This window comes from Pelatocladus sp. (genome assembly GCF_059505505.1).
On record NZ_JCACKS010000217.1, the window covers coordinates 1 to 45,890 of the forward strand.

General features: G+C 40.2%; 40 protein-coding genes and 1 other RNA gene. 22 read left to right on the forward strand and 19 right to left on the reverse strand.

The genetic code is table 11. The annotated features are described in order from the left end of the window. Nucleotides 1-2: 2 nt before the first annotated feature. From AC5JMK_RS19315 to AC5JMK_RS19335, 5 genes are all read right to left on the reverse strand, one after another. The gene (locus AC5JMK_RS19315) at nucleotides 3-629 is read right to left on the reverse strand and encodes an aminotransferase class I/II-fold pyridoxal phosphate-dependent enzyme (RefSeq protein ID WP_495910822.1); all 627 of its coding nucleotides are present in this window, start codon (nucleotides 627-629) and stop codon (nucleotides 3-5) included. Between the two features lie 68 nt (nucleotides 630-697). Then, on the reverse strand, nucleotides 698-1,141 hold the full coding sequence (locus AC5JMK_RS19320) for a hypothetical protein (RefSeq protein WP_096675431.1): 444 nt from the start codon (nucleotides 1,139-1,141) through the stop codon (nucleotides 698-700). 380 nt (nucleotides 1,142-1,521) lie between these two features. After that, entirely contained in the window at nucleotides 1,522-2,442 is a 921-nt protein-coding gene (gene prmA / locus AC5JMK_RS19325; RefSeq protein ID WP_495910823.1) for a 50S ribosomal protein L11 methyltransferase, read from the reverse strand. A gap of 204 nt (nucleotides 2,443-2,646) precedes the next feature. Next, a complete protein-coding gene (serA, locus tag AC5JMK_RS19330; protein WP_495910824.1) occupies nucleotides 2,647-4,227 on the reverse strand; it encodes a phosphoglycerate dehydrogenase in 1,581 nt (526 codons plus the stop codon). A gap of 614 nt (nucleotides 4,228-4,841) precedes the next feature. Next, entirely contained in the window at nucleotides 4,842-4,970 is a 129-nt protein-coding gene (locus AC5JMK_RS19335; RefSeq protein WP_495910825.1) for a hypothetical protein, read from the reverse strand. Between the two features lie 19 nt (nucleotides 4,971-4,989). Between AC5JMK_RS19335 and AC5JMK_RS19340 the strand changes: the two genes are divergently transcribed. Both AC5JMK_RS19340 and AC5JMK_RS19345 read left to right on the forward strand, forming a co-directional pair. Beyond that, the gene (locus AC5JMK_RS19340) at nucleotides 4,990-6,747 is read left to right on the forward strand and encodes a C2 family cysteine protease (protein ID WP_495910826.1); all 1,758 of its coding nucleotides are present in this window, start codon (nucleotides 4,990-4,992) and stop codon (nucleotides 6,745-6,747) included. Between the two features lie 290 nt (nucleotides 6,748-7,037). After that, nucleotides 7,038-8,930 carry a S8 family serine peptidase gene (locus tag AC5JMK_RS19345; protein ID WP_096675435.1) on the forward strand — a complete coding sequence of 631 codons (1,893 nt, stop codon included), beginning with the start codon at nucleotides 7,038-7,040 and terminating at the stop codon, nucleotides 8,928-8,930. Here the strand turns inward: AC5JMK_RS19345 and AC5JMK_RS19350 are convergent. Both AC5JMK_RS19350 and uvrB read right to left on the reverse strand, forming a co-directional pair. Continuing rightward, nucleotides 8,889-9,191, reverse strand: a complete 303-nt coding sequence (locus AC5JMK_RS19350; protein ID WP_495910827.1) for a hypothetical protein — start codon at nucleotides 9,189-9,191, stop codon at nucleotides 8,889-8,891. The genes AC5JMK_RS19345 and AC5JMK_RS19350 overlap by 42 nt on opposite strands. A 400-nt stretch (nucleotides 9,192-9,591) precedes the next feature. Continuing rightward, entirely contained in the window at nucleotides 9,592-11,589 is a 1,998-nt protein-coding gene (gene uvrB, locus AC5JMK_RS19355) for an excinuclease ABC subunit UvrB (RefSeq protein WP_096675437.1), read from the reverse strand. Nucleotides 11,590-12,015: 426 nt separating this feature from the next. On the opposite strand from uvrB, the gene AC5JMK_RS19360 reads away from it, so the two are divergent. The 6 genes from AC5JMK_RS19360 to AC5JMK_RS19385 all read left to right on the forward strand — a co-directional run bounded on the left by AC5JMK_RS19360 (nucleotide 12,016) and on the right by AC5JMK_RS19385 (nucleotide 18,018). Continuing rightward, nucleotides 12,016-12,474, forward strand: coding sequence for a hypothetical protein (locus AC5JMK_RS19360; protein ID WP_096675438.1), 459 nt, complete (start codon nucleotides 12,016-12,018; stop codon nucleotides 12,472-12,474). 548 nt (nucleotides 12,475-13,022) lie between these two features. Then, a complete protein-coding gene (locus tag AC5JMK_RS19365; RefSeq protein ID WP_096675439.1) occupies nucleotides 13,023-13,205 on the forward strand; it encodes a CsbD family protein in 183 nt (60 codons plus the stop codon). Nucleotides 13,206-13,516: 311 nt separating this feature from the next. Next, the gene (locus AC5JMK_RS19370) at nucleotides 13,517-14,896 is read left to right on the forward strand and encodes a nicotinate phosphoribosyltransferase (RefSeq protein ID WP_495910828.1); all 1,380 of its coding nucleotides are present in this window, start codon (nucleotides 13,517-13,519) and stop codon (nucleotides 14,894-14,896) included. Nucleotides 14,897-14,941: 45 nt separating this feature from the next. Beyond that, entirely contained in the window at nucleotides 14,942-15,541 is a 600-nt protein-coding gene (locus AC5JMK_RS19375; RefSeq protein ID WP_495910829.1) for a nicotinate-nucleotide adenylyltransferase, read from the forward strand. Beyond that, nucleotides 15,502-16,248, forward strand: coding sequence for an NUDIX hydrolase (locus tag AC5JMK_RS19380; RefSeq protein ID WP_495910830.1), 747 nt, complete (start codon nucleotides 15,502-15,504; stop codon nucleotides 16,246-16,248). The genes AC5JMK_RS19375 and AC5JMK_RS19380 overlap by 40 nt, the downstream gene beginning before the upstream one ends. A 69-nt stretch (nucleotides 16,249-16,317) precedes the next feature. Continuing rightward, nucleotides 16,318-18,018, forward strand: a complete 1,701-nt coding sequence (locus AC5JMK_RS19385; protein WP_495910842.1) for an NAD+ synthase — start codon at nucleotides 16,318-16,320, stop codon at nucleotides 18,016-18,018. A 453-nt stretch (nucleotides 18,019-18,471) separates the two neighbouring features. On the opposite strand, the gene AC5JMK_RS19390 is transcribed toward AC5JMK_RS19385, so the two are convergent. Then, complete coding sequence (locus tag AC5JMK_RS19390) at nucleotides 18,472-18,792, reverse strand: hypothetical protein (RefSeq protein ID WP_096675444.1); 321 nt, start codon at nucleotides 18,790-18,792, stop codon at nucleotides 18,472-18,474. A gap of 368 nt (nucleotides 18,793-19,160) precedes the next feature. Beyond that, complete coding sequence (locus tag AC5JMK_RS19395; RefSeq protein ID WP_495910831.1) at nucleotides 19,161-19,784, reverse strand: tetratricopeptide repeat protein; 624 nt, start codon at nucleotides 19,782-19,784, stop codon at nucleotides 19,161-19,163. Nucleotides 19,785-20,477: 693 nt separating this feature from the next. On the opposite strand from AC5JMK_RS19395, the gene AC5JMK_RS19400 reads away from it, so the two are divergent. Both AC5JMK_RS19400 and AC5JMK_RS19405 read left to right on the forward strand, forming a co-directional pair. Next, nucleotides 20,478-20,804, forward strand: a complete 327-nt coding sequence (locus AC5JMK_RS19400) for a YbjQ family protein (RefSeq protein ID WP_096675446.1) — start codon at nucleotides 20,478-20,480, stop codon at nucleotides 20,802-20,804. Nucleotides 20,805-21,208: 404 nt separating this feature from the next. Further along, nucleotides 21,209-21,844, forward strand: coding sequence for a hypothetical protein (locus tag AC5JMK_RS19405; RefSeq protein ID WP_096675447.1), 636 nt, complete (start codon nucleotides 21,209-21,211; stop codon nucleotides 21,842-21,844). A 165-nt stretch (nucleotides 21,845-22,009) separates the two neighbouring features. On the opposite strand, the gene AC5JMK_RS19410 is transcribed toward AC5JMK_RS19405, so the two are convergent. The 5 genes from AC5JMK_RS19410 to AC5JMK_RS19430 form a co-directional block, all read right to left on the reverse strand. Then, nucleotides 22,010-22,267 carry an NDH complex assembly factor CRR9 gene (locus tag AC5JMK_RS19410; RefSeq protein WP_495910832.1) on the reverse strand — a complete coding sequence of 86 codons (258 nt, stop codon included), beginning with the start codon at nucleotides 22,265-22,267 and terminating at the stop codon, nucleotides 22,010-22,012. Nucleotides 22,268-22,300: 33 nt separating this feature from the next. Further along, complete coding sequence (locus AC5JMK_RS19415; protein ID WP_495910833.1) at nucleotides 22,301-23,074, reverse strand: DUF928 domain-containing protein; 774 nt, start codon at nucleotides 23,072-23,074, stop codon at nucleotides 22,301-22,303. A gap of 200 nt (nucleotides 23,075-23,274) precedes the next feature. Next, nucleotides 23,275-25,377 (reverse strand): M3 family metallopeptidase, encoded by a 2,103-nt coding sequence (locus AC5JMK_RS19420; RefSeq protein ID WP_096675450.1) that lies wholly within the window; start codon nucleotides 25,375-25,377, stop codon nucleotides 23,275-23,277. A gap of 539 nt (nucleotides 25,378-25,916) precedes the next feature. Beyond that, nucleotides 25,917-28,793, reverse strand: a complete 2,877-nt coding sequence (gene ileS, locus AC5JMK_RS19425; RefSeq protein ID WP_495910834.1) for an isoleucine--tRNA ligase — start codon at nucleotides 28,791-28,793, stop codon at nucleotides 25,917-25,919. Continuing rightward, nucleotides 28,790-28,939: a hypothetical protein gene (locus tag AC5JMK_RS19430; protein ID WP_495910835.1), complete on the reverse strand. Its 150-nt coding sequence runs from the start codon at nucleotides 28,937-28,939 to the stop codon at nucleotides 28,790-28,792. The genes ileS and AC5JMK_RS19430 overlap by 4 nt, the downstream gene beginning before the upstream one ends. Nucleotides 28,940-29,575: 636 nt before the next feature. Between AC5JMK_RS19430 and AC5JMK_RS19435 the strand changes: the two genes are divergently transcribed. Beyond that, nucleotides 29,576-29,797 (forward strand): hypothetical protein, encoded by a 222-nt coding sequence (locus AC5JMK_RS19435; protein WP_495910836.1) that lies wholly within the window; start codon nucleotides 29,576-29,578, stop codon nucleotides 29,795-29,797. Continuing rightward, a complete protein-coding gene (locus AC5JMK_RS19440) occupies nucleotides 29,794-30,471 on the forward strand; it encodes a DUF3267 domain-containing protein (RefSeq protein WP_495910837.1) in 678 nt (225 codons plus the stop codon). The genes AC5JMK_RS19435 and AC5JMK_RS19440 overlap by 4 nt, the downstream gene beginning before the upstream one ends. Nucleotides 30,472-30,683: 212 nt before the next feature. On the opposite strand, the gene AC5JMK_RS19445 is transcribed toward AC5JMK_RS19440, so the two are convergent. Then, on the reverse strand, nucleotides 30,684-31,445 hold the full coding sequence (locus AC5JMK_RS19445) for a Ycf66 family protein (protein ID WP_096675452.1): 762 nt from the start codon (nucleotides 31,443-31,445) through the stop codon (nucleotides 30,684-30,686). A gap of 328 nt (nucleotides 31,446-31,773) precedes the next feature. Between AC5JMK_RS19445 and gnd the strand changes: the two genes are divergently transcribed. Beyond that, a complete protein-coding gene (gene gnd / locus AC5JMK_RS19450) occupies nucleotides 31,774-33,204 on the forward strand; it encodes an NADP-dependent phosphogluconate dehydrogenase (RefSeq protein ID WP_096675453.1) in 1,431 nt (476 codons plus the stop codon). 176 nt (nucleotides 33,205-33,380) lie between these two features. Next, nucleotides 33,381-34,538: a SpoIID/LytB domain-containing protein gene (locus AC5JMK_RS19455; RefSeq protein WP_096675454.1), complete on the forward strand. Its 1,158-nt coding sequence runs from the start codon at nucleotides 33,381-33,383 to the stop codon at nucleotides 34,536-34,538. Nucleotides 34,539-34,650: 112 nt separating this feature from the next. On the opposite strand, the gene ald is transcribed toward AC5JMK_RS19455, so the two are convergent. After that, on the reverse strand, nucleotides 34,651-35,739 hold the full coding sequence (gene ald / locus AC5JMK_RS19460; protein WP_495910838.1) for an alanine dehydrogenase: 1,089 nt from the start codon (nucleotides 35,737-35,739) through the stop codon (nucleotides 34,651-34,653). Nucleotides 35,740-36,133: 394 nt separating this feature from the next. On the opposite strand from ald, the gene AC5JMK_RS19465 reads away from it, so the two are divergent. The 3 genes from AC5JMK_RS19465 (at nucleotide 36,134) to AC5JMK_RS19475 (ending at nucleotide 37,995) form a co-directional block, all read left to right on the forward strand. Next, entirely contained in the window at nucleotides 36,134-36,304 is a 171-nt protein-coding gene (locus AC5JMK_RS19465) for a CAB/ELIP/HLIP family chlorophyll-binding protein (protein ID WP_096678868.1), read from the forward strand. A 284-nt stretch (nucleotides 36,305-36,588) separates the two neighbouring features. Beyond that, nucleotides 36,589-36,894 (forward strand): hypothetical protein, encoded by a 306-nt coding sequence (locus AC5JMK_RS19470; protein WP_096675456.1) that lies wholly within the window; start codon nucleotides 36,589-36,591, stop codon nucleotides 36,892-36,894. Between the two features lie 816 nt (nucleotides 36,895-37,710). After that, entirely contained in the window at nucleotides 37,711-37,995 is a 285-nt protein-coding gene (locus AC5JMK_RS19475) for a hypothetical protein (protein WP_096675457.1), read from the forward strand. A 184-nt stretch (nucleotides 37,996-38,179) separates the two neighbouring features. Here the strand turns inward: AC5JMK_RS19475 and trxA are convergent, their stop codons facing one another. Beyond that, the gene (gene trxA / locus AC5JMK_RS19480; RefSeq protein ID WP_096675458.1) at nucleotides 38,180-38,497 is read right to left on the reverse strand and encodes a thioredoxin; all 318 of its coding nucleotides are present in this window, start codon (nucleotides 38,495-38,497) and stop codon (nucleotides 38,180-38,182) included. A 244-nt stretch (nucleotides 38,498-38,741) separates the two neighbouring features. Here trxA and fabG point away from each other — a divergent pair, with 244 nt between their 5' ends. Next, nucleotides 38,742-39,506: a 3-oxoacyl-[acyl-carrier-protein] reductase gene (gene fabG / locus AC5JMK_RS19485; protein ID WP_096675460.1), complete on the forward strand. Its 765-nt coding sequence runs from the start codon at nucleotides 38,742-38,744 to the stop codon at nucleotides 39,504-39,506. Nucleotides 39,507-39,577: 71 nt separating this feature from the next. Here the strand turns inward: fabG and AC5JMK_RS19490 are convergent, their stop codons facing one another. Then, nucleotides 39,578-40,657: an MraY family glycosyltransferase gene (locus AC5JMK_RS19490; RefSeq protein ID WP_495910839.1), complete on the reverse strand. Its 1,080-nt coding sequence runs from the start codon at nucleotides 40,655-40,657 to the stop codon at nucleotides 39,578-39,580. A gap of 380 nt (nucleotides 40,658-41,037) precedes the next feature. Between AC5JMK_RS19490 and groL the strand changes: the two genes are divergently transcribed. The 4 genes from groL to rnpB all read left to right on the forward strand — a co-directional run bounded on the left by groL (nucleotide 41,038) and on the right by rnpB (nucleotide 45,412). Beyond that, entirely contained in the window at nucleotides 41,038-42,729 is a 1,692-nt protein-coding gene (gene groL, locus AC5JMK_RS19495; RefSeq protein ID WP_096675462.1) for a chaperonin GroEL, read from the forward strand. 218 nt (nucleotides 42,730-42,947) lie between these two features. Then, entirely contained in the window at nucleotides 42,948-44,087 is a 1,140-nt protein-coding gene (corA, locus tag AC5JMK_RS19500) for a magnesium/cobalt transporter CorA (RefSeq protein ID WP_495910840.1), read from the forward strand. A 111-nt stretch (nucleotides 44,088-44,198) separates the two neighbouring features. Further along, complete coding sequence (locus tag AC5JMK_RS19505; RefSeq protein WP_096675464.1) at nucleotides 44,199-44,909, forward strand: hypothetical protein; 711 nt, start codon at nucleotides 44,199-44,201, stop codon at nucleotides 44,907-44,909. 74 nt (nucleotides 44,910-44,983) lie between these two features. Further along, nucleotides 44,984-45,412, forward strand: an RNA gene (rnpB, locus tag AC5JMK_RS19510) — RNase P RNA component class A. 59 nt (nucleotides 45,413-45,471) lie between these two features. Here the strand turns inward: rnpB and AC5JMK_RS19515 are convergent. Further along, entirely contained in the window at nucleotides 45,472-45,609 is a 138-nt protein-coding gene (locus AC5JMK_RS19515) for a hypothetical protein (protein WP_495910841.1), read from the reverse strand. Between the last annotated feature and the right edge of the window lie 281 nt (nucleotides 45,610-45,890).

Here is a 45,890-nt window from a genome sequence, read left to right on the forward strand (position 1 = left end):
TTTTACTGAATTCGGCTTTTTATTATACCCAATTTAAATGCTGAACAGCTTACTGTCCCTGTAGGGTTATTGGGAAAGCATAAATAAATCAGGTCTACGTTTTCCTTTGGTGGGTTTGGTACAAAATTATTGGTCTCATCACAAGGCAAATAAATTAGTGGACGACCTGCCAGTAAAGTTCCCTCAATGAAGGAAGGATAAACTGGGTTAGGAATGGCAACTTTGCTATTTTCAGCGAACAGTTCTTGTATATTAACCGAAGTAGATTGAGCACCATCACTGATAAAAACGTCTTCTAGATCGATTTCAACACCTAGCTTCTCTCCATAGTAATCGGTGCAAATGGCTTGCCTTAGATTTGGATTTCCAATGATGTCTTCATATCCAGTGTAAGTTTTGGGATTACTTAAACGATGGGCTGAATCGATTAAGGCTTTTTCCACTGTCGGAGTTAAAGGCTGAGTCGTGTTACCAAATGCCATCAAGAAAAACTTGTGTTGGGGATATTCAGCTTGATAAGCCTCTACTTTCCTCCACACTTGCTTTTGAACAAACTGAGTATAGGTTTCGCGCTCTTTAAATTGACTAAGTTTGGAATTTTTACCAGCCATTGTCTTAACAAATACCACAGGTTTTTACAGAAAGTCGGCGACAGAAAAGCCCACTCCTTCCAAGGGTAGGATGAATATGATATGACTTATCTGCGAACTCGTTCTACATGCCTGCGATAAATATACCAAGGACCTGTATCGGCATTCTCCTGACCGCCACATGTAATTGGGGTTTGGAACGTTACTTCCCAGTAAGCACTGGGGTACTCAATATTACCGAAGAACTTTGAATTAAAATCATTTTCTCTGATTGGTTGCATACCTGTCGGAGGGCGAATAGATGAGACGAGAAATTCTTGACTTCGCCCAACATAACACCTTTCGCTATCTAAATAGATATCAGGTGCTTGCTTATACCAGTTAATCTCCCTCTTAAAATACGTGCCTTTAGGTGCAGTAATCCTCAAATAAACCCTAGAATTAGTTTGAGAATAAGCAGTGTCGGAGATCATCGCACTTGATATTCCACATACTAAACCTAAATACAAAAATACTCTTGGTAAATAGAACCTAGCGCTACTAATACTCATAACTGGAAATGATAGGATTACTGAGGTCAGATCGGCAATATAGTAAACATCTTATACTGTAAATTTAAGATTGACACCGCCCAAAGATGTAACGCCATGAAGCGGTGGTGTTGAAACTGACGTCAGACACTTCAGCTATAGCACTTCTCACTCGATTGCAATACAGTCGGAACCCCACCCCGGCTTTGCTGACGCAAAACCTCCCCTAAGCGCTTGCGCTTAGGGGATTAAGGGGTGGGGTACGTATTGGACACAACCGAGAACTGCTATATAGTCTCTATACCTAAAGGTGATAACTTTTTTTAGGTTGTTGTAGTGCTGCTTCTTTGTGTTGGCGTTCCTGTTCGGCGCGTTGGTGTTCTTTTTATCGGACGTGATGTTTAAGAACGCCGCACGTTTAAACAACACCATTCTTTGCGTTTCCACAGAGTAGCAACCACCCATCCATGTTTTTCTAAAGTATCAGCAACGGCTTTCGATTGTTCGACTAAAATACCACTGAAGATTCCCCAAGTGCTGGGTTTGGCGATCGCACTCATTTGGGGAACCAGTTCAATAATTACTTCTGCTAGTATGTTACATATTATACCGTCAAATGGTGCGTTGATGAGTTTTGCCACAATATCTACACTACCTTGTGCCACAACTAAGCGTTCGGCATCAATATCGTTCATCAACAGATTTTCTTGAGTTGATTGCACCGCTAAGGGGTCAGTATCTACCGCGTAGACTTGCTTGGCTCCTAGTAGTAATGCCCCAATAGAAAGGATACCAGAGCCACAACCAATATCAGCAATTACCGTATCTTTTATCTGCTCTTTTTCTGTAACAAAAGCAGCAGGGGCTTGGGAAAATCGCATTTCCAAGGATTCCAGACACAACTGAGTTGTAGCATGGTTCCCTGTACCAAAAGCCATACCAGGATCGAGACGGATAATTAAGCGATCGCTCTTTTCTGGAACCGGATACCAAGCAGGATTAATTAAGAAGCGATCGCCTATTTCTTGCGGTAGCCAGTATTGTTTCCAGCTACTTGCCCAATCTTGTTCGTCAATGAACTGCCAATTTATAGTAGGTTCACTAACTTCCATACACAAAGCGTCTTGACGCAACCACATTGATAGTGCTGCTAAATCCAAAAGTTGTGCTTGAAAGATCGGCAAATAACCCCTAATCAGACTGTGATTTCCCTTTTTTTCGCTTGCTGTACCGCGACAGCCAAAATTTCCCAGTCGCCAAAAGACACTATCTTCTAGTTCTGGTTCACAAATAATTTGTAATTCCCACCAAGTGTTAGCCATGAATTTATTGGGGATTGGGGATTCTCCAGAGGAGACGCACTCGCGTTCGGGGATTAGGGATTGGGGATCGAGGATTGGGGATCGGCGATTGGGAAGAGACTTAAATAATTCTCCCTTGTCCTCCTTGTCCTCCTTGTCTCTATTCCCCGATCCCCGTTCGCGTAAGCGTCTCCGTAAGGAGAATCCCTGATCTCTATTCCCTGATCAAAGTGTTACAGTATACGCATCTCGAATTCCAGGTACTTTGGTAATCTCGGTCAAAATGCCATCGGGTAAGGGATCATCAAGACTGAGAACCATCACCGCATCACCGCGAACGATTTTCCGGCCTACCTGCATACTGGCAATATTGACATTAAAGCTGCCTAGTAGGGAACCAAGTTTACCAATGATTCCTGGCATATCCCGGTGTACAGTAAACAGCATGTGATGGCTGGGGGGAACGTTGATTGGGAAACCGTCGAGGTTTGTGAGGCGAATTTCTCTGTCACCTAACAAAGCGCCTGTGACAGCATGAGTACCCAAAGAGCCTGTGGCTTCTAAATGTATTGAACCAGCATAGTCTTTGATTGATGCATCTCGTGTTTCAATCACGCGGATTCCACGTTCTTTAGCTTCGATGCTGGCGTTAACGTAGTTTACCCGTTCTCGCAGTGCTTGGAATAGAAGTCCCTTGAGGGATGCGACTACCAACGGCTGACTTTTGTTGGTTGCTAGTTCACCTTGCAGGCTAACGTTGAGTAATTCTACTCTACCGCCTGCTAGTTGTCCGACAAGATTACCCAAGGTTTCGGCTAGTTGCATGTAGGGTTTGAGTTCTTCTAAAACATCTGGCCCTAATCCTGGAATATTTACTGCCGATCGCGCTGGTAATCCTAACAATACATCCCGGATTTGTTCAGCAACATCAATAGCCACATTCACTTGCGCCTCTGTTGTGGAAGCACCCAAGTGTGGAGTCAAGATGACTTCTTTACCCAAAGTTCTTAAACTTGATTCTCCCAGTGGTTCTGAATCGAATACATCGAGGGCTGCACCTGCAACTTTACCTTCTTTAATAGCAGTTGCGAGAGCTTCTTCATCAATGATGCCACCACGAGCGCAGTTAATAATTCTGGTGGTGGGTTTCATTTTTGCCAACAAATTGGCATTAATTAAATGAGTGGTTTCTGGAGTTTTGGGGATATGTAGGGTAATATAATCTGCCTGCTGCACTAATAAATCCATATCCACTAGTTGACAACCAAGCTGTTCAGCTCGTTCTGTGGAAATAAACGGATCATAAGCAAGCAATTTCATTCCCATTGCTTTAGCAACAGCAGCAACATGGGAACCAATTTTACCCAAACCGACAATCCCGATAGTTTTTTTGTAGACTTCAGCACCAACGAAGGTTTTGCGATCCCATTCGCCGCGTTTTACAGAAGCGTTTGCATCGGGAATATGACGAGACAAAGACAACATCATCGCCACTGCGTGTTCAGCAGCAGCGATTGTGTTTCCTTCTGGAGAGTTAACTACCACAATTCCTTGACGAGTCGCAGCAGCAACATCCACGTTATCTACACCGACGCCAGCGCGGCCAATAATTTTTAGCTGTGTCCCAGCTTCGATGATTTCTTTGGTGACGCGGGTTCCAGAACGAATCATCAGTGCATCGTATTCACCAATGATTTGTACTAACTCTTCTGCTTTTAAGCCTGTTTTGACATCAACAGTAGCGACTTGGGATAAGATGTCGATCCCTGCTTGGTCAATTGGATCGGAGACGAGAACCTTAGACATGATGGTTGGTTTTAAGCTAGAGGTAATGCGATCGCTGGAATATTAAGTTTAATGTTTATGTGTACCAGTTGAGCCAACAATACAAACAACGTTGATTTAGCAGTCCAGCTACACTTCTGCTTCAGCTTCCCTACTTTGCTTTTTGAGACTTGAGAGTAAACTTGACTTGCCTCTAACCCCATAAGTTTAAGTAGAGATGCAGAGATATATGTCAGACTCTCTCGCTAAATATAAACCATCAATGGTGCAAATACCTATATATTTATTAAATATTCCAAAAGTAGAGACGTGAAAAACAAGAACCCCAATTTTGCAAGAGTTGTCGAGGTTATTTGTCTACTACCTAACAAATTAATCGAAATTAATCTATCATTTTATCTATTTCCAGACCAGTAACATCACTAACTAATACTACTTGGTTAAGGTTTTTAGTACATAAAATTGGTATGTAGAGACGCGAAATTACCCTGTGGAATCTTGCTACGCGTCTCTACAAAAAATTGTGGGCTTAACACCAAGCGTATTGATGTATAGACCGTAAGTTTGCTGTCTATACTAACAATAGCATTACTGAATAATTCACTTTATCAAGTTTTAAAATATACGTATTTTTTCTATACCTGTTTTACTTCCATCGACAGCAGCATAGAGATACGGCTGTTAAATTCTGGTAAGTCATCAAAACCAAAACCCTTATTATTGAGGGTTTTGGTTTTCCTTGATGCCAAAATTATTAATTTCACGATTTCTAAATATACAGTTATGCCAGCAGATTTCGCAGGTAACAATTTAAATAATTCTCGAAATTTGAATGTTAATTATATCAACCAAAACTTTAGAGATTGGGTAGGAAAGAGTGATAAAAACGATTACTACAGTTTCAATCTCAGTAATCGTAGTAGCTTGAACTTAGTTGTAGATGGTTTGTCGGCTGATGCTAATTTACAACTGCTAAATAGTAGTGGTTATGTGATTTCAGCTTCTTATAATAGTAAAAAAAAGACAGAGTCCATCAGTGCAAATTTAGATGCTGGTAGCTACTATATTCGGGTTTACCGAGTCAATAAGAAGAAAAGTACTTACTACAACTTAAAACTTTCTGGCAACGAAGCGCCACAATCATTACAATTAAGCACTAGTAAAACCACTTATCAACAAAGCGAAACAGTTAATCTGAAAAACACCAGTATCTTTGATGGTAATGGTGCAGGTGACTTAGCGCGAGTAGCTTTTAGGTTGCAAAAAAATGGTGGTGAATGGCAAGATATCGGCGATACAGTGAATTTTATCGCCAATAGTAACGATAACCGCTACGCCAGTTTTGAATACAGTTTATCTGGTCTTGGTGTTGGCGACTATGTATTATCAGCAAAAGCCTACGATCAATCAGGTGCTAGTACAGACACTATACAAAACAGTTTTGGTATTGTACCTGTTTCCACTCAAGACTGGTTTGACTTGAATATTCAAGATGCAGGTATACGTGAAGCTGCAAGACAGCGCTTTACAGATAATGTCCTTGACCGCAACGATATGATTGCTATTTTTCGAGAAGCAAAAGATAGCAGTTTTGTTGATAGTAGCGAATTAACAGATTTGCGTACATTAGTTAATAATTCTTCTTTGTTCAGAATGCCAGATTATGTACGTGTTTTATCGAACAAAGTAGTTAATTCTGATCTTGCTAATCAAAGTTATCAAGGAAGTGTGCTAGGTAGTTTGTATGCAGGTAGCAGTGATATTCAACTTGAGAACTTAATTAGCAAGTGGTTTTTGGGTAGCGATCGCCCCACAAGTTCCTACAATTATCAATATGCTAATGGTTCTTTGTTTCAAAATGGCATTACTTATCAAGATATTAAACAAGGTAGTATTAATGACTGCTTTTTCCTCACAGGTTTAGCAGCAACTGCTTTTCGTTCACGTAGCATGATTGAGAATATGTTTATTGACAACGGTGATCAAACTTTCACCGTGCGTTTTTACAATTATGGAATTGCTGATTATGTGACGGTAGATAGATATTTACCTACCAATCAAGAAGGATATTTTGTTTACGGAAATAAAGGTAATTACTACGGAAATTTTGATAACGAGTTATGGCTAGCTTTGGCTGAGAAAGCTTACGCTCAACTTAACGAATCTGGGTGGATTTATCAAGATAATACCAATTCTTATAATGGCATTGGTAATGGTGGTTACGTCAGTGATGCACTCACAAATATCACAGGATTAAACACTTCTCTCGCCAATCTACTTAATTTTAACTCAATAGTGAATGCTTTCAATTCTAGGCAAATGATTGGTTTGAGTACAAAATCAGCAGTGATTGATGCAAATATTATTGCTAGTCATGCTTATGCATTAGTAGGTTACAATTCTTCAACTCAAATCTTTACACTATTTAATCCGTGGGGTATCGATAACGGCACTTCTAAACCGAGTATTATCGAATTGTCTTGGAATCAAATTGAAGCAAACTTTAGTTATTGGGATGGGACAACTAATAATATTGTTTAAAAAATAAGAAAATCAAGCATCAATCAAAAATTGTAGAGACGTTGCAGTGCAACGTCTTTTTATATTGGATAGGAAACCAACGATTTTTTATTTATACCCAAGCGATCGCTACATCATTTGAGTTGTGCAATATACAAAATTATTGTTTATATTTGCATTTCTTGAATTATCAAATCCAAACAAACTCATTTGTAAAACAATTAGCATTTTCGAGGATGATTATATAGTAATTATTGGCAAAGAGGGAGATAGTTTAATGCCATAAATCTTTTTAAAAGGAGAAAATACTTATGCCCAATCAAAGTAATAGTCAAAACTTGTTTGATGAACACGGGCTAAATATTACTCCTAAATACTCAGCAGATGATTTCAGTTCTCAAGATGATTATTATTTGCATTACAGTAATCGTAGTAGCTTTCAAACAACTGAAAATACTCTAGAATCAGATGTTAGTGATCAGCGACGAAAAAATAGTAAATCAAAAAATTCCGCATCATCTCAAGCAACCGCAGTAGACTTAGTAATACAAAATGCATTTGCTCCTAGTGTGGCAAATGCAGGTAGCACTATTCAAGTTTCTTATCAAGTAAAAAATAAAGGTAAAAATAGTGCTGGATTTAACTATACAGATTTTTATATTTCTAAAGACAAAAATATTAGTAGCGATGACTCTCTTTTAGGTTGGAACTGGCTTGGTAGTCTTGGATCTGGTAGTTCTACTTCTCAATCTCAAAATGTGAGTATAGATAGTAATCTTGCGCCCGGAAACTACTACATATTATACAGAGCCGATGCTTTAGATAATGTACTAGAAATTAGTAATACAAATAACGTTTTAGCACGGGAAATTACTATTACCAACACAGCAAGTGGAGGATATAATTCTACTTCTGGTTATGGCTTAATTAATGCTTCCGCAGCAGTGGCTAAAGCTACCAATCAAAATACCTTTGCTGATGTTCCTGACTTGGGTGGAAACAACTGGGGAGCTGATTTGGTAAAAGCACCAGAAACTTGGGCGCAGGGATATACAGGTAAAGGCGTGGTTGTGGCTGTTTTAGATACCGGAGTAGACTACAATCACCAAGACTTGAGTTCTAATATTTGGACAAATAGCAAAGAAATTGCTGGTAACGGCAAAGATGATGATGGCAATGGTTATATTGATGATTACTACGGTTGGAATTTTGACGGCAACAACAACAGTACTTTAGATGTCTATGGTCATGGTACTCACGTCTCTGGTACTATTGCTGGAGTGAACAATGGCTATGGTGTCACTGGTATTGCCTATGATTCTAAGATTATGCCAGTGAAAGTTTTAGATGACGAAGGCTCAGGTTCTAATAGTACGATCGCTAGTGGAATTTACTACGCTGTAGATAATGGTGCTGATGTAATTAACTTGAGTTTGGGTGGTGGACGTTTTAACGATACACTGCAAAAAGCAATTGAATATGCTAGCAACAAAGGTGTTATTGTGGTTATGGCAGCTGGTAACGATGGTGGTTCACAACCAGCCTATCCTGCTCGTTATGCAGACAAATATGGAATTGCGGTTGGTGCGGTAGATCAAAATAAAAATATTGCAGACTTCTCTAACCGTGCGGGAGCAAATCAACTTACTTACGTCACAGCACCCGGAGTCAATGTCTATTCTACACTTCCAGGTAACGAGTATGCCTTGTATAGTGGCACATCAATGGCAGCTCCCCATGTCGCGGGTGTAGTTGCTTTGATGCTGAGTGCTAACCCCAACCTAAGTGATGCTCAAATACGTCAAATCCTAGCAGAAACATCAGGAAATACCACAACGCAAGCTGCAAACTATAGCGAGAGTAGTACTTCTATAACTGAAAACAAAACTCATAGCTTAAGTTATGACACTAACATGAGTGCTATTTCTAGTTTTGATAATATTACTTCTACTTGGAGTCGTAGCTATATAAATAGGGATATTGTTACTTCTGCTAGTAATCCCAATTCCACAAATGAGAATCATAACAATACCTTGCCAAACTCATCTGCATGGACGCAATTTTGGCATGACTACAAGAACAGTGTAATTGGTGATAACAGCACTAGCACAAGTAATTATAATGATTCGGAAACAGAAAGCATAATTGAAAAACGTAAAGTTTTACCAGATAATTTGTCTGCGTCTATTATTAATATCACCTGAGCAACAAGATCCCCGACTTTTTGAAGAAGTCGGGGATCTGGCTTTGTCAATAGAAGATGTTGTTAAATAACTTGTGCAGACGGCTGCATTCACAATGTAGGTCGATGCATTCACAATGTAAGTCGATACATTCATAATGTAAGCCGATGCATTCACAATGTAAGCCGATGCATTCACAATGTAAGCCGATGCATTCACAATGTAAGCCGATGCATTCACAATGTAAGCTGATGCATTCACAATGTAAGCCGATGCATTCACTTAATGCCAGGATAATTGCTGAGGGTTGTCATCCCGCCCAGAACTAAAGTTCCGGGCTAATAGCTTAAGTCCACTTAAGTGGACTGAAATATGTAGTTTAGTCTATTAGTTCATATCTTGCATCAGCTTTTCATTCCGCCAATAAATAAATTTATTGGCTAATAGCTAAAGTCAGATAAATCTGACTAGGACGGTGTTTGAGTCCGTTTTAACTGACTTATGCTATTAGCCTCACCAATTACTTCTGAGGCGGGATATGGGGTTTGTGCAAGATATCAGTTAGTCTACTTCAGTAGAATTTAGCTATCAGCCTTGGAATTTCATTCCAAGGCGGTTTAGTAGCAAAGCGGGGATTTAGTCAGATGTAGAGAATAAAAGTGCAGTGTTCAAAATTTCTAACTTAACGTCCCACCAATTTATCTCGCAGATGCTTAATCTTATCCCGTAACTTCGCCGCCTCCTCAAATTCTAGTTTCTTCGCCGCTTCTTTCATTTGTGCTTCCAGTTGTGTGATCAACTGTGGAATATTTTCTAACGGTAGTTCATTTATATGTTGATCAACTGTTTCTATTTCTTGAGAATTTAATCTTCGAGAAACTTCCAAAAAAGACAAGATTGCATTACTAGATTTCTTCACGATTGGCTGCGGTGTAATTCCGTGCATCTTGTTATGTGCCATTTGAATACCCCGACGGCGTTCGGTTTCATCAATGGCTTTAATCATGCTATCGGTGAGATTATCTGCATACATAATCGCTTGTCCTCGAACGTGACGTGCTGCTCTCCCGATAGTTTGAATTAAGGAACGTTCTGCACGTAAAAAACCTTCTTTGTCTGCATCTAAAATTGCAACTAGAGAAACTTCTGGTAAATCCAAACCTTCCCGTAACAAGTTGACACCAACCAACACATCAAAATTAGCGTCGCGCAAGTTTTGGATAATTTCTATTCTTTCAATCGAGTTAATTTCAGAGTGCAAATACCGCACCCGAATACTATTTTCTTGCAGATAATCGGTTAAATCTTCTGCCATGCGTTTAGTTAAAGTCGTAATTAAGACTCGTTCATTACGGTCTACGCGGTCTTTAATTTCACCCAATAAATCATCAATTTGTCCTTCTGTAGGACGCACAATAATTTCTGGATCAAGAACGCCAGTTGGTCGAATTATTTGCTCGGCTATATGTCCCTCGGAAATTTCTAATTCCCAATTTCCTGGCGTCGCAGAAACAAAAACACACTGGTTAACTTTTGACCAAAATTCTTCTGCTTTTAAAGGTCGGTTATCCGCAGCGCTAGGTAAGCGAAAACCATGCTCAATCAAGACTTTTTTTCTAGCTTGATCGCCATTATACATACCCCGAATTTGAGGTACGGTAACGTGAGATTCATCAATAACTAACAACCAATCTTTGGGGAAATAATCAATTAAACATTCTGGTGGTTCACCAGCTTGTCTTCCTGCAAGGTGACGAGAATAGTTTTCCACACCGTTGGAATAACCGACTTCGCGCAACATTTCCAAATCATAGCGGGTACGCTGATCTATTCTTTGCGCTTCGAGTAATTTCCCGGCTGATTCTAACTCTGCTTTACGTTCTTTTAATTCTTGAGCGATCGCATCACATGCTTCTTCTAATCTTTCTTCTGGTGTCACAAAGTGACGCGCAGGATAGAGGTTCACTGCTTGTAAACTCTGGAGAATTTCACCCGTCACCGGATCAACGTAACGAATGGCGTCAACTTCATCACCGAAGAACTCGATGCGAATAATCCGATCTTCGTATGCTGGGCCAATTTCGAGGACATCACCCCGGACGCGAAACCGTCCCCGTCCCATTTCTATATCATTACGGCTATATTGAACTGAGGCTAAATCTCGCAAAATTTGTCTTTGATTAACTTCCATTCCTACTTGAAAGGGAATCGCAGCTTTGAGATATTCTGAGGGAATTCCCAAACCATAGATACAGCTAATCGACGCAACAACGATCACATCACGACGTTCAAAGAGCGATCGCGTTGCTGAGTGTCGCAACATATCTATCTCATCGTTGATAGAGGCTGTTTTTTCAATATAAGTATCGGTAACAGGAATGTACGCTTCTGGTTGATAATAGTCGTAGTAACTAACAAAGTACTCAACTGCGTTGTTAGGAAAGAATTCTCGCAACTCATTACAAAGCTGTGCTGCGAGGGTTTTATTGTGCGCCAGTACCAATGTCGGTTTACCGACCTTTTCAATCACTGATGCGACTGTAAATGTCTTCCCGGTTCCGGTTGCGCCTAGTAATGTCTGATAATGATTGTGATTTTGGATACTACTAACTAGCTGTGCGATCGCTTGTGGCTGATCGCCGGTTGGACTGAAGGGTGCTTGAAGACAAAATTTTGTCATGCAGTGTTGCTCTAAATACCCTAAATACCTATCTCATAGTAGCGAATAGAGACCGGCGATTGGGGGGACAAGGGGGACAAGGGGGACAAGGAAGATAAAGAAATACAAGAGAAAAATAACTAATGTCCTAATACCATTTCCATATGAAGATGCATAGAAAGAACCCCACCGCCTTCGGCACCTCCCCTTGGTAAGGGGAGGTTGGGAGGGGTTAAAATAATGTGCAGCTTCATATTTAATTGGTATAACACCGATTCCTGATCTCCTATCCCCTATCCCTAACCTATTGATTTTTACTTATGTGTAGTTTTTAAACAACCTTATAGATATACAATATTTTTTAAAGTTAAACTGAGATATATAGAAAAAACTTCACTTAGGTTGAATTTTTGTAAAAAATCCTTAACAATCTAGAGGTATTAGTTTATGGCTGTCAGCAGCAATGGTAAGGCAGTAAGTCCTAGCCAAAAGCGTGCCAAATTAAAGGGGGAAACTACAATGGAAGTTGAAAATAATAAACTTGAAAACTCAAATACAGAGCAAGCAAACTCGTCCGATAAATTAGAAGTAACTGATACACTTGCCATTGCTGGAACACGTCCCATTGCTGCTAGCGATTTGCAAGTAGCAGAAACAGTCTCGATTGCTGGTATACGTCCCATTGGCACAAGTAGCTTGGAAGTTGTAGAAACAATTAACATTATGGGTTTGCGTCCCATTGGCGCAAACACAATGCATGTAGTTGATACAATGAATTTGTCTGGAATTCGTCCTATTGCTTCTAGTTCTTTGATAGTTTCTGAAACCTATTCTGTAATGGGTAATCGTCCAGTAGCATCAAATACTGTTGATGATTCCGAATTTTTGATGGGTTATCTGGATTAGTGAAAAGAAGAATTAAATATAATTTAATTTATTAACCCGGTTTACTGAAAAGCCGGGTTTTTTATAGAAATCCGGTTTGGTTTATAAATTTAATCGTGAACACAGGGAACAGGGAACAGAAAGTTTACCTAGCTTCGCAAAAATCAAATAAGATTCCTATATAGCATTTCTAAATCATTAGCCCTTTGGGCAGGCTGCGCCAACATGAACAACAAGATCCCTGACTTCTTTTGTGAAGTCAGGGATCTTGTTTTCTCAATATTCACAACTCATTTATGATTGCTATATATGAAATTATTTTAGTTATTAGTTATTAGTTGTTAGTTTTTAGTTGATCCCTGATATTTATTTGTTGATACTCAAATAAGAAATAATATAACCAATATATTTGTCCTCTCTCTTTCTATAGAGTAACTAATATGTCTGTGGAAAGAAGGCTAAAGCCAAAATTATAGGTTAATTTGTAAACATCAAAGCTAAACAAATCAAACTTGTTCATCGATTTACGGTAACTTTGAAAATAAAGCTTATATAAAGGGGACTGATTTATGAGTTTAGAAGATAGGGCAAAAGCTACAGCTAAAAATGTAGAAGGCAAAGCTCAAGAAGCATTGGGAAATGTAACTGGAGATCCAGAAGATAAAGCAGAAGGTAAAACAAAGCAAGCAGAAAGCGAAGTACGTCACTCTGTAGAAGACGTCAAAGACAATATCAAGAAAAAGATTGACTAATCTCAAGTTCATAGCAGCAAAAATAAATTTATTCATTAGTTGCTGAGTAGAAAACTAATGAATAAAATACAGAATCAGCCGTCTTCCCTTGTGGAGGCGGCTTTACATATTTAAAATTCTATAAATTTTTAGCTAATGTACTAATTACAACTATTACAAAAAGTTAAATTATTAGCAATAAATATATTATTGTTTCTCTTAAAACCTTTAATTCCTAAGTTTTTGGAAAATCTATGTCTAGTTATTGACATTATTTATGGTGAAAACTACCATAAAATAAATAAGCATCCTAAAAAAAGGGGGGCGATCGCATGACGTGTTACCCAGGGGTATTGAACCAGGAATTAATTCCGCGTGCAGAAGATTACAGCCTACTGACAGACCTTTATCAGCTGACAATGGCAGCTTGTTACGCTGGTGAAGGCGTAGAACAACAACGGGCAAGCTTTGAGTTATCTGTTAGAAAATTACCAGAGGATTTTGGCTATTTAATCGCCATGGGGCTAGCTCAGGCGTTGGAATATTTAGAAAAATTTTGCTTTACTTCCACTCATATAGAAGCTTTGCGTTCGACGGGAATTTTTGCTCATGCACCACAACGCTTTTGGTCACTGCTAGAATCAGGAAGTTTTAGCGGGGATGTATGGGCAGTACCAGAAGGTACAGCAGTGTTTGCCAATCAACCACTTTTACGGGTAGAAGCACCTTTATGGCAAGCACAACTGGTGGAAACTTATCTACTTAATACCCTCAACTACCAGACATTAATTGCCACACGGGCTGCTAGAATGCGTGATGTTGCAGGTGAACGAGCAAATTTGCTGGAATTTGGTACCCGACGAGCGTTTAGTCCCCAAGGCGCGTTGTGGGCAGCAAGGGCAGCATTAGCAGCTGGTTTTGATGCTACATCAAATGTGTTGACAGCGCTACAACTGGGCGAGAAGCCAAGTGGTACGATGGCGCACGCTTTGATAATGGCACTAACAGCAACCGAAGGTAGCGAGGATCAAGCTTTCGCTGCATTTCAAGAATATTTTCCAGGTGCAACCTTGTTAATTGATACTTACGATACCATTGCTGCTGCTGAACGATTAGCTCTTAAAATCAACTCTGGAAAAATGAAATTGAATGGTGTGAGATTAGACTCTGGTGATTTAGTAGGATTATCAAAAAAAGTGCGATCGCTTCTACCAGGTGTATCAATAGTTGCGAGTGGTGACTTAGATGAGCAAGAAATTCTATCTTTAAAAAATGCAGGTGCTGAGATTGATAGCTATGGCGTGGGAACCAAACTCGTAACAGGAAAACCTGTAAATGGAGTCTATAAATTAGTAGAAATTAATGGCATTCCGGTAATGAAAGAATCGAGTGGTAAGATGACTTATCCGGGACGCAAACAAGTTTTTCGTTCTTCCGTAGCAGGTAAAGTGAAAATAGATTGTTTGGGATTAGCAGATGAAACTAATTTGGGAGAACTACCTTTATTGCAACTATTCATGCAAGCAGGAAAACGGATGCAATCACCAGAAAACTTAGCAACAATTCGTCACCGTACCGCCGCCTCCGTAGCAAGTTTACCCGAACAAACTCGATATTTAGAAAATCCCATATCAATACAAATGATATTATCTGAAAAATTACATAGATTGACAGAAGAAACCAAGAAAAAACCAGCATTGGTTAGTGGTTAGTAATCAATAAGCAATTACCAATTATCAATTACCAATTACCAAAAAATGAAAATAGCTTTATTTGGAACTAGTGCTGATCCACCAACGGCTGGACATCAAGCGATTATTAAATGGTTGTCACAGCATTATGATCGTGTAGTCATTTGGGCGGCTGATAATCCTTTTAAATCGCATCAAACACTTTTGCAGCATCGGGTAGCAATGTTACATCTACTCATAAATGATATATATTTACCACACCATAATATTAGTCTGGAACAAGAACTCAGCAGTTTCAGAACCTTAGAAACTTTGGATAAAGCCAAACAGCGTTGGGGAACAGAAACAGAATTTACTTTGGTGATAGGTTCAGATTTACTTTCTCAACTACCACGCTGGTATCGAGTTGAAGATTTATTACACCAAGTCCAACTTTTGGTTATACCACGACCGGGATATATCATAGATCAATCCAATTTACAGGCAGTGGAAGATCTCGGAGCAAAAATAGCGATCGCTGAGTTACATGCTCCAGATGTATCCTCTACAGCTTATCGTAACAGTGGAGATTCCGAAGCTCTCACGCCCCCTGTAATTGACTATATTAATCAACAGCATTTGTACAAATGCCAGGACGCATCCAGAAAAAGCTTGCAGATACGCTAAATCAACAACCTTTGGCTGATTTCAAAGTTGGTGTTGACAATGTAATTTTTTCAGTAGATACTGCTCAAAATCGACTCCTAGTACTATTAATCATGCGACAACAGGAACCCTATGTAAATTATTGGGGTCTTCCAGGTACTTTAGTACGTCGAGGCGAATCGTTAGAAGACGCAGCCTATCGCATTCTAGCTGAAAAAATCAAGGTCAAGAATCTTTATTTAGAGCAATTATATAGTTTTGGTGGACCTAGCCGTGACCCAAGAGAAGCAACTGATAGTTATGGGGTGCGTTATCTCAGTGTCAGTTACTTTGCTTTAGTGCGATATGAAGAAGCCGAATTAATTGCTGACAAAGTTGCTGGTATCGCTTGGTATCCAGTCAAACGAGTCCCACAATTAGCCTTTGACCATAATGAAATTTTGGCATACGGACACAGACGTTTAAAAAATAAATTGGAGTACAGTCCGGTCGCTTTTGAAGTTTTGCCAGAAACCTTTACTTTAAATGATTTATATCAGTTGTATACTACCGTTTTAGGAGAGAATTTTTCCGATTATTCTAATTTTCGGGCGCGTTTACTCAAGTTAGGCTTTTTATGTGATACAGGGATTAAAGTATCGCGAGGTGCAGGGCGTCCAGCTAGTTTATATCGATTTGATGCAGAAGCATTTGCCCCTTTTAAGGATAAACCATTGGTTTTTATTTAAGGCAGAAGGTTTAATTTTTGACTTCTAAACCAATAACCAATGACTAATGACTAATGACCATTGACTATTATGAAAATTGCGATCGCTCAACTCAATCCTACCATTGGTGATTTACCAAAAAATGCTCAAAAAATCCTTGAGGCTGCACAACAAGCAGTAGCAAAAGGCGTGCGTTTATTGTTAACACCGGAACTGTCTTTGTGTGGCTATCCTCCACGAGATTTATTATTAAATCCCAGTTTTATTGAAGCAATGGGTATTACCTTGCGACAATTAGCTAGAGATTTACCACCAAAATTAGCAGTATTAGTCGGAACTGTAGAAGAAAATTTCCAAGCAAAAAAAACTGGTGGTAAAAGTTTATTTAATAGCATTGCTTGGTTGGAAGCGGGTAAGGTCAAACAAATTTTTTACAAGCGCCTTTTACCTAGTTATGATGTCTTTGACGAACACCGCTATTTTGAACCAGGTTTGCAAGCGAATTATTTCACTCTCGATAATATCAATATTGGTGTCACTGTTTGCGAAGATTTGTGGAACGATGAAGAATTTTGGGGCAAACGTAGTTACACTGTCAACCCGATTGCTGATTTAGCAATTTTGGGTGTGGATTTGATTGTGAATTTGTCCGCTTCACCTTACACCCTCAGCAAACAAAGGTTTCGCGAAGCCATGCTAAGTCACAGTGCAGTACGTTTTCGCCAACCGATTATTTATGCTAACCAAGTGGGTGGTAATGATGATTTAATTTTTGATGGTAGAAGTTTTGCGTTAAATCGTCAGGGTGAAATTATTTGTCGATCGCGTGGATTTGAAACTGATTTATCAATTATTGAATTTGATCAAGAAGCACGGGATTTAAAGTTAGGTTTGATTGCGCCTAATTGTGAATGTGAGGAAGAAGAAATCTGGCAAGCTTTAGTTTTAGGTGTGCGAGATTATGTCCGTAAATGTGGTTTTAATAAAGTAGTTCTGGGTTTAAGTGGTGGAATTGATTCTTCTGTTGTGGCTGCGATCGCAACAGCAGCACTTGGTAAAGAAAATGTCCTCGGTGTTCTCATGCCTTCTCCCCACAGTTCTAAGCATTCCATCACTGATGCTTTGGCATTGGCAGCGAACCTTGGTATTAAAACTAATACATTGCCCATCGGTGATTTAATGCAAGTATATGACAAAACCTTTGCAGATTTATTTGCTGATCATGAGTTTGGACTAGCAGAAGAAAATATTCAATCTCGAATTCGGGGTAACTTATTGATGGCTATCTCGAATAAATTTGGTCATCTTCTCCTCTCAACAGGTAACAAATCAGAAATGGCTGTTGGTTACTGCACTCTTTACGGTGATATGAATGGTGGTTTAGCAGTCATAGCCGATGTTCCCAAAACCCGCATTTATGCACTATGTCTCTGGTTAAACCGCAACAGCAAAATTATTCCTCACAACGTCCTTACCAAAGCACCCAGCGCTGAACTTAAACCTGGTCAGGTTGACCAAGATTCTCTACCACCCTACGATATCCTTGACGATATCTTGCAACGCCTGATTCAAGATCACCAGTCACCCGCCCAAATTGTCAGCGCTGGACACGATGTAGCCATTGTTGATAAAGTGATCAAGATGGTAGCTAGGGCAGAATTCAAGCGGCGACAAGCACCCCCAGGATTAAAAATTACAGATCGCGCTTTTGGTACTGGTTGGAGAATGCCTATTGCTAGTAATTGGCTGGCTGTTAAAAATGTTTATCAGACTTTGGAACGAGTAAGATAGAGAACATCCCAAATGTTTAAAATCCCAGCAGACTGGAAGTCTGGGGCTATACAGACAAAACCTGCCTACGCAGGCTAGAATTAGTCCGCGCAGGGCGAACATCGCTCTTGTTTTTTCAAAAATTGGGATGCTCCCATAAGATACTTATCCCAGAGTTTAAAATTAGGGTGGACAAACAGTCCACCCATATCCATTTAATAAACTTCCTTTATACACCAAAAGAGATAAAAATTCTTTGTGTCTTGGGACCTTAGTGGTTCAAAAATTTTCACCACCAAGTCATACCATTTCACGTTAATCACGATACACATAAATTTTGTAGAGACGCGATATATCGCGTCTCTACAGGGTCTGTATTTGTATCAGATTTTTTGTGAAATGGTATCACAAAGGAACTTAGTAAATATTTTCAAGACAACATTATGTAAAAAAATCAGTATTTTGGAGTACTGCTTATTTTTTTGATTCAAGCCAATTTAGAAACTCGCTAATCTCACCACCTGAAGGGCGATCGCTAGCAAATTGTTGATATAGAAATCGTAGTTTAGCAACACTGAATTGCGATATTTTTTCATCAGCCCAAAATTCCAGTTCGCTTTTAGCATCATCTAATGCTTGTTCTTCTGTCGGTAGCCAAAATTTGAGGAATATCTTGCCTTCCTTATACAGGAAAATATCAAAGCCAAGCCTGTTTTCTAGTTCGTATATTTTTGCCTGACATTTACCTACCTGTAAAGTATGTAGTAACTTTTGCTTATATTGTATATGTAGCATTTTCACCCCTAAATACGTTTTTATGACTCAGAGTTAGATTGACATTTTTTACCAGTGAATTTCAGTGATACAAATCACTCTTATGGATAATTGACAAAAAGCTTTTACTCTGCTGGTAAAAATAGGGAAAATCGCCAAGTAATTAGGGCGACTGCACAGTAAGCGACTATTTAACACCTGCTTTTGCACGGTGGGCATTGCTCACTCCACAATTATAAATAAATAGTGTTAATAAAAGTTAACGCGATGCTAACAACGCATTATATGGAAGAAGTGGAATATTTGTGCGATCGCCCTGTGAACGATTATGGTAAGTCTATCTTAGAAGATATTTTTGTAGAACTAACTGGACATCAATTAAATTAATATTACACGCCTAATTCGCGTAGAGTAGCTTCCATTCTAGTAACGCTTTCATACTTACCCTGTTGTTCGTACAAATCACGCGCTTTTCTAAAAATAGCGATCGCTTCTTTGGCTTTACCTTGTTTTTTTAACATTGTCCCCCGTAACTCATAAACTTGGGGATTTTTGGGAGCAAGTTGCACTGCTTCTTCATAAGCCCATTGAGCACTATTATAGTCTCCCAATCGTACTAAAACAGTGCCTAAACCTATATAGGCATTGACATTACCACGGTTTATCTGTATTGATTTACGATAAGCGTTTTTCGCTCCGTTATTATCACCTAAGTTACCACTGATATAACCTAAAGCATATTGATAATCACTATTATTGGGATCAAGAGCAACAGCCCGACGATAAGCAGTTAATGCGGCGGAGAAATTTCCTTGTAAAGCATACAGATAACCTATGCCAGAATAGATAGAAGGGTTTTTTGGCTCTAGGTTTGCTGCTTGTTGGTATACAGCGATCGCACCACTATAATCGCCTGTCTCTACTAATCTGCGTCCTTGTTCTAACAGGTCTTTTACCTCTTGAGTGCTTTGGCGCTGTACTATTAATACCTGAGCCTGAGTCACTGAAGGCATTATTGTAGCAATGCTTCCTATTAAAAGAACACTAAATAACAATGAAGTTCCTTTGTACACAGCAAACAACCTGAAAGTTTGTGCCAATTGAACAGATTTTCTCTGATTGTTTGTCCATTAAAACAAAAATCTTTTCTTTTGCAAACTCCATATGCTTATTTTTTACCAAATATTCATAAGATTTCTCGTTTTTGCTTTTTTGGTCGATAGCTAATTTATAGCATCTGCTTTGATAATTATAAATATTAGCAGCAATCAATAGCCAATCATCGCAATACTTGAATTATTGGTTATAAATAATACAAAATTCTAATTTTAAACTCAAAATTCTAACTATTGGGGCATGACGAGCCAAATTGATAAAGCAGACAATAGAATTATCTTGAAAAGGGGTATAAGTAGGTATGTATGAATGAATGTAATAAAAATCATATTTTCATCTTACCTATAAGGATTTTAGGGTGAGGGACTAAGAGGTTGTTTGAAAAGTGGTCTATTGTGATTTTAAGCACCTGTATATTGCCCATAGCACTGCTTGAAAAGGGGGGAAACTGAACTAAAAAATCCCTCTTTTTAAGGGGGATTTAGGGGGATATACAACGTTTTACTACCGACAGCAGGACTTTTCAAACATCCTCTAAGAGTTTCCTGTTCCCTACCTCTACAAATGAATTTAATTTTGTGCAATTACTTATGATTTTAACTACAACTGACGTGATTCAAGGAGCAATTATCCAATCATATTTGGGTATTGTGACAGCCGAAGTCGTTTACGGAAGCAATTTTCTACGAGATTTCTTTGCAGGTTTGCGAGATATTATTGGTGGACGCACTGGTAGCTACGAGCGCTTATTTGAAGAAGGTCAACACAAAGCACTGGCAGAATTAGAGCAACGAGCATTACGTTTAGGTGCAGATGCAGTTATTGGTATTGAAATTGATACAGGTACAATCAATGTTGATCAGTCAGGAGTATTACTATTAATCACAGCTACAGGTACTGCTGTGAAGATGCGTTAGAAAAGTTACAGCCCAATTACTTTTCAAACAACCTCTAAAAAGTCACATCTGAAATTTCTAATCATATATATTCTCCATCTGTGATTGCCAAGCTATTTATTATGGAAAACTAGTATAGATACTTGATAACAGTTGTAGAAAGAAAAAACTATATATTAGTTTACATTTTTTAATCCAAATTAACGTATTTTGTCATCCAAATTTGCTGTCATTATTGTGATTTTTTATTACAAAAAAACACAAAATATCACACGCCTTACTGTTAACAAAACCTAATACTCAAGGTAGATATATTAACTCTTTCTGTTGATAGATATGAAAAAGTATAGATAAGAATTTAATTTGGAGATAACTAACAAAATATCAGAAGAAAAATTAAAAAATTAATCAGGAGAAATTAATTTATGTCTTACGTAAATCGTGGCACTGGTGAAGTTATTAATGAACCTGTTGGAGTGACTCCAGTAGTTGATTACCATGACCGCGTTCGTTGGGGGCCGATTATTTCTGGCTTACTAATTGCGATCGCCACTCAATTAATTTTAAGCGCGATTATTGGTGCGCTTGGAGCAGGTAGCATTGAAGCTTCAGGTAGACCAAGAACCATAGCGCCTAATATTGCTGGTAATGTTGGTATTTGGTCAACTATAGCTTTGTTAATCTCCCTTTTTACTGGTGGTTGGGTGACAACCCGCGCCTGTGGCCCTATGAACCGCAATACAGCTCTCCTCAACGGTGCGATTCTCTGGGCTACAACTTTAGCAGTTAGTTCTTGGTTACTGGCTAGTGGTGTATCAGGCGCTTTTGGTATTGCTGCTTATAATGCAGGAGAAGTGATTAACCAAATTCAGCAACCAGGTGGTGTAGCTGTACCACAAAACTTACCCAACCTTACCGCTCAACAAGCTCGTGAAGTTGCAGCAAATATACGTTCTGGCTTATGGTGGTTTGTTTTTGGCTCTTTACTAGGTTTAATTGCTGCTATGATTGGAGCGGTTGTTGGCGCTCGTAATCCTCGCAATCAGACAAGCTACAGGTAAGGTTAGTGGTTAGTAGTTAAGTTTTAAAGTTATACCATTTCCATACAAAGATGCATAGAAAGAACCCCACCCACCCCCCAGAGGGGTGGGTGGGGTTAAAATAATGTGCAGCTTTACAGAGAATTGGTATTAGTAAGTAGTAGTTAACTAATAACCAATAACTATTTACCATTTTAAATAAGCTGCTTCTACACCCTTTTCTCGCCTAAGTTTACCATCTTTTTCAAACCAGTCAATTACTTGCTCTGTTGTCAAATCTTCAATAGCAACATTGTACTCTTGGGCGATATGCTTCAAAAGTTTTAATGATGAAATAGTCAATCGCGATAAAAACTTTTCTGAGGAAGATAATAAAGCTGCATCTACTTTTGCTGACTCTTCCAAAGTTAGAAACTGTTCTGATGGTTGTTGAGATATTACCATAAGCATTACATGAAACTTTTCGTCTCTTACAACTTAACGTGGGGGACATTGTTGACGCAAAGGCTGTTTAGCTAAGTAATCTAACTCTATCTGCTGTAATAAACTTGTCCAAATATCAGAAACTTTGGTGTCCGATTGGCTACAGGCGCGTAACTCCACTACTGTTGAGAGTAAATCAAACCATAAACCTTGTTCAGCGTAGACAGAAAGACGTTCTCTTGAAGTTGATCGCTTTAATCTGTTAGCTACATTATTCTTGATAGCAACTCGCTGCACCCAGCCGTGTACACTAATTACAGAGCGGGGAGAAGGGTCTTGTATATCGCAAACTATCGAGACAGACCACTGATAGGTTTGATTGATTGTCAAAGGCTGAACTTGATCATTATTAGGTAAAGTTAAACTTGTGATAGTAGCTTTACTGCTGGGTTTAAAATTAGTTTGATATACCAAATTACGTGGACGCAACTTTTCATCTACTGTGTGGAGAGAAAATAGCATCGTTTGAGCCGTATTGTCAGGTATATACCAGAAAAACTTGGGATACGCAGCAGTTGTCAATCCTAGATTAGTTGATGGTAACAATAAGACTAAAAGTGGTTGCTCGCCAAAAATACAGCCACCTCTACGTGTACTACCATTTTCCCGACGTCCGGGAAGACTCTTGGTTGGAACCTTGACTTGGACACTTCCACTTTGCTGATTGCGGTTGTTAACCTGATTTGGTTTACTTGAAGTTTGTGGTTTAGCAATTGTCTGTGTGAAAGCTACCGAAGGTAAACCACACAGAAGTAATTTTAAAAGCAAAGACAGGCTTATTTTGAGATAATTTGGGCGATACATTCAAGTTAAAAATTTACAACTGTCTCACCGAAGACCGTATCCACCCACACTCAGACGTAATTAACTTATCCTCGTTCCTAATCCACAGTTTACCATAAGTAATCCTGCTGGTTTGTAATGAGCGCTAAAGCGCTCAATTAAGCACGCTTGGTGCTGACTACAAACTAAGCAGCGATTAAACCATTGTGCCTCAGCAAGGCTTCAGTACTAGGTTCGCGACCCCGAAAAGATTTAAACACTTCCATAGGATGTTTGCTACCACCGAGTGCTAAAACCGTATCACGGTAGCGTTTACCTGTAGTTTTTACAGCTTGTTCGTCTTCTAAACCAACTTCTTCAAAAGCAGCAAAAGCATCTGCACTCAGTACTTCTGCCCATTTATAGCTGTAATAACCTGCGGCGTATCCACCTCCGAAAATATGTCCAAAAGCACACAAGAATGAATCTTCTGGTAACGGAGGTATGACAGTAGTTGTTTTGGCAATACGATCGCGTACATTTTTAGGAGTTTCACCACCACCAGGATGGTAACGGTGATGTAGTTCGATATCCAACAGGCTAAAGTGGAGTTGACGCAACGTCGCGCTACCACTCATGTAATTTTTGGCTGCTAATAGCTTTTGATAATAATGTTCTGGCAAAAGTTCGCCTGTTTCGTAATGCCTAGCCATGCCAAATAAAGTAGCTCTGTCATAGCACCAGTTTTCCATAAACTGGCTAGGTAATTCCACCGCATCCCATTCGACATTATTAATACCCGCTGCTGAAGTATAATCTACCTTCGTCAGCATGTGATGTAAACCATGACCGAACTCATGGAATAAAGTCTCTACTTCCGAGAAAGTCATCAGACTAGGCTTACCATCAACAGGTGGTGTCTGGTTACACACCAAATATGCCACAGGTAAGCGAGTCTGACTTACACCATTTTCCGTGACTTTACCCCGATTAATACAGATATCCATCCAAGCACCACCGCGCTTTTCCGCAGGACGACTGTAGGGATCTAAATAAAAATAGGCGATCGCTTTACCCGTTTCATCAGCAATTTGGAAATATCGCACATCCTCATGCCAAACTGGTGCTTGACCATCAGCAGAAGTCACACTCACACTAAATAGTCTTTTCACCAATCCAAACAAGCCATTCAACACTTGGGGAAGAGGAAAATAGGGACGCAATTCTTCGGCGGTAAAAGCAAACTTTTCTTCTCGCTGACGTTCAGCCCAAAACGCCATATCCCAATGTTTTAAATCATTGGTTTGAGCAACTCCCTTACTTGCAGCAAAAGCTTTTAATTCTTCTAACTCCTTGACAGCAGCATCATAGCTAGCACCGCGCAGTTCCTCCAACAGCTTTTCTACAGCCTCGACATTAGGAGCCATTTTACTTGCTAAACTAACTTCTGCATAAGTCTTGTAGTCAAGTAACTCTGCTAATTCTTGACGCAATTTTAAAATGCGCTCAATGATGGGATTATTATCCAACTCTCCCTCAGCAGCACGGCTGACATAAGCTTTGTAAAGCACCTCCCGCAAATCCCCGCGAGTGCTGTATTGCATAAAAGGATAGTAACTGGGAAAATCCAAAGTGATGCGCCAAGGGCCATTTTCAGGAGTAGCATTTTGTGATCCCGCATCTCGTGCAGCTTGTGCGGCTAAACTCAGTAAACTAGGCGGTAAACCGTCTACTTCTTCTTTCTTTGTCAGCGTCAAGCTAAAAGCTTTAGTTGCATCCAAAACATGATTAGAGAATTTAGTAGAGAGTTCCGCTAACTCCATTTGGATATTATTAAAGCGATCGCGTACTTCACCTTGTAAACCCACGCCAGAAAGTTCTGCATCACGGATCGCAGCTTGGACAATGCGCTGTTGGGCCGAGTCAAAACCATTCCAAGCATCACTCGCACCAACGGCTTTAAAAGCATTGTAAATTGGTTGACTTTGACCAAGCTTATTAGAAAACTGCACCACATGAGGCTGCACAGTTTCAAAAGCTTCCCGCAGTTGGGGGCTATTTTTCACACCCATTAAATGGTTGACAACACCCCAACTCCAACTCAGACGTTCTGTGATTTTTTCTAAAGGTTCTACTAAACCACTCCAACTAAGCTCAACATCAGCTTCCAAGTTGGTTAATTCTTGTTCTAATTCTGCCAGTAACTGATTAAACGCTGGCACCACATGTTCTGGTTTAATGTTTGCAAAGTCAGGCAAACCAGAACCTTTTAATAAAGGATTATCTGTAATAATGGCGTTTACACTCATGGTTTTACGTGAACACCCGCTCTATATGGGTTAATTGTGATTTTCTTTCTTCATCTTCTAATGTAGCGATTTTACGTCTTAGTCATTAGCCAATAGTAAGTAGACCTCTTGCAAAAATATTTTTACCCCACCCTAACCCTAAGCGTTTACGGCTACGGTGTACACACAAGTTATCGAATTGCTACCAGTTCTCGAATTACCCCTCCCTAACCCTCCCCTTGCAAAGGCTACGGTGTACACACAAATCTAGGTTGAGCGCATCTGTACCGCCTCGGAATAAATTCCGAGTCTCATAGCGCAAGTCCTCTGAAGAGGACTCAAAAAAAAGTTTGTTCCAGTCCACTTGAGTGGACTTTCGCTATGAGCCTGGAACTTTAGTTCTAGGCGGGATACTCAAACACTGTCCTAGTCAGATTTATCTGACTTTAGCTATTAGCCTATAAATTTATTTATTGGCGGGATGAAAAGCTGACGCAAGATATCAAGTACCCTAAAGTGTCTACCCTCTACATCCTTATAACCTGATTTGTGCCTCCTACTTAAAACTCTGCTGCTAATGCAGCAACACACCGTTCACAAATCAACGGATGTGCTGCATTTTCTCCCACATGAGTAGAGTAATTCCAGCAGCGATCGCATTTTTCCCCTTCTGCTTCTAGTACACCAATTCTCCACTTATCAGCTTGCAAGTTATACTTTGAACCTTGCAGTTTTTCTGGTGTATCCGCTAATTCCACTTGGGAGGTAATGAATAAGTAGCGGAGTTCGTCTACACTGTTGCTGTTACTAGCCTCTAGTGATTTGATGGCACTCAATAATTGTGCATCACTGATGTAAAGCAAAATTTTCGCTTCTAGGGAGGAACCAATCATTTTTTCCACCCTAGCTTGTTCCAACACCTTATTGACATCAAGGCGAATATCACGCAGTTGTTGCCAAAAAGCTGCTAGTTCTGGATTATGCCAGTTTTGCTGCAACTGTACCCAACCAGATTCAAACACTGATTTATGGGGAGTTTTGTAGGGAAGATATTGCCAGATATCCTCAGCTAAGTGAGATAATACAGGTGCGATCGCCTTAGCTAAATTTTCCAGTGCATACCAATACACTGTCTGACAACTGCGACGGCGCAAAGCATTATTGTTACTGATGTACAACCTATCTTTGGCGATATCCATATAAAAATTGGATAAATCCACCACGCAGAAGTTCTGCACTGTTTGGAAAAAGCGGAAGAATTGGAAGCTATCAAAAGCTTCTGTCACTTCTTGGAAAACTTCCGTCATCCGGTGCAGCATGTATTTATCTAGCTGCGGTAATTGCTCATAGGGTACAGCATCTGTTTCTGGGTCAAAATCATGTAAATTACCCAGTAGATTTTTGGCCGTGTTACGAATTTTGTTACGGATATCAACCAGTTGTTTGATGATATTGCTACCCAAGCGCTGATCAGAAGTGTAATCTACCGATGACACCCACAATCGCAATACATCAGCACCGTAAGCAGGATCTTTTTTCTGGTCTTTACCTCCCTCAATTACCATATTTGGATCAACGACATTTCCCAGGGACTTACTCATTTTCCGCCCTTGTTCGTCGAGGGTAAAGCCATGTGTCAACACGGTTTTATATGGCGCACAGTTGTTAACCGCGACACTAGTAAGCAAACTCGATTGGAACCAACCCCGATGCTGGTCTGAGCCTTCTAAGTATACATCCGCAGGATAGCGTAATTCTGGACGCTGTTTGAGTACAGCTGCCCAAGATGAGCCAGAATCAAACCACACGTCCATCGTATCTGTACCTTTACGGTAGGTGCGCCCATTATTGTGATATGGTTCTGGTAGCAATTCCTCAACTGATAATTCCCACCAAGCATCAGAACCTTTTTCGGCAATAATTGCTTGCACGTGGGCGATGGTTTCCTCGTTTAGCAATGGTTCACCGTTGGCTTCGTCGTAAAATACCGGAATTGGTACACCCCAACTGCGCTGACGGGAGATACACCAGTCAGAACGATCTGCAACCATCGGTGTGATTCTATTTTCACCTTGGGCGGGAATCCATTTTGCAGAAGCGATCGCTTTGAGTGCTTCTTCGCGGAATCCTTCTACTGAAGCAAACCACTGTTCTGTGGCGCGGAAAATTGTTGGTTTCTTTGTCCGCCAGTCATAGGGGTATTTATGCAGGTAAGGTTCCTCTTTCAACAAAGAACCAGCAGCGCTCAAAGCATCAATTACCGCCTGGTTTCCATCACCAAGCACGTTCAATCCAGCAAATTGTCCTGCTTCGTCGGTAAAGTTACCATTGTCATCAACTGGCGCTAAGACAGGTAGACCATAACGCTGACCGACAATGTAGTCTTCTTGACCGTGACCAGGTGCAGTGTGGACTAAGCCAGTACCAGACTCAGTGGTTACATAATCGCCACCAATTACAATTGGGCTTTCACGGTCATATAAAGGATGACGATAGGTGGAATGTTCTAAATCTTTCCCTTGAATTGTGGTTTTTACTGTTAACGGAGTTTCCAGTGTGGCAGAAAGGCGTTCTACTAAATCCGCAGCAACAATTAAGTATTTAAACCCTGAATTTTCCTGAAGTCCAGTCACTTCTACGACTGCGTAATTTAGTTCCGGGTTCAATGCTACAGCTAAGTTACCAGGAATTGTCCATGGTGTCGTTGTCCAAATTGCTACACTTAATTTTGGTAGAAATTCTGATAGTTTAGATTTACTCGCCTCCGATAAACTCGTCACCCCAAAAGCAGCGTAGATACTGCGAGAAGTGTGACCCTCTGGATATTCTAATTCTGCTTCTGCCAAAGCTGTTTGAGAACTGGGACTCCAGTGTACTGGTTTCAAACCACGATAAATGTAACCTTTTAACACCATTTCTCCGAATACACCAATTTGTGCGGCTTCGTATTCTGGCGTCAATGTTAAATATGGATGTTCCCAATCACCCCAAACACCGTAGCGTTTGAAACTATTGCGCTGTTCGTTGACAGCATTTAAAGCAAATTCTTTCGCTTTTCGTCGTAGTTGTAAAGGTGTCAAGTTTTGCCGTTCGGCGGCTTTCATGTTTTGTAAAACTTTTAACTCAATTGGCAAACCGTGACAGTCCCAACCAGGTACATAACGAACTTTACGACCACGTAAAAGTTGGTAGCGATTAATAATATCTTTGAGAATTTTATTTAAAGCATGACCAATATGCAGAGAGCCGTTTGCATAGGGAGGCCCATCATGCAGTATAAATAATTCGCCGGGATTGTTTTGAGATAGGCGATCGTAGACTTTATTTTCTGCCCAAAATTTTTGAATTTCGGGTTCGCGCTTGCTAGCGTTTGCCCGCATATCAAATTTAGTTTTGGGTAAGTTTACAGTATCTTTATAACTTCCAGTTTCTGTCACAGTTTCATGCCTGAATTAGCAGCAAATGATGTTCCAATAATTATAGAATCCACATGCCCAGAACGGCTATTTTCCCCCGTCTTCTCTAACGCCTTGGTGGCGACTACAGAGCCAATTGCGATCGCAGCAGTAGTGAAAGGTTCCATGTGCTACTTTGCTGATGTGCATTCTACTTAATTTATGAATACACGAGTTTGCTCTGCAATTACGCAATTTCAATCAAAATTTTTGATTTCGTTAGGACACAAGTTGCTGTCGTTAGGACACAAGTTGCTGTCGTTAGGACACAAGTTGCTGTCGTTAGGACACTAAGTTGTGTCGTTACAACACTAAGTTGTGTCGTTAGAACATTAGACCTCTTGCAAAAATATTTTTACCCCACCCTAACCCTAAGCGTAAACGGGGAGGGAACTAAATCTTCCCCCCGTTCACGGGGGGATTGAGGGGGGTTCATTCGACTTTTGCAAGAGGTCTGTTAAACATACTACATAGAAACTAAAATTTCTAGCCAAAAACTGAAAAGTAAAACTCCGCTCATACTTTCACAAATTGGCTTTTCCCAGACTTTCTTGTTATCTACTCTAGAATTCCACAATTAACCGATAGCTTAAATACTTATATAGCGCTTCTCGGTTGTGTGCAATACGCTGCGCCCAGACGTTACATGTAACGTCTTTACATTGTTCATGGCGGTGTATTTGATTCAAATGAGAACCCCTATAGTCAATAAATACTTTTGACGATTTTAGCTTCAAAATGATGAATCGCAAGATATATTAATCATGAATAGCGCTACCAATAATGAACCTGTCTATATATTTCGCCTAACTCCAGAGATATCTTTGATTTGGACTGTGTTAGGTACATTGCTATTGATAATATCAGGAGCTGCGGTGAGTTGGTTTTATCAAACAATTCACGGACAATCATTAAATTTCAGTATTGAAAGTTCACCTCTATCTATCCGGTCAGTAATTTTCATATTTGCAAGTTTGCTGCTATGACCTTCGGAACTATCGTTGTCCATGAATTGGTACATGGAATTACTTTTGCTGCTTTTGGTGGTTCACCGCGTTATGGTTTTAAGATTAAGTATTTGTTACCTTTAGCGTATGCCACTTCACCAGGAGATCGTTTCAAGCGTAATAAATATATTCTCATTGCACTGGCACCGCTAGTAGTAATAGATGTGGTGTGTTTGATATTGTTAGCAATTTTTCCTCAAGCTTATTGGTTAGCTTGGGTCATAGTATTTAACACAGCAGGTGCAATTGGCGATATTTGGATGGTGGCGCAACTTTTACGCTGTCCGCAGTCAATCAAAATTGAAGATCGTGCAGAAGGTATGGCAATTTATGCTCCATCTAGTGTGAGTTTACAGAAACTTCCTTTTCGTAGAACTGAACAACGTAGACCTCATTATTTAACAATAACTTGGTTAAATACCAGTTTAAAAGTTTTTCTATTATTAGTTTGTTTAGGATTTTTGCTGATACCAATTATGAAAATTTTGGAAGTCCCTTCTTTCGTAGTTGGTACAGAAATACTCTGGTTTTTCCGTTGGTATAACACCAAACAAGGGTTTGGTATTGTCATCCAATGGGGTAATTTATTTATATTATTAATCGCGTTATTTTTAATAGGATTATTATTTTACAGGTTTCGGAAAAAGAGTTAGATATCAAATTTTTTAAATAAGCGGAGATGCGACCTTGCTCGCATCTCCATCATGATCGCGAACGTAGCTTTGTCCCAATACGGTTCGATTAAGGATTTTTCGTCATAATTTTGGGATTGTACCAGACGCGATATATCGCGTCTGGTACTGGATTTAAATGTTAATCAATTTGTCTTATCCGAACCGTATTGAGCTTTGTCCAGTTTATTGAACTAACCAGCCTGATTATTGGGTGGTGTTTGCTCAGTTTGGGCTTCTGCTGGTGGCGCAAGTTCAGCATCAGGAGCAATTTCTTCAACAGGAATATTTTCTAATTTTTCTGTCACTTCTTCTGCTTGAGCAGCAGCTTCTTTAGCAGCTTCTACCAATTCAGGTGATGGAGGATGGGGTGGAATTGCTTCTGCTGTTTCGGTTGTGGCTTCAGTATCAGTAGTCACAGATGTATCTGTAGGTTTTTCTAAAGTTGTGCTTGTTTCTGATGTTGGTTCATCTGTGACAGTACGATTATCGACAATTTCAACCGTTGATTTTTCTGTAGGTTGAGGGATTTCTGGTGTCTTTTTGCTCACAGTCTCTTGAACACGATTTTTTGCACCAGAGAAAATCCCACCGATACTACTCTGTATCTGCCCTAAGCGTTGGGGAAGCGATAATTTAGTAACCTGTTGCTGAATCGTATTTTGCACTACTTCGGTACTAGGTACAGGAGTTTGTTGTGCAGAAGGTGCTAATTGACGACGTAATGAAAGTGTTTGCCAACCAAACCAAACTAAGAGCGCCACACTAGCAATATGACCTAGTAAAAGACCTCCGGTAATACGTGGTGCAAACACCCATAACATCAACGCGTAAAACAGTCCTACACCACTCCAGATAAAATCATTTTTACGGTGAATTTCTGGGAAAAAGAAAGCTGCTAAGTAAATAGCTATACTACCAAGACCGACTGTCAGTGCTAGGACATTTGCCAGCATTTCGTATTTCTCCTTAACTACGTCATGATTAGAGATTGGGGATCGGGGATTGGGGATCGGGGATCGGGGATTGGGGATTGGTTATTAATCTTTTACCATTGACTGTTGACTATTGACCATTGACCATTGACCATTGACTGTTGACTATTGACCATTAACTAATTTTGCAAGAGAAGTGTTGATTTCGATACAAATTAAAATTAATTATCTGTGTAAGTTGTGCATTTCTACTCGGTCGCTGAACTTTTAATGTCTTCTTTAGGGGAGAAGCGAAAATCTCGGACTACCCTTAAAGATAAAAGATCACGAAGAGTTAGCCAAAAAATCTATGACACTACAAAGCTTTGGTGTGATTGGCTTGGCCGTCATGGGGGAAAACATCGCTCTCAACGTTGAGCGTAATGGCTTCCCTATTGCCGTTTACAATCGCTCACGCGAAAAAACCGACAAGTTCATGGCGGAGCGCGCTCAGGGCAGAAACGCTAAAGCTGCTTTTACCCTGGAAGAGTTTGTCGCTTCTCTAGAACGTCCCAGAAGAATCCTAATCATGGTACAGGCTGGCAAACCTGTGGATGCAGTGATTGGCCAGCTCAAACCTTTGCTTGATGAAGGTGACATCATTATCGATGGCGGTAATTCTTGGTTTGAAGATACAGATAGACGCACTCAAGAACTGGAACCTGCCGGATTCCGGTACATTGGTATGGGTGTAAGTGGTGGTGAAGAAGGGGCGCTCAATGGTCCTTCTTTGATGCCAGGAGGTACTGAAAGCTCTTATCAGTATCTATCGCCGATCTTCAATAAAATTGCCGCTCAAGTTGATGATGGTCCTTGTGTTACCTATATTGGGCCTGGTGGTTCTGGCCACTACGTAAAAATGGTACACAACGGCATTGAGTATGGCGATATGCAGCTCATTGCTGAAGCCTATGATTTGCTAAAAAATGCTGGTGGATTGGATCACAATCAACTGCACGAAGTATTTACAGAGTGGAATACCACTGACGAACTCAATTCGTTTTTGATTGAGATCACCTCCAACATTTTCCCCTACATCGACCCAGATACAAATTTGCCTTTGGTCGAATTGATTGTAGATTCGGCTGGACAAAAAGGTACTGGACGTTGGACTGTGCAGACAGCGTTGGAGTTGGGGGTTTCCATACCGACAATCACCGCAGCAGTAAATGCTCGGATTATTTCTTCCTACAAACAAGAGCGTGTAGCAGCATCCAAGGTACTTACAGGGCCTACTGGCAAATATAGCGGCGCAACCAAAGATTTTGTCAACATGGTGCGTGATGCCCTGTATTGCTCAAAAATCTGTTCTTACGCTCAAGGGATGGCGTTGCTATCCAAAGCTTCACAAACATACAACTGGAATTTGAAGCTGAGTGAATTGGCGCGAATTTGGAAAGGTGGCTGTATTATTCGTGCTGGATTCCTAAACAAGATTAAGAAGGCTTTTAACGAAGACCCAGCATTACCTAACCTATTGTTAGCGCCAGAATTTAAGCAAACAATTCTCGATAGACAGGCTGCTTGGCGGGAAGTATTAGCAACTGCTGCTAAATTGGGAATTCCCGTACCAGCATTTAGTGCATCTTTAGATTACTTTGACAGCTATCGTCGCGATCGCTTGCCACAAAATCTCACTCAAGCTCAACGCGACTACTTCGGCGCACATACCTATGAGCGCATTGACAAACCAGGTTCTTTCCACACGGAATGGGTTCCAATTACTGAAGCATCCCATTAAATCTTCATCAAGTTATAAACTGGGAAGATACAAAGTGGCCCTGAATTTCAGGGCTACTTTTTTAGTAGACATCGCTAAAATATCATTGAAAAATCTAGCTATAAGCCTTGAAAACTATACCTGTTATTTTGACTTTTCTGTCAATGCGTAAGTCCTAAAATATAAACTGTAACCAAATGATCAATGGCATGAAATTCCAACTGTTGTTAGCCTCTTTGTTTTCCCACATCAAAGGACGCCATTGGTGGCTGGGTGTGCTTTTATGGATTGCATTATGTCTACCAGCCCAAGCGTCTGTGATCCTGCGAGTAGCTATTGAACGGGATGTCAAGCAGGTTAAAGTTGGCAGTTCTACAACTGCGGTTGTCAAGGATAGTAGCGGGCGTACTCTGGGACAACTACCAGCAATGAATGCTTATTATGCCCAAGCGGTTCCTGGTGGAATAGCCTTAGATAAGTGGCGTTCTGGTTTATTTTGGATTGAACCAAAGGGTAAGGAGGGATTTGTTTATATAGGCGATCGCTGGTATCGAGGTAGAACTTTAGTTGTCCCCACAGATAAAGGTGTCACTGCTGTCAACTGGGTAGATTTAGAAGAATATCTCTACAGTGTTTTGGGTGGTGAAATGGATAGTCGTTGGCCTTTAGAAGCCCTCAAAGCCCAAGCGATCGCAGCTCGTACCTATGCTCTTTATGAGCGATCAAGACAGCGCAATAATCCCATTTATGATTTGGGTGCAAGTCCAGATCGTTGGCAGATTTATAAAGGTGTGATTAGCGAATCTCGCCCTACTTATGCGGCTGTTGATGGTACCGCCGGACAAATACTAACTTACAAGAACCAAATTATCCTCTCGGTTTTTCATGCTTGTTCAGGTGGACACACCGAAAACGTCGAAGATGTTTGGTCAAGCAAAGAACCATACCTACGTGCGGTTCCCGACTTTGATCAAAATATCCGCGAATGCTACTGGATGAGAACTTTTAGCCCTACGGAAATTAGCAGCAAATTTCCCCAAATCGGTAACGCCAAGCAAATAATTATTGAACAGCGATCGCCTTTTAACAGTGTGAAAACCCTGAAAATAGTTGGCGACAAAGGCGAAAAGATACTCAGAGGCGAAGAAGTGCGTACAGCTTTAAAACTAAAAAGTACCCGCTTTAGCATCTCCAACGGTAACGGTGGTTTCACACTCCAAGGACTAGGTTTTGGTCATGCTATTGGCATGAGTCAATGGGGCGCTTACAATTTGGCTTTACAGGGAGCCAACCACCTGCAAATTTTAGGATATTACTACAAAGGTGTAGCTCTCACACCAATTAAGGTGAAATAGGGGATTAAGGATCGGGCATAAATCAGTTAACAGTAAACAGTTAACAGTTTAATTTGATAACTGATCACTGTTAACTGATTAGTTGTCCCTCTTGTCCCTTTGTCCCTAATATCTACACCAAATCAGGAAAAACCTCTTGCACGGCGGGATGCACCAAGCGATGATTTTGCACGTTTACACCTTTGGCTAATGCAGGGTTATTTTTTAGCGCTTCCATTCCCTGATTTGCTAATTGCACCACGTATGGTAAAGTACTGTTATTAAGTGCCTGAGTTGCCGTCCAAGGAACTGCCCCTGGCATGTTAGGGACACCATAGTGCAATACACCTTCTTCAATATAGACAGGGTTGGTGTGAGATGTAGTCTGCACAGTTTCTATACAGCCACCTTGGTCAACTGCTACATCAACGATTACTGATCCTGGTCGCATTTGTTTGACTAATTCACGAGACACTAAAACGGGCGCTCTTCGTCCTAGTACTAGAACAGCACCGATTAATAGGTCTGCTTCTCGAACTGCTGCTTCAATATGAGCAGAGTTGCTGTAAAGTAATTCTATTCGTGAACCAAAAAGAGTTTCCAAGTAGCTCAGGCGTTCTACATTCACATCTAGAATTTGAACCCTAGCCCCCATACCGATAGCAATTTTGGCGGCTTCTGTGCCAACTACACCGCCACCTAAAATTACTACTCTACCTGGTTGAACACCAGGTACTCCACCTAAAAGGACACCTCTACCCCCTTGTTGCCGTTCTAAGAATCTTGCTCCGAACTGCACCGACAAACGCCCAGCAATCACACTCATTGGCGTCAGTAGGGGTAGTCTGTTTGTACCTGGTTGTTCTACTGTTTCATAGGCGATCGCACAAACGCCACTATTAATTAAATTCTCAGTTAAATTTCGATCAGCAGCTAAGTGCAAATAAGTAAATAAAACCTGCTCTTTTTGCAAAAAATTATACTCTATTGCCAGTGGCTCTTTGACTTTTACCACTAACTCCCGATTCCAAGCAGCTTCAGATGTTGGGACGATTTCCGCACCTGAATTTTTGTAGTCATCATCCGTAAATCCTGCACCTGCGCCAGCTTGAGTTTCTACAAATATATTGTGACCGCTTTCTTTTAGTACCCTGACACTAGAGGGACTTAACCCAACTCGAAACTCCTGGTCTTTAGTTTCTTTGGGAATACCTATATCCATTCACTGCCCCTAATTAATTTTTGTGTAGCTTTAGTTTGTCAGTCTTGTCCTTAGTATGTTGAATCCAATAATACGAATTCGCCTGAGTTTGCCCTGATATCACCAATTTAACATTGACTTCAGTTGAGGAAAGGGGATTGGGGAGCAGGGATTGAGGAAGGGAATAGGGATCGGGGATCGGGACAACAAGTTATGAATTTTGAATTTTGAATTGCTGTGTCCTTGTTGTATTCCTTGTTTCCCCTAAACGGACTTGACGATTTCCTGAGTATTCCTAAAATATATTAAGAATAGTAAAAAAATGTAAAACAGTTGTCGAGTGATATCGCTCAATGTGCAATACCACAAAAGTGTAGTTACCGAACATTTCCCAACAAAGAGGTTTTTTCAAATGATGACACAACCACAACCAAGCGTAACCCCTAAGCTGGAAGAGCCAAAATTTGGATTTAGTGAATATGCCGAACGCTTAAATGGTCGAGCTGCAATGATCGGCTTTATCCTGATGGTGTTGATTGAATACTTCACCGATAAGGGTGTGCTAACATGGCTCGGTCTCAAGTAAATCACAAAAAACTGCGAGTTTACGACTTGTAAGTCAGTGAAATTGATAAACAAGATCCCCAACTTTTGTGAGAAGTCGGGGATCTATTTATATTTATCTTAAATATTTATCAGTATTATAAACGTTCGGAAAACCGCCCAAAAGTAGCCTATCGCAATACTTTGGTTGAATAAATAAATATAATATTATGATGTAAATGTAGGCTCTAGTTTAGGGCGCTCAATGTAGGTGAAAAACTCTCAGTAAATTTACGCGAAAGGTGAACTGAAATTAACCAAGCTGTGATGAATGCTGTAAATGCTGTATTGCCTCGTTTTTTAAAGTCAGCCTACCGAAAAGAACCGCTAATCAGCGTATTGATTACGATGGGAGTGGTAGACGCGCTGATCGGTGGATTTGATGATGAGTGGTCTTTATTCGTGTTTGGTTTAGGAACAGCAGGAGTAACGCTTTTATTAAAATTGTGGCTACGTCAACAGCGTCGTCCTCTACCTGTTGAAGAGTCTGTGGTACAACATTACTTACCTTCGCGCTCTTCTAGTCAGACTTTACCAATGCTGAGTATTGCAAAGAAAAAACCACCCCATTAGGGTTGGAGTTTTAATTTTTATACTTAAGATTAGAAAATTCACGGAGTATCGCCAAAATTCTGGTTTTCACTCTTGTGGAGTGATTTTTATTGACCTACAAAAGAAACTGAGTATCAAGCGATCGCCCGTAGTTCTAATCTAGAAATATATGAATAATAGTTATAGTAAAATATTTGACAAAATTGCAAATATCAAATTCAAGATCCCTTTAATGACAGTGTGAGGGCAGGGTGGTTTCATACGAAAAAAGAAAAATATGGAAGTCTGTATTTCTCGTTTTGAAGCATAGATTTTTACCCCTCTCCAAACCTCTCCCCTTATTAAGGGGAGAGGCTTTAAAAGAAGATTTTAATTTTTCTCTGCTTGTATGAAACCACCCTGCTTTAATGACAGTGTTAGGGGTAGCAAGTGCTGTGGCAACTTCCCAACTGGCAAGAACGGCTTAGAAAATTTGTTGATGAATTAACCAAAGACTTTGACAAACAGTAAGGTATAGGTAACTTTGTTCAAAAATTAACTTACAGTTTAAAACCCTCACTAACCACTGACTAATTACACTTTGCTGAAAAATGAAATTTTCTCTTCATATTTAGGTAAATTAAATTACGCAATTTACCTGGAAATAGATACAACATTGACATTAAATTTTAATTAGGGGTAGAAATTAAAATTTTGATTTTCCCTCAACACAATTTAGTTATTTTTTGCTCGCTAGCCCCTACTTCAAATTGGGGAAATTAAATAGGTTATACAAAGTCAAGAAACGATTTTTGACTTTGGAATGCGCGACTTTGGAATTTAAATAAGGAGCCTGTGATGCATCATCCATTTGACTTAAACATTTATGAGTTGGAAAATATTGGTTTGTATTTTGAAGAACTCAGCCATGACCAGAGCGAAAAAGTATCGGGTGGATATAATGTTTTTGCGATTGAGCCTGTTGTAGTTTTTGGGTTATTAGGTATTGGTGAAGGTTCAGATGAAGGTAATCAAGACTCTGGTAGTACTACAACCAGAAAAAATTACACATCTCCAGATGGACGTACTAAGAGTACTGAAGTGGTGACAAATTCCTGGCGTTCAAATTTAGTTACTAGCTAAAAAAACTGGGAGCATCCCAATTTAAAAAAAATCCTCTGGGACGAGGGACGCTAACACCAATGGAGAGGAAATAAGACCAATTCGAGGACGCAAATCCAAGATGCGGCATTCCTCTGTGAACTTGGAAGCCCACACTGTACCATCAGGTCAGTGTGGGTAGTTCACTCTCTAACTACCAACCACCTTACATCAACGTTCTTAGACGCTGTACTAATTGCGGTGCTTGTAAAACACCCTCAATTCGGTCTACTGGCTGACCCTGCTTAAACAATACTAGAGTTGGTAGAGCCTCAATTTTATACTGAGTAGCTAATTGTTTGTATTTCTCTGTGTCAATTTTGACGATTCTGATTTGACCTTGGAGTTGGGCATTAACTTGCTCTAAAATCGGAGTCATCATCTGGCAAGGGCCACACCAGTCAGCATAAAAATCTACTAATACAGGTACATCAGAACCAGATAGCATCTCTTCAAAGCTATTGAATTGCTTTTTTGTAGACATGTGATACGCACCAGTTTTTTATAGTTTGATTTTAATAGTAGTTGCTAGCAGCCTAGATGATTGTAAAGCATGTTTGCAATACTGGGGATCGGGGATGAGGGATTGGGAAGAAACTTGTTAAATAATTCCTCCTTGTCCTCCTTGTCCTCCTTGTCCTCCTTGTCCTCCTTGTCCCCGATCCCCGATCCCCAATTCCCACTAAGATAGTTAGCGCAATATCTCAATGTAAATAACAGGAAAAACGATGGAACTTTTGCCAGAAAATTTACAAACTTTACAAGGTAAAGTAGCGATTGTTACAGGTGCTTCACGAGGAATTGGAAGAGCGATCGCACAGGAATTGGCGAAAGTAGGTGCTAGCGTTGTTGTCAACTATGCCAGTTCTAGTCAAGCGGCTAATGAGTTAGTATCAGAAATTATTCAAGCGGGTGGAAGTGCGATCGCGCTTGCGGCTGATGTGAGTAAGGAAGATCAAGTTGATGCTTTAATAAATGCTGCGATCGAAAAGTTCAATCGTATTGATATCTTGGTCAATAACGCTGGTATCACACGTGATACACTTTTACTCCGAATGAAGCCAAAAGATTGGCAAGCAGTAATTGATCTCAATTTAACTGGTGTATTTTTATGTACTCGTGCCGCCAGTAAAATCATGCTAAAACAGCGATCAGGACGGATCATCAATATTACTTCTGTTGCTGGACTTATGGGCAATCCCGGACAAGCTAACTACAGCGCTGCCAAAGCAGGTGTAATTGGTTTTACCAAAACTGTTGCTAAAGAATTGGCATCTCGTGGTATTACAGTTAACGCCGTCGCCCCTGGCTTTATCGCCACAGACATGACTAGCGAGCTTGATGCTGAAGGTATTCTCAAATATATTCCTCTAGGTCGCTATGGTCAACCAGAAGAAGTTGCTGGGATGGTACGTTTCCTTGCTGCTGATCCCGCAGCTGGATACATCACAGGACAAGTATTGAACGTAGATGGTGGAATGGTGATGGCTTAGAGAAGGCAAAAGTAAAAAGTTAAAAGTTAAAAGATTATTTCTTTTGACTTTTGACTTTTGACTTTTGACTTTCATGTTGCCTTTATCCTCTGCCAAACAGTGAAACCTAACAAAGTGATAATACTGAGAGTAGTGGCAAGTATAACTACCAAACTCATGCCTCGTATTGTCATCGCCAGCCAGTTACAAACTAAAGCAATTGACCAGAGAGTCAGAGCTGCATGGCGCTGAGATAAGCCCCAAGCTAGCAAGCGATGATGCAAATGGTCTTTTCCTGGAGTACTAAGAGGATTTTTACCTGCCAATAGTCGCCGCACAAATACTTGAGTAGTGTCTAGCACAGGCAAAAGCAAAAACAAAACAGGCGGTACTAAAGAAAAGATTGTAGTGGCTTGTAGGTCGCCTACAATAGCAGTTGCGGCTAGCACATAGCCAAAAAAGTATGCTCCGGCATCACCCATAATGATGTGCGACGGATGAAAGTTATGGCGTAAAAAACCTAGTGCTGCTCCTGCTAAGGCTGCTAAAACTAGTGTCGCTGCTGCCCAGTTAGGAAACTGTGCTGAAACTGCCAGTAAACTCATAGCAGTAATAAAGCTAACTCCTCCCGCCAAACCATCCATACCATCCATTAAATTAATGGCATTAGTAATTGCTACCACCCAAAACACCGTTAGCAATGTTGAGAGTAGCGAGTCAATGGGAGTACCAAAAGTAACTTGAATGCTAATGCCATTCCCAACTAACAGTAGCGCCGTCAGAATTTGTACTAACAGGCGAACTGAGGGAGGTAAGCCGAATTGGTCGTCGATAAAGCCTACCAGGACTAATATCGAACCTCCCAAAAGAATGGTTAAAACCTGAGCTAGTACGCCTTGAAGTTCAATTGGTCTTAACAGGCTTGCTAAGATCAAAGCCGCTATTACTCCCGCGTAGATCGCCAGACCCCCTGCATTAGGCAAAGGTTCTCGGTTCAAACGCCGTGCATTGGGTTGATCCGCCCAACCAACTCGCAAGGCAAATTTACGTACCGCCGGAATTAAACGCCACGTCACAACCCACGCTAAGAGAAATGTAAACACTACTGCTAACCAGCCGGAACCGCTAGGTTCAGCAATACCAAGCGCCTCAAGGAAGCTGTATATATTCATCTATCGCTTCCACCATTAATGCCAGTATCCAACATCAGCATCAAGTGTATAACAATCATTTTTTTTTCTCACTACAAATATGAGGGTATATGGATGTGTCTTATTTTGCTTTCAGTAGCATTTATTGAGGCAATAGGAGGAAATTTGGATTTTTATGGGTGGATTCCCCTACATCCATCAACCGATATCCTCCTATAGCCTAGTTAAAGATTAATAAACTCAACAGCTTATGGCTTGTTGACTAGCAATTTTAGATTTTGGATTGAGGTCAATCTAAAATCCAAAATCTAAAATCCAAAATTGACTGACTTAGCACTCTTGCCTTGTGAGTGCTAAATTGTCTAATGGAAGAACTCACAAATTAAACCAAACTAAAAAATATGGCCAAAATTATTGCATTTGATGAAGATTCCCGACGTGCCTTAGAAAGGGGCATCAATACTCTTGCTGATGCAGTGAAAATCACCCTGGGGCCAAAGGGTCGCAACGTTCTTTTAGAAAAAAAGTTTGGTACACCCCAAATTGTGAATGATGGGATCACTGTTGCAAAAGAAATTGAACTAGAAGATCCTCTCGAAAACACAGGTGCAAAACTCATCCAAGAAGTTGCTTCTAAAACCAAAGAAGTCGCTGGCGATGGTACAACCACAGCAACGGTGCTGGCACAAACGATGATCCGGGAAGGCTTGAAAAACGTAGCAGCTGGAGCAAATCCAGTCGCAACAAGACACGGTATTGAAAAAACCGTTGAAAAGCTGGTAAAGGAAATTGCTACAGTCGCCAAGCCAGTAGAAGGAAGTGCGATCGCCCAAGTCGCAACTGTTTCCGCAGGTAACGACGAAGAAATCGGTGCCATGATTGCCGAAGCCATGGAAAAAGTCACCAAAGATGGTGTAATTACCGTGGAAGAATCTAAATCCCTAATTACTGAATTAGAAGTAGTTGAGGGTATGCAGATTGACCGGGGTTACATTTCCCCCTACTTTATCACCGACAACGAGCGGATGACGGTGGAATTTGAAAATGCCCGTATTCTGATCACCGATAAAAAAATTAGCAACATTCAAGACTTAGTACCTGTTTTAGAAAAAGTTGCCCGTTTGGGTCAACCCCTATTGATTATTGCTGAAGATGTAGAAGGTGAAGCTTTGGCAACTTTGGTAGTCAACAAGGCGCGGGGTGTGCTGTCAGCTGCTGCTATTAAAGCACCTGGATTTGGCGATCGCCGCAAAGCAATGTTGCAAGATATTGCTATTCTCACTGGTGGACAATTAATTTCCGAAGAAATCGGTTTAAGCTTAGATATCGTTTCTTTGGAAATGCTGGGAACCGCCCAGAAAATTGCCATTGACAAAGACAACACAACCATCGTTGCTGGTAGCGAACACTCAGGCGACGTGCAGAAGCGTATTGCTCAAATTCGTAAGCAGTTGGAAGAAACTGATTCGGATTATGACAAGGAAAAACTGCAAGAACGCATCGCCAAGCTGGCTGGTGGTGTGGCTGTAATTAAAGTTGGTGCAGCCACAGAAACTGAACTCAAAGACCGTAAATTGCGGATTGAAGATGCTCTCAATGCCACCAAAGCTGCTGTAGAAGAGGGTATAGTCCCTGGTGGTGGTACGATGTTGATTCATCTATCCACAAAAATCGCCGAAATTAAAAACAGCCTCAACGACGAAGAAAAAATTGGTGCTGATATTGTTGAGCGATCGCTAGATGCACCCCTACGTCAAATAGCAGACAACGCTGGTGTCGAAGGTGCTGTCATTGTTGAAAAAGTCCGTACTACAGAATTCAACGTCGGCTACAATGCTGCTACTGGTGAATTTCAAGACATGATTGCCGCAGGTATTCTTGACCCTGCTAAAGTCGTGCGTTATGCCTTACAAAACGCAGCTTCTATTGCTTCTATGGTCTTAACCACCGAAGCCGTTGTTGCTGAAAAACCTGAGAAGAAACCCGCCGGTGGCGCTCCCGATATGGGCGGTATGGGCGGTATGGGTGGTATGGGCGGTATGGGTGGTATGGGCGGTATGGGTATGGGCGGTATGGGTATGGGTATGATGTAGTCTCATACTGTCTGTCTATATCTACAAATTTTGAAGCAGTTTGTCTTAGCTAAGGCAAACTGTTTTTTCATTTTTATTTAGTAATCTTAGTAATTAGTGGTTATTAGGGGCGTATAGCTGTATGCCCGTACAGTGGTTAGTGGTAATGATCAATAACTATTAACTCTTGACCCTTGACCCTTGACCGTTAACTATACTAACTATTTGGGTAAAAGAGCATGGCTAAAAAAAAGCATCACTCAAATTCAATAGTAACTGAAGGAGATCACGAAGATTTCTATCATTATCCTGGAACTTTACCAGGGACTATTATTGTTGATGCAGACGCACCACCACCAAAGATTGTATTAATCGATTATAGTTCCACTGAAGCAATTAGCAAAGAAGTAGAAACACCAGAAGAGTGTGCTGCTTATCTAGATACTAAGTCGGTAACTTGGGTAGATGTGCGTGGTTTAGGTAGTGAAGATATTTTACAAAGATTGGGGCAGGTTTTTGAGTTACATCCCTTGGTGTTAGAAGATGTTGTTAATGTGCCAGAACGCCCAAAGGTAGAAGATTATGAAGACCAATTAGTAATCATTGCGCGTATGGTTATGCCTAAAAAAAAATCTCATGGTTTCCACAGTGAACAGGTCAGTTTTGTATTAGGAAAACATTACTTGTTGACAGTTCAAGAAGAACCAAAACGAGATTGTTTTGAACCAGTGCGATCGCGCATTTTTAAAAACAAGGGTATTATCTGCAAAAATGGTACAGATTATTTAGCTTATGCTCTTTTAGATGCAATTATTGATGGCTTTTTTCCTGTGTTGGAAAAATTTGGTGAACGTATTGAAGATTTAGAGGATGAAGTCATTGCTCAACCTACACCAAAAACATTAAAGAAAATCTATAAAGTTAAACGAGAATTATTACAACTACGTCGCGCGATTTGGCCCCAACGCAATGCACTTCATAAGCTGATTCAAGACGATAGCGAGATGATAAGTCATGAAGTTCGTATTTACCTGCGAGACTGTTATGATCATGCGGTGCAAGTAATAGATATGGTAGAAACCTATCGAGAATTAGCTTCGGGCTTAATGGATGTTTACCTTTCGGCAGTCAGTAATAGAATGAATGAAATCATGAAATTGCTAACTGTGATTTCAGCAATTTTTATTCCTCTAACTTTTATTGCTGGCGTTTATGGAATGAACTTTAATACAGAAAAATCACCATATAATATGCCTGAGTTGAACTGGTATTGGGGGTATCCAGCTTGTTTATTAGTGATGGCAGTGATAGCCGTTATCTTACTATACATTTTTTGGCGCAGGGGTTGGCTAGAAAATAGTTCGAGGTTAGACCGTTAAATCAGTTAACAGTTGACAGTTAACAGTTATCAGTAAATTACTGTAGAATCAATAACTGATAAATGTTTGGCAAATAATTGCCGATGAAATATTTTACAGGAGCTTATATATATGGTCGCTAGGAATGAGGGGAATTTAATTTTTTTAACGCTATATATTATTGGCGTCACTTATACGTTTACGAAGATGATTGAGTCCATCGACGACAAAATTAAGTTTATTTATGAGAAAAAGATTGTTGATGAGCAACTCAAAGAAAAAAATCTCCAAGATGATATCGGCATATCTTTTAGACTTAGTCCCTCATATTTCATTGATGAATTGAAGGAATTATCTGTAAGTATTGAGAATAAATCACAAAACCTAGCTTTGTATGTAGACTGGGACAATTGCTCTTTAGTAGTTGAATATAGCAAACAATCGCGGCGAGTAATTCGCAAATCCCCAGATTTGACGCGTGACCTTGCTGTACCGCAAAGTCCTAGCTTAATTGCTCCTACCAAAACTCTTTCAGCAGCAGTGGCCGCTGAGGATGTTTTTAAATTGGATGAATTAACAAAAACATACCAAGTTAATACACCTTTGATTAATATCAGTGCGCTAGAAAAAAGTCCTGTTAAAGCCCAAAGAAAATTATTTCAAGCTTTTATAGATAGAAAACAAGAATTAAAATTTTCCTTGCAGTTAGTATTGAGGATCTCCGAATTGCGGGTTGGTTTAGTTCCAGGTGAAAATAAACCTGCTATGTGTATTGTCGATTGTCCTTTTACAATCAAAAAACTGCCTTGGTATTACGCAATGCCTTGGAATAAAAGGCGTTAATTTCTTGAGAGATTAGGGATTCAACGCTAGAAGTAACAGAACAAAGTCATTCAATACTAAACTAAATATTGGGAGAGAGTAGGCGTAGGCGGTTGCAGATTAGTCAATACGTGGCTAGTTTGAGGAAAGTCCGGGCTTCCGAAAGACCAAACTTGCTGGGTAACGCCCAGTGCGAGCGATCGCGAGGATAGTGCCACAGAAAAATACCGCCTTCTTTCAGTAAACAGTGAACAGTTGTCAGTGAACAGTAAATAACTGATAACTGATAACTGATAACTGAAAAGGGTAAGGGTGCAAAGGTGCGGTAAGAGCGCACCAGCAACATCGAGAGGTGTTGGCTCGGTAAACCCCGGTTGGAAGCAAGGCAAAATGGAACTATGGTTGGTCTTTTACCAGTTCCACAACAAGAGCCGCTAGAGGCGTCTGGTAACAGTCGTCCCAGATAGATAACCGCCCTCTTGATTTTAAGAGAACAGAACCCGGCTTACTACCAACTTTCTTCCAAAATGGAATGATAGCAATCACAAGCTACATTCCATTCTTTTTTTGTACGGTTTTAATTTTATTGTTTTTCGAGTTTATCTAATGCTTCTTGAATAGCTTGCCTCATAAATTCAGCCTTCAATCGAGGAGGAACTTCGATAAGTGGCTGAGGTTCTTCCCAAACAAAAGGTACTTTCAGATAAGTTTGCTTATGCACAGAGTTACGTCTAATATGAGTTGAAAACACGACAATATTTATGTTTTAGAAATCGACCACCGATATACACAAATAGAAATCCTTACACATAAGGATTCCTTTATTAATCCCAAATATTTATAGGATTGTAGGGATGTCTACGCCCATACACGTTTACTTTATTTACCTGAAAAACGCTATAAATAGTTTCTGAGTTGTAAATCAAGTTTCTGAGTCGTAAATTAAATTTCTGAGTTGTAAATCAAGTTTCTGAGTTGTAAATCAAGTTTCTGAGTTGTAAA

What these genes read in the sequence shown, in the direction of transcription:
- trxA (WP_096675458.1), bottom strand. Translation starts at nt 38,497, where the DNA reads ATGTCTACAAAAAAGCAATTCAATAGCTTTGAAGAGATGCTATCTGGT.
- AC5JMK_RS19505 (WP_096675464.1), top strand. Translation starts at nt 44,199, where the DNA reads ATGGTCGCTAGGAATGAGGGGAATTTAATTTTTTTAACGCTATATATT.
- AC5JMK_RS19405 (WP_096675447.1), top strand. Translation starts at nt 21,209, where the DNA reads ATGTCTTACGTAAATCGTGGCACTGGTGAAGTTATTAATGAACCTGTT.
- AC5JMK_RS19380 (WP_495910830.1), top strand. Translation starts at nt 15,502, where the DNA reads ATGCCAGGACGCATCCAGAAAAAGCTTGCAGATACGCTAAATCAACAA.
- AC5JMK_RS19320 (WP_096675431.1), bottom strand. Translation starts at nt 1,141, where the DNA reads ATGAGTATTAGTAGCGCTAGGTTCTATTTACCAAGAGTATTTTTGTAT.
- uvrB (WP_096675437.1), bottom strand. Translation starts at nt 11,589, where the DNA reads ATGACAAAATTTTGTCTTCAAGCACCCTTCAGTCCAACCGGCGATCAG.
- AC5JMK_RS19385 (WP_495910842.1), top strand. Translation starts at nt 16,318, where the DNA reads ATGAAAATTGCGATCGCTCAACTCAATCCTACCATTGGTGATTTACCA.
- AC5JMK_RS19360 (WP_096675438.1), top strand. Translation starts at nt 12,016, where the DNA reads ATGGCTGTCAGCAGCAATGGTAAGGCAGTAAGTCCTAGCCAAAAGCGT.
- AC5JMK_RS19420 (WP_096675450.1), bottom strand. Translation starts at nt 25,377, where the DNA reads ATGAGTGTAAACGCCATTATTACAGATAATCCTTTATTAAAAGGTTCT.
- AC5JMK_RS19430 (WP_495910835.1), bottom strand. Translation starts at nt 28,939, where the DNA reads ATGGAACCTTTCACTACTGCTGCGATCGCAATTGGCTCTGTAGTCGCC.
- AC5JMK_RS19365 (WP_096675439.1), top strand. Translation starts at nt 13,023, where the DNA reads ATGAGTTTAGAAGATAGGGCAAAAGCTACAGCTAAAAATGTAGAAGGC.
- AC5JMK_RS19410 (WP_495910832.1), bottom strand. Translation starts at nt 22,267, where the DNA reads ATGGTAATATCTCAACAACCATCAGAACAGTTTCTAACTTTGGAAGAG.
- AC5JMK_RS19475 (WP_096675457.1), top strand. Translation starts at nt 37,711, where the DNA reads ATGCATCATCCATTTGACTTAAACATTTATGAGTTGGAAAATATTGGT.
- AC5JMK_RS19455 (WP_096675454.1), top strand. Translation starts at nt 33,381, where the DNA reads ATGATCAATGGCATGAAATTCCAACTGTTGTTAGCCTCTTTGTTTTCC.
- groL (WP_096675462.1), top strand. Translation starts at nt 41,038, where the DNA reads ATGGCCAAAATTATTGCATTTGATGAAGATTCCCGACGTGCCTTAGAA.
- AC5JMK_RS19490 (WP_495910839.1), bottom strand. Translation starts at nt 40,657, where the DNA reads ATGAATATATACAGCTTCCTTGAGGCGCTTGGTATTGCTGAACCTAGC.
- AC5JMK_RS19435 (WP_495910836.1), top strand. Translation starts at nt 29,576, where the DNA reads ATGAATAGCGCTACCAATAATGAACCTGTCTATATATTTCGCCTAACT.
- AC5JMK_RS19470 (WP_096675456.1), top strand. Translation starts at nt 36,589, where the DNA reads ATGAATGCTGTAAATGCTGTATTGCCTCGTTTTTTAAAGTCAGCCTAC.
- AC5JMK_RS19370 (WP_495910828.1), top strand. Translation starts at nt 13,517, where the DNA reads ATGACGTGTTACCCAGGGGTATTGAACCAGGAATTAATTCCGCGTGCA.
- AC5JMK_RS19375 (WP_495910829.1), top strand. Translation starts at nt 14,942, where the DNA reads ATGAAAATAGCTTTATTTGGAACTAGTGCTGATCCACCAACGGCTGGA.
- AC5JMK_RS19400 (WP_096675446.1), top strand. Translation starts at nt 20,478, where the DNA reads ATGATTTTAACTACAACTGACGTGATTCAAGGAGCAATTATCCAATCA.
- fabG (WP_096675460.1), top strand. Translation starts at nt 38,742, where the DNA reads ATGGAACTTTTGCCAGAAAATTTACAAACTTTACAAGGTAAAGTAGCG.
- AC5JMK_RS19445 (WP_096675452.1), bottom strand. Translation starts at nt 31,445, where the DNA reads ATGCTGGCAAATGTCCTAGCACTGACAGTCGGTCTTGGTAGTATAGCT.
- AC5JMK_RS19390 (WP_096675444.1), bottom strand. Translation starts at nt 18,792, where the DNA reads ATGCTACATATACAATATAAGCAAAAGTTACTACATACTTTACAGGTA.
- corA (WP_495910840.1), top strand. Translation starts at nt 42,948, where the DNA reads ATGGCTAAAAAAAAGCATCACTCAAATTCAATAGTAACTGAAGGAGAT.
- prmA (WP_495910823.1), bottom strand. Translation starts at nt 2,442, where the DNA reads ATGGCTAACACTTGGTGGGAATTACAAATTATTTGTGAACCAGAACTA.
- AC5JMK_RS19440 (WP_495910837.1), top strand. Translation starts at nt 29,794, where the DNA reads ATGACCTTCGGAACTATCGTTGTCCATGAATTGGTACATGGAATTACT.
- AC5JMK_RS19340 (WP_495910826.1), top strand. Translation starts at nt 4,990, where the DNA reads ATGCCAGCAGATTTCGCAGGTAACAATTTAAATAATTCTCGAAATTTG.
- ald (WP_495910838.1), bottom strand. Translation starts at nt 35,739, where the DNA reads ATGGATATAGGTATTCCCAAAGAAACTAAAGACCAGGAGTTTCGAGTT.
- serA (WP_495910824.1), bottom strand. Translation starts at nt 4,227, where the DNA reads ATGTCTAAGGTTCTCGTCTCCGATCCAATTGACCAAGCAGGGATCGAC.
- AC5JMK_RS19465 (WP_096678868.1), top strand. Translation starts at nt 36,134, where the DNA reads ATGACACAACCACAACCAAGCGTAACCCCTAAGCTGGAAGAGCCAAAA.
- AC5JMK_RS19345 (WP_096675435.1), top strand. Translation starts at nt 7,038, where the DNA reads ATGCCCAATCAAAGTAATAGTCAAAACTTGTTTGATGAACACGGGCTA.
- AC5JMK_RS19395 (WP_495910831.1), bottom strand. Translation starts at nt 19,784, where the DNA reads ATGCCTTCAGTGACTCAGGCTCAGGTATTAATAGTACAGCGCCAAAGC.
- gnd (WP_096675453.1), top strand. Translation starts at nt 31,774, where the DNA reads ATGACACTACAAAGCTTTGGTGTGATTGGCTTGGCCGTCATGGGGGAA.